Annotated in this window: 46 protein-coding genes; 26 read left to right on the plus strand and 20 right to left on the minus strand. The window is 42.4% G+C overall.

The features are described from left to right. Positions 1–211, minus strand: a 211-nt coding sequence (locus EI161_RS00005) for a transposase (protein WP_192528714.1), incomplete at its 3' end; no start/stop codon positions are given. Between the two features lie 111 nt (positions 212–322). Here EI161_RS00005 and EI161_RS00010 point away from each other — a divergent pair. From EI161_RS00010 to EI161_RS00020, 3 genes are all read left to right on the plus strand, one after another. After that, positions 323–940: a hypothetical protein gene (locus tag EI161_RS00010; protein ID WP_225735144.1), complete on the plus strand. Its 618-nt coding sequence runs from the start codon at positions 323–325 to the stop codon at positions 938–940. Positions 941–1224: 284 nt separating this feature from the next. Continuing rightward, positions 1225–2838: a Dyp-type peroxidase gene (locus EI161_RS00015; RefSeq protein ID WP_225735145.1), complete on the plus strand. Its 1614-nt coding sequence runs from the start codon at positions 1225–1227 to the stop codon at positions 2836–2838. A 53-nt stretch (positions 2839–2891) separates the two neighbouring features. Next, positions 2892–4040, plus strand: a complete 1149-nt coding sequence (locus tag EI161_RS00020) for a catalase family protein (protein ID WP_192522420.1) — start codon at positions 2892–2894, stop codon at positions 4038–4040. Between the two features lie 221 nt (positions 4041–4261). On the opposite strand, the gene EI161_RS00025 is transcribed toward EI161_RS00020, so the two are convergent. From EI161_RS00025 to pnuC, 3 genes are all read right to left on the minus strand, one after another. Beyond that, positions 4262–5161, minus strand: coding sequence for a DMT family transporter (locus tag EI161_RS00025; protein WP_192522421.1), 900 nt, complete (start codon positions 5159–5161; stop codon positions 4262–4264). 81 nt (positions 5162–5242) lie between these two features. Then, entirely contained in the window at positions 5243–5842 is a 600-nt protein-coding gene (locus tag EI161_RS00030) for an AAA family ATPase (RefSeq protein WP_192522422.1), read from the minus strand. After that, positions 5793–6545, minus strand: coding sequence for a nicotinamide riboside transporter PnuC (gene pnuC, locus EI161_RS00035; protein WP_192522423.1), 753 nt, complete (start codon positions 6543–6545; stop codon positions 5793–5795). Before pnuC ends, EI161_RS00030 begins: the two co-directional genes overlap by 50 nt. Before the next feature lie 353 nt (positions 6546–6898). Between pnuC and EI161_RS00040 the strand changes: the two genes are divergently transcribed. The 6 genes from EI161_RS00040 to EI161_RS00065 all read left to right on the plus strand — a co-directional run bounded on the left by EI161_RS00040 (position 6899) and on the right by EI161_RS00065 (position 15771). Continuing rightward, on the plus strand, positions 6899–8044 hold the full coding sequence (locus EI161_RS00040) for a beta-ketoacyl-ACP synthase III (RefSeq protein ID WP_192522424.1): 1146 nt from the start codon (positions 6899–6901) through the stop codon (positions 8042–8044). Between the two features lie 251 nt (positions 8045–8295). Beyond that, positions 8296–9387 carry a peptide chain release factor 1 gene (gene prfA / locus EI161_RS00045; protein WP_192522425.1) on the plus strand — a complete coding sequence of 364 codons (1092 nt, stop codon included), beginning with the start codon at positions 8296–8298 and terminating at the stop codon, positions 9385–9387. Positions 9388–9527: 140 nt separating this feature from the next. After that, the gene (gene lysS, locus EI161_RS00050; protein WP_192528715.1) at positions 9528–11066 is read left to right on the plus strand and encodes a lysine--tRNA ligase; all 1539 of its coding nucleotides are present in this window, start codon (positions 9528–9530) and stop codon (positions 11064–11066) included. A 125-nt stretch (positions 11067–11191) separates the two neighbouring features. Beyond that, positions 11192–12451, plus strand: a complete 1260-nt coding sequence (locus EI161_RS00055; protein WP_192522427.1) for a hypothetical protein — start codon at positions 11192–11194, stop codon at positions 12449–12451. A 173-nt stretch (positions 12452–12624) separates the two neighbouring features. After that, entirely contained in the window at positions 12625–14637 is a 2013-nt protein-coding gene (gene dnaX / locus EI161_RS00060) for a DNA polymerase III subunit gamma/tau (protein ID WP_192528716.1), read from the plus strand. Positions 14638–14871: 234 nt separating this feature from the next. Next, on the plus strand, positions 14872–15771 hold the full coding sequence (locus EI161_RS00065; RefSeq protein ID WP_192528717.1) for a LysR family transcriptional regulator: 900 nt from the start codon (positions 14872–14874) through the stop codon (positions 15769–15771). 102 nt (positions 15772–15873) lie between these two features. On the opposite strand, the gene EI161_RS00070 is transcribed toward EI161_RS00065, so the two are convergent. Together EI161_RS00070 and EI161_RS00075 are read right to left on the minus strand one after the other, a co-directional pair. Then, positions 15874–17055: an aspartate aminotransferase family protein gene (locus tag EI161_RS00070; protein ID WP_192522430.1), complete on the minus strand. Its 1182-nt coding sequence runs from the start codon at positions 17053–17055 to the stop codon at positions 15874–15876. 40 nt (positions 17056–17095) lie between these two features. Further along, positions 17096–17287 carry a DNA gyrase inhibitor YacG gene (locus tag EI161_RS00075; protein WP_192522431.1) on the minus strand — a complete coding sequence of 64 codons (192 nt, stop codon included), beginning with the start codon at positions 17285–17287 and terminating at the stop codon, positions 17096–17098. A 105-nt stretch (positions 17288–17392) separates the two neighbouring features. Between EI161_RS00075 and EI161_RS00080 the strand changes: the two genes are divergently transcribed. Beyond that, a complete protein-coding gene (locus tag EI161_RS00080) occupies positions 17393–18073 on the plus strand; it encodes a DUF938 domain-containing protein (protein WP_192522432.1) in 681 nt (226 codons plus the stop codon). A gap of 73 nt (positions 18074–18146) precedes the next feature. Here EI161_RS00080 and EI161_RS00085 read toward each other — a convergent pair whose 3' ends face one another. Both EI161_RS00085 and purD read right to left on the minus strand, forming a co-directional pair. Beyond that, on the minus strand, positions 18147–19541 hold the full coding sequence (locus tag EI161_RS00085) for an ABC1 kinase family protein (RefSeq protein ID WP_192522433.1): 1395 nt from the start codon (positions 19539–19541) through the stop codon (positions 18147–18149). A 449-nt stretch (positions 19542–19990) separates the two neighbouring features. Then, entirely contained in the window at positions 19991–21340 is a 1350-nt protein-coding gene (purD, locus tag EI161_RS00090) for a phosphoribosylamine--glycine ligase (RefSeq protein WP_192522455.1), read from the minus strand. Between the two features lie 289 nt (positions 21341–21629). Here purD and EI161_RS00095 point away from each other — a divergent pair, with 289 nt between their 5' ends. Beyond that, complete coding sequence (locus tag EI161_RS00095) at positions 21630–25028, plus strand: NAD-glutamate dehydrogenase (protein WP_225735146.1); 3399 nt, start codon at positions 21630–21632, stop codon at positions 25026–25028. 68 nt (positions 25029–25096) lie between these two features. Here the strand turns inward: EI161_RS00095 and EI161_RS00100 are convergent, their stop codons facing one another. The 3 genes from EI161_RS00100 to EI161_RS00110 form a co-directional block, all read right to left on the minus strand. Next, positions 25097–26197, minus strand: a complete 1101-nt coding sequence (locus EI161_RS00100; RefSeq protein WP_192528718.1) for a WG repeat-containing protein — start codon at positions 26195–26197, stop codon at positions 25097–25099. A 56-nt stretch (positions 26198–26253) separates the two neighbouring features. Further along, on the minus strand, positions 26254–30168 hold the full coding sequence (locus EI161_RS00105; protein ID WP_192522435.1) for an AAA family ATPase: 3915 nt from the start codon (positions 30166–30168) through the stop codon (positions 26254–26256). A gap of 88 nt (positions 30169–30256) precedes the next feature. Beyond that, entirely contained in the window at positions 30257–31774 is a 1518-nt protein-coding gene (locus tag EI161_RS00110; RefSeq protein WP_192522436.1) for an exonuclease SbcCD subunit D C-terminal domain-containing protein, read from the minus strand. 321 nt (positions 31775–32095) lie between these two features. Between EI161_RS00110 and EI161_RS00115 the strand changes: the two genes are divergently transcribed. Further along, a complete protein-coding gene (locus EI161_RS00115) occupies positions 32096–32761 on the plus strand; it encodes a DUF4377 domain-containing protein (RefSeq protein WP_192522437.1) in 666 nt (221 codons plus the stop codon). 68 nt (positions 32762–32829) lie between these two features. On the opposite strand, the gene cysG is transcribed toward EI161_RS00115, so the two are convergent. Together cysG and EI161_RS00125 are read right to left on the minus strand one after the other, a co-directional pair. Continuing rightward, positions 32830–34500 carry a siroheme synthase CysG gene (gene cysG, locus EI161_RS00120; protein WP_192522438.1) on the minus strand — a complete coding sequence of 557 codons (1671 nt, stop codon included), beginning with the start codon at positions 34498–34500 and terminating at the stop codon, positions 32830–32832. Positions 34501–34520: 20 nt separating this feature from the next. Then, positions 34521–34748, minus strand: coding sequence for a hypothetical protein (locus EI161_RS00125; RefSeq protein ID WP_192522439.1), 228 nt, complete (start codon positions 34746–34748; stop codon positions 34521–34523). A gap of 183 nt (positions 34749–34931) precedes the next feature. On the opposite strand from EI161_RS00125, the gene EI161_RS00130 reads away from it, so the two are divergent. Further along, positions 34932–35417 (plus strand): hypothetical protein, encoded by a 486-nt coding sequence (locus tag EI161_RS00130; RefSeq protein WP_192522440.1) that lies wholly within the window; start codon positions 34932–34934, stop codon positions 35415–35417. Between the two features lie 251 nt (positions 35418–35668). After that, the gene (locus EI161_RS00135; RefSeq protein ID WP_192528719.1) at positions 35669–36154 is read left to right on the plus strand and encodes a hypothetical protein; all 486 of its coding nucleotides are present in this window, start codon (positions 35669–35671) and stop codon (positions 36152–36154) included. Positions 36155–36182: 28 nt separating this feature from the next. Here the strand turns inward: EI161_RS00135 and EI161_RS00140 are convergent, their stop codons facing one another. The 4 genes from EI161_RS00140 to EI161_RS00155 all read right to left on the minus strand — a co-directional run bounded on the left by EI161_RS00140 (position 36183) and on the right by EI161_RS00155 (position 40483). Next, positions 36183–37133, minus strand: coding sequence for an acetyltransferase (locus EI161_RS00140; RefSeq protein WP_192522442.1), 951 nt, complete (start codon positions 37131–37133; stop codon positions 36183–36185). 325 nt (positions 37134–37458) lie between these two features. Then, positions 37459–38097 (minus strand): phosphoadenosine phosphosulfate reductase family protein, encoded by a 639-nt coding sequence (locus EI161_RS00145; protein ID WP_192522443.1) that lies wholly within the window; start codon positions 38095–38097, stop codon positions 37459–37461. Positions 38098–38208: 111 nt separating this feature from the next. Next, positions 38209–38805 carry a DUF934 domain-containing protein gene (locus EI161_RS00150; RefSeq protein WP_192522444.1) on the minus strand — a complete coding sequence of 199 codons (597 nt, stop codon included), beginning with the start codon at positions 38803–38805 and terminating at the stop codon, positions 38209–38211. After that, the gene (locus EI161_RS00155; RefSeq protein ID WP_192522445.1) at positions 38798–40483 is read right to left on the minus strand and encodes a nitrite/sulfite reductase; all 1686 of its coding nucleotides are present in this window, start codon (positions 40481–40483) and stop codon (positions 38798–38800) included. The genes EI161_RS00150 and EI161_RS00155 overlap by 8 nt, the downstream gene beginning before the upstream one ends. Positions 40484–40793: 310 nt before the next feature. Between EI161_RS00155 and sat the strand changes: the two genes are divergently transcribed. Next, complete coding sequence (gene sat / locus EI161_RS00160) at positions 40794–42047, plus strand: sulfate adenylyltransferase (protein WP_192522446.1); 1254 nt, start codon at positions 40794–40796, stop codon at positions 42045–42047. 106 nt (positions 42048–42153) lie between these two features. Here sat and EI161_RS00165 read toward each other — a convergent pair whose 3' ends face one another. After that, on the minus strand, positions 42154–42672 hold the full coding sequence (locus EI161_RS00165; protein ID WP_192524016.1) for a hypothetical protein: 519 nt from the start codon (positions 42670–42672) through the stop codon (positions 42154–42156). Between the two features lie 394 nt (positions 42673–43066). On the opposite strand from EI161_RS00165, the gene EI161_RS00170 reads away from it, so the two are divergent. The 5 genes from EI161_RS00170 (at position 43067) to EI161_RS00190 (ending at position 48588) form a co-directional block, all read left to right on the plus strand. Next, positions 43067–44224 carry a sulfate ABC transporter substrate-binding protein gene (locus tag EI161_RS00170; RefSeq protein ID WP_225735147.1) on the plus strand — a complete coding sequence of 386 codons (1158 nt, stop codon included), beginning with the start codon at positions 43067–43069 and terminating at the stop codon, positions 44222–44224. A gap of 355 nt (positions 44225–44579) precedes the next feature. Continuing rightward, entirely contained in the window at positions 44580–45680 is a 1101-nt protein-coding gene (locus EI161_RS00175) for a sulfate ABC transporter substrate-binding protein (RefSeq protein ID WP_192524015.1), read from the plus strand. Between the two features lie 236 nt (positions 45681–45916). Beyond that, complete coding sequence (gene cysT / locus EI161_RS00180; protein ID WP_192524014.1) at positions 45917–46801, plus strand: sulfate ABC transporter permease subunit CysT; 885 nt, start codon at positions 45917–45919, stop codon at positions 46799–46801. Between the two features lies 1 nt (position 46802). Beyond that, positions 46803–47783, plus strand: coding sequence for a sulfate ABC transporter permease subunit CysW (gene cysW, locus EI161_RS00185; RefSeq protein WP_192524013.1), 981 nt, complete (start codon positions 46803–46805; stop codon positions 47781–47783). A gap of 82 nt (positions 47784–47865) precedes the next feature. Then, positions 47866–48588 carry a sulfate/molybdate ABC transporter ATP-binding protein gene (locus EI161_RS00190; protein ID WP_192524012.1) on the plus strand — a complete coding sequence of 241 codons (723 nt, stop codon included), beginning with the start codon at positions 47866–47868 and terminating at the stop codon, positions 48586–48588. A gap of 124 nt (positions 48589–48712) precedes the next feature. Here EI161_RS00190 and EI161_RS00195 read toward each other — a convergent pair whose 3' ends face one another. Further along, on the minus strand, positions 48713–49042 hold the full coding sequence (locus EI161_RS00195) for an ArsR/SmtB family transcription factor (RefSeq protein WP_192524011.1): 330 nt from the start codon (positions 49040–49042) through the stop codon (positions 48713–48715). A gap of 380 nt (positions 49043–49422) precedes the next feature. Here EI161_RS00195 and EI161_RS00200 point away from each other — a divergent pair, with 380 nt between their 5' ends. The 3 genes from EI161_RS00200 (at position 49423) to bfr (EI161_RS00210) (ending at position 51066) form a co-directional block, all read left to right on the plus strand. Continuing rightward, positions 49423–49614, plus strand: a complete 192-nt coding sequence (locus EI161_RS00200; RefSeq protein ID WP_192524010.1) for a bacterioferritin-associated ferredoxin — start codon at positions 49423–49425, stop codon at positions 49612–49614. Between the two features lie 429 nt (positions 49615–50043). Beyond that, on the plus strand, positions 50044–50532 hold the full coding sequence (bfr, locus tag EI161_RS00205) for a bacterioferritin (RefSeq protein WP_192524009.1): 489 nt from the start codon (positions 50044–50046) through the stop codon (positions 50530–50532). Positions 50533–50583: 51 nt separating this feature from the next. Then, positions 50584–51066 (plus strand): bacterioferritin, encoded by a 483-nt coding sequence (bfr, locus tag EI161_RS00210; RefSeq protein ID WP_192524008.1) that lies wholly within the window; start codon positions 50584–50586, stop codon positions 51064–51066. Positions 51067–51245: 179 nt separating this feature from the next. Here bfr (EI161_RS00210) and EI161_RS00215 read toward each other — a convergent pair whose 3' ends face one another. Continuing rightward, positions 51246–52622 carry a DHA2 family efflux MFS transporter permease subunit gene (locus tag EI161_RS00215; protein ID WP_192524019.1) on the minus strand — a complete coding sequence of 459 codons (1377 nt, stop codon included), beginning with the start codon at positions 52620–52622 and terminating at the stop codon, positions 51246–51248. Between the two features lie 358 nt (positions 52623–52980). On the opposite strand from EI161_RS00215, the gene yghU reads away from it, so the two are divergent. The 3 genes from yghU (at position 52981) to EI161_RS00230 (ending at position 57467) form a co-directional block, all read left to right on the plus strand. Next, positions 52981–53838, plus strand: a complete 858-nt coding sequence (yghU, locus tag EI161_RS00220) for a glutathione-dependent disulfide-bond oxidoreductase (RefSeq protein ID WP_192524007.1) — start codon at positions 52981–52983, stop codon at positions 53836–53838. A gap of 236 nt (positions 53839–54074) precedes the next feature. Next, positions 54075–55346, plus strand: a complete 1272-nt coding sequence (locus tag EI161_RS00225) for a DUF1176 domain-containing protein (protein WP_225735149.1) — start codon at positions 54075–54077, stop codon at positions 55344–55346. 540 nt (positions 55347–55886) lie between these two features. Further along, positions 55887–57467, plus strand: a complete 1581-nt coding sequence (locus EI161_RS00230; RefSeq protein WP_192524006.1) for a DEAD/DEAH box helicase — start codon at positions 55887–55889, stop codon at positions 57465–57467. Positions 57468–57671: the final 204 nt, after the last annotated feature.

Genomic DNA, 57671 nt, shown 5'->3' on the forward strand with positions numbered 1-57671 from the left:
TATTACTGCGAGACCAGCGCTGGTAAGCTTTATAGATGGTATTGGGCTTGCCAAAGTACGCTGGTAAGTCACGCCAAGGGCAACCAACGCGCATCCGATACAACACACCTTCAACCGTATTTCTAAGATTTCCTTTGTCATAGATATTCAACTCTAGTAAGATAGGTCTTAGTCTTGTCCAGTGTTCATCTTTGAGCATTGTGCGAGGCATAGCGAACGATATCTTTTTTGTGTGAGAACTTAAAGATTAACCGTTCGCTATTTTTTTTGCCATCAATTTGTCGCCAATGTTCAACACGCCCTAACTATAAGGGCAGAAACTATGAGTAATAGTGCTAAAAATAAAAGAAAGCATATCATCGATAACTCTGAAGACCTAAAAGATAAAATTACTGAGTCTATTGATGATTTTAAGCTACGGGCTGAGCTGTTGGTCGCCAATTTAAAAGAAGGCGGCGATGATGGCTATGATCATTCGACAAGCACTGCCGGTGAAAAAGGGCTTAAATCGGGTAAAGTTTCAGAGCTGACGGTTATTGCACCTCTGAAAGAGGGCGGTGCTGAGCGTTTAAGAAAAGTTTTGGAAATCGCTGGTGGTAATTTAGAAGGGGCAACGCGAGTTGGTACGCTACACGACTTACGCTTTGTATTTTTAGATGATGACACTAGAGTGTTGTTTTGTACCGCTTATGATGGCGATTGGGACCCTTATATCGACGACTTTGCGACCAAAATTCCTGAGCTAATGGATATCTTGTTTGGTAGTGTCAAAGGCTGGCCTGGTATTAAAGACCCCAGTGTTAAGCAATTTATTTTAGACCATCAAATTACAGCAGCCGGTTGGTATGTCGGTGTACCACATCTAACCATTCAAGATATCCGCCGCCAAGATCGTATTGTCAAAGGTATCAATAAAGCCTTAGACGAAGCACAGTCTTAACGTCAGCTGTGAACCAGTATGCTGTTATTAATAAGCAGCTATAGATAAGCTGCTATCTATATCACCCTTTTAAAATGGGCTGGGTGAGATAGTTAGTTCAATATAAAAGAGATACAGCGGGGCTGGAATAAATTTTTTGTAGCCTCTGTCGGCGTAGGCACAGCAAGCAAGAAAAATTTGTACCAGTCACGCAGCATAGTATCGTGTATCTATTTTATTCAGTATCAGCTATATAGAGAATAAGGGCGGCATAAATCAATATAACTATAAAAATAGGTTGAATAATGAGTACAAATACTTCTAATAATGATAAGAAAAACGACAGCACTCAAAGCAATGACCACCAAAATAACCCTCAGCAAGAAAATAAATCTAACAATAGTTTGGGGGATAAACTGCATGACTTAAAAGATGAGTTTGGCAATCGTATCGAGGACAGTAAGTTTGAATCTTGGTTACAAGATATCAAAAAAGAAGTCGGTGATGGTATTGAAACATTGACTCATAAAGCGCGCGGGGTGTTCAATCCTAATTTAGTGAGCATGGAATTAGAAGACATCCAATCCATTATTTTACGAGATCGTCCGACGCCTTATTTTGGGACGGTCGTTGCGCTTAAAATTAATAATGCTAAAGTTGGGCGACAAATGCTCGCGCAAGTTTTGGCTGATGTCACTGGTAGTAAAGAATGGCATAAAGATATGGAAGCCACGCTATCTGTGGTCATGACTTATGCCGGTCTAGAGGCGTTGGATGTACCGCAATCCTCGTTAGATAGCTTTCCAGACTCTTTTAAAGCAGGTATGGCAGGACGGGCTGATAAACTGCGTGATAATGGCGTGAACGCACCACAAAATTGGGCAGCACCGTTTGGTGAACAAGGCGATGTTCATGTTTGCGCAGCCATCATCGCAGATAGCAAAGACAAATGGCAAGTAAAGCTTAGCGAGCTAAAAGACAATATTAAGTCACATATCAATAAAGACGATCCTGCCAGTGGTGACATTGAAATCCTAATGGAGCATGATTTTGGCTCTGATAATAATGTCAAAAATGTCTTTGGTTATCGTGATGGTATTAGTAATCCAGAAATCAAAGGCAGCGGTATTCAGACACCACCAAGCAACACGGATGACGCCATTGCAGCGGGCGAGTTTGTACTGGGCTATAAAGGTGAAGCGGGTACGATACCGCCTATGCCGCAGCCTGAAGTTTTGGGTAAAAACGGCTCGTTTATGGTATTAAGGGCTTATAACAGTCATGTTGCCGCTTTTAATAAATTTTTAAAAGACAACAGCGCAAGTGATGAAGCAGCTGAGTTACTGGGCGCGAAAATGTGGGGGCGTTGGCGTTCAGGTGCACCTTTAGTATTGTCGCCTGATTATGATGATGAGGCGCTGGGCGATGACCCAAACCGGAATAATGATTTTGGCTATAAAGACGACCCATATGGCAAAAAATGCCCGTTTGGTGCGCATACTAGACGTATGAACCCACGAGACAGCAAGGACTTTATTTTATCTGATGTGCGTATCCACCGAATTGTCAGACGTAGTGTGGGCTTCGGTGAGGTGTTACCAGCTGATGTCACCGAAGAGGATGGCAAAGAGCGTGGCTTGTTCTTTATTGGTATCAATGCCCATGCTATGGAAACGGTTGAATTTTTGCAATCTCAATGGATCAATGATGGTAACTTTATGAGTTTAGGCGAAGAAAAAGACCCTATGCTTGGCGTCCATCATGGCGATAAAGACGCGGCTGCCGATACTTTTACCGTTCCTGCCGAGCCAATTCGTCAGCGCTATCATGGTATCGAAACCTTTAATACCTTGTACGGTGGTGAATATTTATTTATCCCAAGTTTGTCGGCGTTGAAATGGATTAGTGAATTATCCTAAAAAAATAAATAATAAAAAATGCATATCTACTTATAAAAAAGGGCGAAAAAACCATGTTAAAGAAACTATTTAAACCTAAATATGTGCCATACGATAATAAGTATATTCAGTTATCAGAGCAGGATGAGCGTAATATTCGTACCATTACTGACGATATTAAAAACTATATTGCTAAAAGTGATGAAGCTAGTGGCATCGACTATCATACCCGCGATGCCCATGCCAAAGGTTATTGCGCACTGAAAGCGAAATTTGAGATTTTGGACAATATTCCTGCCGAGTATGCCCAAGGTTTTTATGCCACATCAGGTATTCATGATGCGGTTATTCGCTTCTCCAATGGCGCCTCTCGCGTGTCAGCCGATCGAGAACTTGGCTTAGCACAAGGTCTAGCCATTAAGGTGTTCGACGTACCCGGTGAGAAATTAGCGCCTGGTGAAGAGGATAGCCCTAATTTTGACTTTAACTTAATCAATCATCCGGTATTCTTTTGCAATAGAATCGAAGACTACGCTTATATCTCTAAGCTATTTTTAGAGATACCTAAATATGCTAAACAAGGCGCAGTCGGCAAAGCAAAATTAGCGTTTAACTGGTTGACCAACTATGGCTCAACTCTGCCAAGCAAAGAGTCATTAAAAACCTTTAAAGCATTGGGCGGGTTTACGACAATTGAGCCAAAAAATACTTTGCTTTATGATTTCCATTCGCAAGGCGTGGTACGTCATGGCGACTATATGGCTAAAATAAGAGTGACACCGACAACGGCATCGGCTAAAAAGATCACCCGTCGCGAAGTAGATATCGCTGCCAAAGAAGAAGCGATTGGTCCGCTGATTATCGATGAGATACGTGAGCACGATTATCAGTTTGAGGTGCAGATCCAGCTTTGTCGTAACCTTAAAAAGCAGCCGATTGAAGAGCTCACTACTGAATGGAAAGCGTCTGATACGCCTTTTGTGACAGTGGCAACGCTCACGATTCCTTGTCAAGATGTACCTGATGATGGCAATTTTGAGGTTATGGAAAACCTATCTTTTACGCCATTTCGTTGTTTAGAAGAAAACCGTCCGATTGGCAATCTACAGCAATCGCGATTAAAAGCTTATCAGATAGCCTCAGAGACACGCCATAAACTCAATGACGTCAAACGCCAAGAGCCTAAAAGTCTAAAAGAAACCTTTGATAAATCATTTTTTTAAATAGATGTTCAGGATTTTGTATTGACTAGGGTGTTTCAGTTCTACATATATAGTTAAAATACTTTAAAAACGCTACGATACTGCGGGTATAGTTTTTTTGCAGCCTCTGTCTGCGTAGGCACAGCAAGCAAGGAAAAACTATACCAGCAGTACGTGATGTATCGATTTTACTTTTCACTGACTATATATCAAACGCTGAAGTTTGATCAGCCGTATATTGTCTATGACGTTAAGGGTTTTGGCATTTCTTTATTTAAAATAAACACCAATACCGCCCCTAAAATCACCACGCTTGCGATAACGAACGGTAGTGTCAATGGCTCAGATAAAAACACCATACCTAAGACAGCCGCTAACACAGGTACGCATAGCTGGACGACTGCCGCTTGGGTGCTTTTTAATAAGGGTAGTGCCATATACCAAATACTGTAACCGAGTCCAGAAGTTAAGGCTCCTGAAGCGGAAGCTAGTAATAGCCCTTCAATCCTGATGCTGTTGAGCTCATTCATGCCTAATAATAACAGTATAGGGATAACGGTTAGGCTTTTTATAAAGTTAAAGCCTGTAGCTCGTAATGGCGATATGCACGCTTTACCACGGATGCTATAAACACCCCAAGCAGCACCGCTTATTGCCATCATTAACGCGCCAAATAAAGAGGGTGTGGTAGCTGATGGCAACATCAAGTAGATAAAACCTGCGAAAGCTATCAATAGAGCTGTCCATTGCAGAGTATTTAAATGCTCTTTATTATAAATCCCCCAGCCAATCATCGTCAGCTGCACCGCTGAAAATAAAATAAGTGCGCCAGTTCCAGTATCAAGCTCTAGGTAAGCCACTGAAAGACACAGCGCATAAATCACTAAGCTTATGCTACTAAGCCAACTGCCTTTATCGTTTAAAATAGTGTCAGCAATACTGCCGTTTTGTTTTAAAGCGGTCTTTTTTAAATAGTGCGCCTGCATCGCCATGATAAGTCCGAGGCATGCTGCACCACTTAATAATCGAATCGCTGTGAAGTTCCAAGCATCAATATAGCCTTCTGCTAATGCCATCCTACAAAGCAATGAGTTGGCGGCAAACGCTATTAAAGCTGTCGTCGTGTACAAGATGACTTTCAAAATAAATCCTACAATCATTCATAGAGTTTTTGTGCTTAATTATCAATAATAGCCTAAGTATGGTTATTTAATTAAAAACGTTTACTCCAAAGCTCTTAACTCTAGCCACTTTACTACCTGTCGAACTCGTTCATCTCTATCACCGGCAATATATCGAAAAGGCTTTTGGTGGGTGTGTAGCTGACTGGCAAAATAAGCACTTATCTCTTCACGCTGATGTGGGCTATCACGCAAATCATCAGCGACCCACGGGATATCCACCTCGGTCAATAGTATCAAATCATAATGGTGCGCCAATGCTGCTTTGGTAAGCGCTTCAGGACAATCGCCATAATACCAATTGGCATAAATCATCAGCTCAAACAGGCTGGTATCACAGAATAAATAGTGGGCGTTATCTGGTGTTTGGGCGGCTTGTTCGGCGAGCTTATTCTCTAACTCAATCTGACCTTGGGCGATAGGTAATAAATCATCCCAGGTACAAGTAAGTTGCTGTTTATCCCATTTCGCTTGCAAGTACGTACGCATATATTCTGGCACCCAAGGAGACCCAAAGTGCGCTGCTAAATCGCGGCACAAGGTGGTCTTACCCGTACTCTCTGCCCCCAGTATAGCGACGTTAATGACGGATTTAGGCGTATGCTGCTTTAGGTTGCATACGGTAGCGTCGTTGCCATTCATAATATGCCCAAATTGCGATGAGAGTGAAGACGACGTATTGTAGCGCGGTAAAGGTTAAACCTTTATAAAAGTATAGCGGTACGGAGATAGCATCGGCGATGATCCATAATAGCCAGTGTTCAATCTTGCGCCGCGCCATCAGCCACATTGCCATCAAAAACAGCGCTGTAGTCAGCATGTCGGTATAATCCACCCAGGTAAATAAATGCAGACCTAATACGGCACCATCAAAGCTAAAGTTATTATTAATCACCGGTCTAAAATAATAGATCAACGCCACAAAAGCCGCAGTTGTAGTGGCCAGTAATGCCAATATAGGCAGGTCTTTTTTGCTTAAATGTTCCACTTCAATGGTATTTTGAGTATTATTATTTTCTGAGCCGCTATCATGCTGCTGGCTGGTTGGGTTTATATGATCTTGATACTGTGTGCGCTCTTTATTCTGCGTCCAGTTGATCCAACCATAGATGCTCATGACCGTGTAATAAGCGTTGATGAACATATCACCAAACAGCTGCCACTTCCACAGCAAGTAGACAAATATAGCAGTACTTACCAGTCCGACAGGAAAGACCAAGATATTGGTTCTGCTGGCGAGCATGACACTAGTAACCCCAAATACAACCGCCATCAATTCAAGCACTATAAATAGTGTGGGGTAGTCGGCGTATTGTCCAAATAACCAATTAAGAAGTTCTACCATTAGCATTACCAAATATGAGCGTTTATTATGTTTCGTTGATTTTGAGATTTCTAATAGATCAGGGCAAGTATCGTTGATAGCAGGTTATTACAATCGTCTCACTTTTACTCTGAACCGACTATCGTTTAAATTGCGCTAATTATAGCGCAGCTGTCGTAAAATAAAGCCAATCTTTACCTATTCCTGATAAGAAGCTGATTATTTGTAACAAAGTATTAGAAAAATAATAATATTCAGGCATAATAAAGGCACTGATTTTAAGTTTACAGTTATTCACTGAAATCAAACAACTGTTGTTTTTCACCTTTATGCTTATCCCAAGCCTTATATTGTAGTAGACAAGGAAGCTTATCATGACGACTTGTATCACAGGCACCGGCCTGTATATTCCCCCTTATAGCATCAGTAATGAAGAGCTAGTAGAGTCATTTAACCAGTATGTTGATAATTATAATACCAAACATGCCGACGACATCGAAGCAGGAACGGTTACCGCGCTTGAGCCTTCATCAGCAGCGTTTATCGAAAAAGTATCTGGTATTAAATCACGTTATGTGATGGAAAAAGACGGTATTTTAGACCCTGAAATCATGGCACCCGTGATTGCTTATCGTAATTTGGGCGAAGAGCTGTCTATCATGGCTGAGATGGGTGCTGCCGCGCTTAAAGACGCACTGGCAGACGCTGGACTTGAGGCCAATGATTTGGATGGTATCATCCTTGCCTGCTCAAACTTTCAGCGTACTTACCCTGCGGTTTCGATCGAGATTCAAAATGAGATCGGTATGGTGGGCGGCTTTGCTTATGATATGAACGTCGCTTGTAGTGCCGCGACTTTCGGTTTATCGCAAGCGCATGGCTCTATCGTTTCTGGCCTTGCTAAGCGCGTCGCTGTGGTCAACGTTGAGATTACCTCAGCGCATCTAAACTGGCGTAACCGTGACAGCCACTTTATTTTTGGTGACGTCGCCACTGCTTCTATCGTCGAAGATTTAGATACGCCAAGAGGCTATGAGATTTTGAATTCGAAGCTGTTCACTCAGTTTTCGACCAACATCAAAAACGAATATGGCTTTATGGATCGCTCAGAGTTCCTAGCAGCACAGACAGAGATGTATCCAGACCTTAAAGAGCCTGTGACTGATAAGCTGTTTTTACAAAATGGCCGTAAAGTATTCCGTGAGGTTTGCCCGAAGGTTTCAGAGGTTATCTCTGAGCATTTGCAAGAAAACGACATAGCAACGTCTGATGTGAAAATGATGTGGCTACACCAAGCTAATGCCAACATGCTGGATCTAATTTTGCGTACGGTTATCGGTAAAGAAGCAGACAAATCGATTGTCCCAAGCGTCATTGCAGAGTTTGCCAATACTAGCTCAGCCAGTCCGATGATTGTATTCCATCGCTATAAAGATGAGCTTGCCTCCGGTGATTTGGGCGTGATTTGCTCATTTGGCGCCGGTTATTCAATTGGATCAGTATTGGTTCGTAAAGTTTAGTTTTTTAAACCTTACCCTAAAGCTGTCATTATTATCAAAATAGCCAAGAACACTCTTGGCTATTTTTTTGTTTTCAATTTTTAAGCAGAGTTTATTTTTCCACCCAAACTATAAGAAAAAAGCGCCAATATCATAGAAACAACAAAAATGTTTGTCCATATATTGGCAAGATTGCTGAGAGGTTTTAATTTCATAGTAAAAATTTGCTATAATCACGGTCTTATTTCAATTATTCAATTAAAAGTCCTTTTATGAAAGAATCCTTACGACTGCGTTTAGACCAGATGGTAGACCGTTATGAAGAGGTCACCGCCTTATTATCAGACCCGAGTGTCATCAGCGATAATAATAAATTTCGTGAACTGTCCGTTGAGCACAGCGATTTGATGGAAATCACTACTTTATGGCAAAACTATGTGCGCGCAGAGACGGATCAAGCGGATGCAGAAGCGATGCTAGCTGATGCGACAGATCCTGACATGAAAGAGATGATGCAGGATGAAATCGAGAGCGCACATGATACCATTGTCGAAATGGAAGAGGCACTCAACGTCATGATGCTGCCAAAAGATCCCAATGATAAAGTACCAGCATTCTTGGAGATTAGAGCGGGAACGGGCGGTGATGAGGCGGCGATTTTCTCGGGTGATCTGTTCCGTATGTATCAAAAGTATGCCCAAAACCAAGGCTGGACGGTAGATATCCTGTCAGCCAATGAAGGCGAGCATGGCGGCTATAAAGAAATTATTACTCGTGTATCTGGTAATAGTGTTTATGGTCGCTTAAAGTTTGAGTCTGGTGCTCACCGCGTACAGCGGGTCCCTGAAACCGAAAGCCAAGGCCGTGTCCATACCTCAGCTTGTACCGTTGCGGTCATGCCAGAGGTTGAGATTGATGATACGGTCGATATCAATCCTGCCGATATTAAAATGGATACCTTTCGCTCAAGTGGCGCCGGTGGTCAGCACGTTAACACCACCGACTCAGCTGTACGCTTAACACATATTCCAACGGGTACCGTGGTAGAGTGTCAACAAGAACGCAGCCAGCACAAAAACCGCGCCCATGCGATGAAAATGTTGGTCTCCAAAATTCAACAAGTCAAGGTACAAGCGCAGGTCGATGTAGCGGATTCAATACGTCGCGACTTGGTCGGCAGTGGCGATCGCTCAGAGCGTATTCGCACTTATAACTTCCCGCAAGGACGTATGACCGACCATCGTATTAACCTGACTTTATACAAGCTTGATTCTATTATGGAAGGTGACTTGGATGAAATCCTTGATGCGCTGTTACGTGAACATCAGGCAGACTTGATGGCCAGTATTGGCGGCGGTGATTGATATAAGTGTTGTTATTTTCTTCAGTATGAAAAATATAACAGAGTTGTTCAGCTTTATTTTAAATGCTTTATTTGAATTTTTTATTTTAAGTTTATAGTTTTCGTTAATTCCATTAATTACCTAATAAGTTTGAGAGTGTTATGTCAAAGCCCAATAATCAAAATCAGAACCAAGAGCAAGTTCCAGAAGACGCTAATGAGCTGATTGCACAATTACAAGCTAAGCTAGATGATATCACTGCTTCAGGTAAACAGCCTTATCCCAACACCTTTAAACGCACCGACTATGCCCAAGATTTGCAAACTGCTTTTGAGGGGATCTCAAAACAAGAAATCGCTGACAATGATGCTAAAGGCGAGAAAACACAGGTCAATGTCGCTGGTCGGGTGATGCTCAACCGTGGTGCATTTATTGTTATCCAAGATATGACAGGCCGTATCCAATTATATGTGGCACGTAAAGAGCTTGATGATGAGACGCGTGCGAGTATTAAGTCACTAGATTTAGGTGATATCGTTGGTGTGTCAGGCTATATCGGTCGCTCAGGAAAAGGCGATTTGTATGTGCATATTGAAGAGTTTCATCTACTAACTAAAGCGCTACGTCCAATGCCAAATAAGTTTCATGGCCTAGCCGACGTGGAAGCGCGCTATCGCAATCGTCATCTTGATTTGATGACCAATGAAACAACCCGCGATACGTTTATGATTCGCAGCCAAGTGGTCAGCGGTATTCGCAAGTTTATGTTGAACGAACGTTTCATGGAAGTTGAAACGCCAATGATGCATCCTATCCCAGGTGGTGCGGTGGCACGTCCATTTGTGACCCATCATAATGCGCTAGATATGCCGTTGTATCTGCGTATCGCCCCTGAGCTTTATCTCAAACGCTTAGTCGTTGGTGGTTTTGAAAAAGTATTTGAGATTAACCGTAGTTTCCGCAATGAAGGTGTGTCAACCCGTCACAACCCTGAGTTCACCATGATTGAGTTTTATCAAGCTTATGCTGATTATCATGATTTGATGAATTTGACTGAGCGTTTGTTTAATGAATTAGCGTTGGATATTTTGGGTACGACTGAGATTACTTATCAAGAAGAAGCTATCAGCTTAAAAGCACCATTTATACGCCTATCTATGTCTGATGCCATTGCAAAATATGCTGAAAACTTCGATATGGCACGTATCAATGACCGTGAATACCTAGCAGAGTATGCATCGACGACGCTTAAGCAACAAGTAAAAGACGTGTTTGGTGTGGGTAAATTGCAGACTATTATCTTTGAAGAAACCGCTGAGCATCAATTACGTCAGCCAACCTTTATTACTGAATATCCAGCTGAAACCTCACCACTCGCACGTCGTAGCGATGACAATCCTGAGATTACCGATCGTTTCGAGCTATTTATCGGTGGTCGTGAATTGGCCAATGGCTTTAGTGAGCTCAATGATCCAGCGGATCAGGCAGAACGCTTCCGTGGGCAAGTTGCTGAAAAAGATGCTGGTGATGATGAAGCCATGCATTTTGATGAAGAGTATATAGAAGCGTTATCTTACGGCTTGCCGCCGACAGCAGGAGAGGGTATTGGTATTGACCGTTTGGTTATGTTGTTTACCGACTCTGCCAGTATTCGTGATGTGATTTTATTTCCACACATGCGCCGTAAACTAGAGAGTTAAAGCGAGCTGCTTGCCATACATCCCTGCTGGCACTAAACTGAACATAAGAAGGCCATTTACACTTAACGGCTTAGACTCATGAGGTTTTATGGGTATTTAATAGATACTTAATGGATAGGGATACTATGGACACTCAGCAAGCATCACCCTCACTTTGGCAGCAGATGGTTCAGCAAAGTTTTTTGTCTTTGTATGAGTTACCAGAAGATAAGAGAAGTAACCCTGAGCATTTTCAGGGTTATGATTTTGTTTTTGAGTTTTCTAATGCCATTATTTATCTGATCGTCAATGATGTGGTGATGCAAGCGGATAAGGAAAAAATAGACAGTACTCAAATTCGTGAGTGGAGAAAAGAGACTGTCAACCAACTCATCAAGCATCATGCCCAGCTTTATCTAAAAAATGATAAATCGATGGCGGATAATAAAATCTCAACCGATAAAGAGGTATATTTTATCGGTTTGACGTCACTGTCTATCAAGCATCAAGGTGATGCTCCAGAAGTATTGCCTTATACGGTCGGTTATGAATATGGCAGTCAGTTTTTTGCCGAAGACTGTGTGCTAGATTTGGATGATGAGCAAAGTGTTTTACAAATATTTAGCCGTCAAAACTTTATTGAGATAATAGAACAGTTGGTGACGCCGAGTGATTTGACGGCATTTTTAGCGTTTCATCGCCGTCAATTGACAGGGTTTGAGACGTTCCAAGACGAGTCGACGTTGCTTATCCAGTTTTTACAGTCACCTGACTTTCATCAAAGAGCGATTAGGGTACAAGAGCAATTGATCGATAATGAGTTAATCGATCAGATTGAGCTACGCTTGCTCAAAGCGGCAGAGCCTGATCAGGCAGTACTTGCCAAAGCACTCATGGCTGAGATTCAAAAAAACACTCGGATGTGGTACAAGCTATTTAACAGTTTGATCAAAAGTTATTATGAAGCAGGTCAACCACTACCAAAAGTGCAGGTCGATATTTTGGTAGATGAGTCAATGTATACCTACGCTTGTTTGGTTGAAAAAATCCTAGCTTATAAAACCATGGACCAAGATTCTCGCTGGAATGGTTATGTTTGTCATGAGCATTCTTATAATGTGTTTGGACGCCACTATCTCATGGTGTTTTATGCGCAGGATGAAAATAGCCCACTTAGCACAGACAAGGTACGTGCTTCTCATCAAGATTTATTGTTAGAACTTAACGCCCAGATGCAGGATCCCGTAATGGATGACTTGTTTTTGATCGGTGTGGAGTTTAGACCTTGCGACGATAGCGTAAATACTGAGGTGCATCTGGATGCTTTTTATCAGAATGGCTCGCTTATAGATGTAAACACCCAGCGTTTATACGAACAGCTGGCGCAACTTAAAGCCCAGTTATAATCAACTCTATATAAAACGCATACGGTAAGGCTCGCTTAGTCTACTATTTGTAGGACGCTCACTCGCCTTTCTTATATTCAAACTATATTGAACCGGCTACATAATCCAAATCTAATATAGATCGCTGATCTGATGCTTTACCTATATTTGTATTTTTCATATTGGCATTTACTATGACGCAGCAATATCAAGTTTTAGCGCGCAAATACCGTCCCAGAAACTTTCACGAGTTGATTGGGCAAACGCACGTCTCACAGGCGTTGATTAATGCGATTGACTATAATCGTCTGCATCATGCTTATCTGTTTACGGGTACGCGCGGTGTGGGTAAGACCACGATTGCGCGTATTTTGTCCAAATGTTTGAACTGCGATACTGGAATAACCAGTACGCCTTGCGGTGTGTGTGATAACTGCGTGGCCATCGATCAAGGTCGTTTTATCGACTTGATTGAGATTGATGCAGCCTCTCGTACCAAGGTTGAAGACACACGCGAGCTACTAGATAACGTGCCTTACGCGCCAAGCCAAGGGCGTTATAAAGTCTACCTGATTGATGAAGTGCATATGCTATCAACGCACAGCTTTAATGCGCTACTCAAGACGCTAGAAGAGCCGCCTGAGCATGTTAAGTTTTTACTCGCTACTACTGATCCACAAAAACTGCCCATTACTATCATCTCGCGCTGTTTGCAGTTCGTGCTACGTCCGCTGCCGCAAACATTACTCAGCGAGCATTTGGCAAACATCCTTACCCAAGAGCAAGTAGATTATACGCAGCCTGCACTTTGGCAGTTGGCCAGTGCGGCAAAAGGCTCAGTACGCGATGCTTTATCATTGACCGATCAGGCTATCGCCTTTGGTCAAGGTGCGTTGGATGATGTTACTGTCAACGCTATGCTTGGTCTCATTGATGCTGCTGATTTGGTCAGTCTAATTACCGATATCTACAATCATGATAAATCTGCCGTCGCTGCTCATATTGAACAGATGCGCGCCCAAATGGTTGACGCGACCAGCATGTTTGATGGACTGGCTGAATTACTACACCAGTTAGCATTAACTCAGTTGCTACCTGAAGTCGCTCTTAATGTAAATGAGGCGCAGGCACAAGATATTAATACGCTTGCCCAGCATATTAGCCCCGATATATTGCAGCTCTACTATGAGATTGTGGTACAAGCGCGCGAAGGCGTTAAACTTGCTAGTACACCGATGCAAGCGCTAGAGATGTGTATTTTACGCTTATTAGCGTTCCGCCCATTGCCTGTCGATGAAGTGTTAAGTAGTCATTCTATTGGATCTGCATCAGCTTCAGAAACGCCTGTTATAGAAGGTGGTAGTGCTACCTCAGATAATGACAATGTTGATAATGATAGGGTTGATAATGATAGGGTTGATAATGATAGGGTTGATAATGATAGGGTTGAAAACATTACAAATGTTACATCGCTTTCGAATGCACATTTAGCTTCAGTGCCACCATTACAATCTTACGATGTTGATTATCAACAACAGGGTAATGATGAGCAGCTGGGCGTAAGTCAAGAATATGAGTCGGAGGTTTTAAGCAATAGCGTTACTCCTGAACCTGTTGTTGAGCCTGAACCTGTTGTTGAGCCTGAACCTGTTGTTGAGCCTGAACCTGTTGTTGAGCCTGAACCTGTTGTTGAGCCTGAACCTGTTGTTGAGCCTGAACCTGTTGTTGAGCCTGATGAAAATGATTCTCAGTTAATATCGCAGCCTGATGACCCACGTACTTTGCTACGCTGTGCACCGCAAGAATTGGTAGGTGAGTGGACACCAGAGAAATGGGATTATTGGTTACAAACGGCTCGTGAGGCGGGTAGTTTGGCTTCAGATGAATTGGCACTCGCACGGCAAGGTATGATGACAGGTAACTGTAATGGTCAAGCTATCTTTGTCACTGCTGTAGATAGCAAGCATTTGCAAGCAACTTTCGAACAGCTAGCTGCAACTTTGCAAGAACAATTCACGCAGGCTGATATTAGCTTACAAATCGATGGCAGCGTCATGCAAGCTGAAGATAAAACACCTGAACGCCGTCAAAAGAAACGACTGGAACAAGCCAAAACTATGGCAGAGTCAAAATTGCTCAATACACCCGTGATGCAGTATTTGACTGAACGCGGCGAAGGAAGAATGGGTAACGTTCAGTTATATTAAACAATCAAAAAAACCATTGTTAATATAACTTAAAAGTCTGTATAATTGTTAGCAACAATGTTCATATAAAATATCAAGGTGATGCTAGTCTATCGTCTTGATATTTTTGTTTTTATTGCTAATTAAAGTGATAGGCGCAGATGGAAGAGATGTTTTTATTAACTGTGAGAACGTCCAAAATTCGTTATAATGGTTAAGTTATATTAATAAATGAAACGCAGCTTAGGTGAAAGTATGTTGGATAATTTACGCGGTATGGCTGTGTTCGCCAGTGTGGTCGGACATGGTTCTTTTAGTGGTTCAGCTCGTGAGCTTGGTATTACCACCAGTGCAGTCAGTCAGCAAATTCGCTCTTTAGAAAACGAGCTGGGTGTGGTGTTATTGCATCGCTCAACTCGAAAGTTGAGCTTAACAGAAGCTGGTGAAAGTTTTTATGAAGCCGCAAAGGATGTGGTCAGCGCCGCTGAGCAAGGCCGAATCAAAGTCAATCAACTGCGTGATGAGCTGGCTGGTAGCTTACGGGTGGCGACAACACCTGAGCTTGGCGTGCACCATATTTTGCCCGCTTTATCGACTTGGATGTCAGCGCACGACGACCTAAGTATTACTTATTTCGCAGACAATAATTATATTGATATGATTGATGAGCGTATCGATATTGCGGTACGTATGAGTCCCAATATTAATGATTCAACGTTGAGTAATCATCCGTTATCGGATGTACGTCAAATGTTGGTCGCTTCACCACAATACTTGCGTCAGCATAAGAAAATTGAAACTCCCAAAGATTTGGCAGACCATCAACTGATTTGTATTGATATTATGAAGGATGCCAATCAAATTGAGCTTACTCAGACTGAGACGGGTAAAAAAACACGTATTAAAATGAACTCACGTATCCATACCAATAACGTCTTCATGGCAATGACTATCGCCAAAGAAGGTCACGGTATCCTTAGAATGATGGAAATGGATGTCAAAAAAGAATTGGAATCTGGCAATTTAGTAGAAGTCTTGACCGGCTACCAGATGCCAAGTTTCGTACTATATGCTGTCACCTTAAATCGTGAACAGCAGCCTGCGAAAATTACGCGCTGCTTAGAAGTATTAAAAAAATACTTTCATGCCAATTAAGTTTAGCTTTACCTAATCTTACTTTTAAGGTAGCAGAAAAAAAGCCTATAGATAATATGTCTATAGGCTTTTTTATTTTCAAGCTTGGATTGAATCAGCGGCTTAAAATGATGGTTTCAATAAGTCAACCAAACGTTCAACCACTTGTGCGCTTTCATCACGGCTCATATTGAGCGGCGGCAATAAACGAATGACGTGACCACCAGTGACGTTAATAATCAGTTTTTGCTCATCACGGGCGCGATCAACCAATTGGCTACAATCCAACTCTTTAGGCAAAGCAATCCCAATCATCATTCCAGCACCGCGGCTACTGACGCCATATTGTCCCAGCACATCGACCATGCTGTCGCGAATAAACTGTCCTTCAGTGACTGCATTATCCATCACATCGCTATTTGTGAGCACTTCATAGACGCTATGGACCACACGGCTGGCTAATGGCGTGCCACCATAAGTTGAGCCATGACTACCGGCACCGAACAAACCATTAGCGCGACCGCGCACCATGCAAGCACCTACTGGGAAACCATTACCTAAGCCTTTTGCGGTCGTCAATACATCAGGGCGAGCATTGCTATGTTGATAAGCGAAATACTTACCAGTACGGCCGTTGCCTGTCTGTACTTCATCAAGCATAAATAGCCAGTTATGGGCATCACACTCTGCTTGTAACTCTTCTAGATAAGTAAAACCATTAGCTGCTGTATTGAGACCGCCTTCACCTTGAATGGGCTCTACAAAAATGGCGCAAATCTCATCATGGTCTTGAGCTGCTTGCTTAATCGCGGCAATATCACCAAAGGGCACACGGATAAAGTCATCATCCAAGGTGTAAAAGCCTTCGCGCGCTTTAGGATTGGCAGTGGCAGATAGCGATAATAGCGTACGTCCGTGGAAAGATTGTTCCATCACGATGACTTTTGGGCGTTTAAACCCTTGCTGATTGGCATATAAGCGCGCCAATTTTAATGCCGCCTCGTTTGCTTCCGCGCCACTATTGGCAAAGAATACACTGTCCATTTGTGCTGCGTTACACAACGCTTCACCAGCGCGCTCTTGCCAGTCGATACCAAATAGATTGCTGGTATGCACCAAAGTAGCCGCCTGCTGTTGAATAGCGTCAGTGACTTGAGGGTGGCAATGACCTAGTCCGCATACGGCAATACCGGTCAGCGCATCTAAGTAAGGGGTATCATCTTGGGTATACAGCCAACTGCCTGAACCGCGTGTAAAGCTGATGGGTTGGCGGCTATAAGTGGGCATCAGGTAAGTAGCAGACATATAAAACATCCTTAAGATGATAAGTTAATAAAGAAAGAGGTTATAGTTCGTCAGAAAAAGGCGTGGTTTCTGCAGGTAAAGTGTAGTCTTCATTTGCCCACGCGCCTAAATCAATAAGTTTGCAATGATGACTACAAAATGGCTTATATTTATTGTCCTGCCATGCGGTCTGAGTACCGCAGCGTGGACAAGGATAAGTCTTAGGTGAAGTGTTCGGGGTAGATTCAGTCATAGTAAGGGGGGAAGCATCCTAATATCATTAACGAAAGCAGTAAATTGACTATATAATAGCATGTGGCCGAATAATGGCAAAAGACAAATACCTTAAGGATAGTAGATGACTGATAATATCGAGCTTACGCATCAGCAACAGCGTGCGTTTCAACCAGAGAAGCTTTCGGCACCGCGTGATTTTATTATGCCAAACATAATTAACAAGAATAAGAATAATAGTCCTTTGATATTAGAAATTGGTGCAGGGAAGGGTAAGCACGCGCTTAGTTTTGCCGCAAAAAATCCTGATAAGCATTTGATTGCAATTGAACGTACGCGCAATAAATTTGACGCTTTCGCCAAACTGGCGGTGTTACAAAATTTACCGAACCTAAATGCAATCCATGCTGATGCGATTGCATGGATTGTACATGCCATTGCACCCAACATCCTGGCTAAGTTATTTATTTTGTATCCTAATCCTGAGCAGCATAATCCCAATCAGCAGTGGTTAAATATGCCATTTTTTGAGTTTCTATTATCGCGCTTAAAAGTAGGCGGCGAGATAACCTTAGTAACCAATATCGAAGCCTATATGGACAATGCAGAGCATCAAGCCACCAAGCTATGGTGCTTACCAAATACTCGTGGTCAGGTGTCAACTGACAGTCAGCGTACGCACTTTGAAGTGAAGTATCTAGCAAGGGGAGAGATCTGCTGGGAGCTTAATATGCGTAAGCCAGAGGGTTATAAAACAAGGTTCGATAATTGGCAGATTAATATGACAGATGACCATAAGAAATAGCCTAAGCGAATAAAATCAAAATTAAAAAAACCGCCCCTAAAGGACGGTTCAAAAATTACACAACCTTTTAATACTATAAATAAAGTTTAACTAATTTATTAGAATCAGTATGCGTGTCAAGAACTGTTAAAAAAGTATATGCGCCGATAAACTTTCGACTAATAAACATAAATTCTTTTGGCGGAAGATTAAACTCAAAAGATTGCATAGCCTGTGTTGCCTCAGTTGAAAGGCGAGCATGCAATTTACTGTTTGCCCAAATATAACGATACTGCTCATCCAAACATTCAGCTGGGATATCGGGGTTTGTAGCTGGATCACTAAAAGGTTCAGTCGCTAATAAGAATAACGAAGCGATATCAGAACGTACTTTATCACTCATATCGTCAAAGAAGTCATAGCCAGTCATAGCTAATATCATCGCTTGGTGGTCATGATGGTAGCCAGCCTTTAATAATCCATGAGCAATGGTCAATAGGTTGTCGTCAAACTGACGGATAGCACCAAAATCAAGTAATACTAATTTATCCGTATTATCTTCGTTGTCACTAACACGAACCGAATAGTTGCCAAAATTGGGGTCCGTTTGCATTTCACCCCACACGAAAATTTCTTGCATCATGATTTCAATAGCCGCTTGGCCAATCGCATTACGGCGCTCGTGGGGCAATAATTGCAGTGCGTCAGAGACGATACTGATACCTGGCTCATAAGACATGCAGAGTAGGCGTTTTGTTGAATAAGTACGGTTGATTTTGGGCACCACATAACGTGGATCATTGCTTAAGCGCTCATAAAAACGTTCTGTAGTAGCGGCTTCTGCTTCGTAATCGACTTCATGATGGAGTAGGTCGCGTATTTCCTCAAACCAAGCGTCGAGCGCACGCGTCTGCGGGACAATATTGCTCACTCTCAATAATTGCTTAAATAACGCAAGGTCAGAGTTGATAGCATCAGCCACACCCGGATATTGAATTTTTAACACAACTTGCTCGCCAGTTGCAATTACTGTAGCGCGGTGAACTTGAGCAAGAGACGCTGTTCCGATAGGAATTGTATCAACGTCTAACTCTTTCAACTTTTCACCTAATAATTGGCGCAGGGTTTGTTCCATTGTTGGCCATGATAAGGTAGCCGTATCATCGTTCAGCGTTTGCAAAGCACGCGTGATTTCTGGTGGCAATATATGTTCGCCATAAATCGCTAACATTTGACCAATTTTGACAACCGAACCTTTTAGCTTACCTAGCTCTTCTGCGAGATAATTTGCTTGTGCTTCCATAAACGCTTGGTTACGTGCTGTGCGTGCTTCTTTATTTAAGAACATGCCTGACACGCTATTACCAGCCCAACGGCGACCAATATTTAAAGACGTTTTGGCAATCGACATTCGACGCTCAAACCCTGAGGTTTTTAAGTTGTCGATTGATTGCTTATTATTAGAAGGTTTAGACGTATCATTTGCCATAAATATAATCATTCATCCGGTTGGTATTGATTTGTGGGTTCGAAACCTACAATACAAGAGAGATGTGATGCACGGGTACAAAATTGTATCATATAAAGTGCATTTGGTTGATGAGCCTAAGCATACTGACCACAGTTAGTTTGTAAGCTAACTTATGATCGTGACTATTGTAGTCTTTTAGATTCTAAAACGGTGGTGTTCAATCTCATTAACTACTTTTATGCTCATTCTAACATTAAGCAACTGACTATAGATTTATATACGCTGGTTTGAACAGAGCTAACAATCTAAAATAAGTTTGCTGTAATTCAGCTATATTAAAAATAGACATCAAAAGTGATAGCAAAAATAAGACCTAGCATTATGCTAGGTCAAATAATAAGAATTCAGTATAACTTAACCAATCAGTAAGATTGAGCGACTACTTATTTTAGTTAATTTCTAATGATTTATGATGCGTCTTCACGGGTAATAGCGTGATGCCCAATATCGCGGCGGTAGTGCGCGCCATCAAAACTAATCGCACCGGTAACTGCTAATGCTGCTTGCTGTGCATCTGAAATATTATCTGCTAAGGCTGTCACGCATAATACACGTCCACCATTGGTTACCACTTCCTTCTCATTGCTTAATGCTTCGTTAGAAAGCGCATGGTCATTAGAGAACGCCGTGCCAGCATGGAAAACCTTTACGGTTTCTTGATTATCAGCATCTAGTTCTGGCAAGCCTGAAATAACATCACCTTTTGACGAGGTTTCAGGATAGCCTTTTGAAGCAACGACAATACCAAGAGCAGGGCGCTCATCCCAGTTGGCTTTGGCAGGTAATCGCCCTTCTAACCCTTGCGTGACCAAATCAACCATCGACGACTGCAGACGCATTAAAATAGGCTGGGTTTCTGGATCACCAAAACGGCAGTTAAACTCAATCACATAAGGGTCGCCTGCATCATCAATCATGAGGCCAGCGTATAAAAACCCAGTGTAAGGGTGACCAGCAGCGTTCATCGCATCAACCACGGGCTGAATCACTTGCGCCATGACTTTTTCATGCACTTCTTGAGTAACGACTGGTGCAGGAGAATACGCACCCATACCGCCAGTATTTGGTCCAGTATCGCCTTCAAACGCACGTTTATGATCTTGGCTGGTTGCCATTGGTAAGATGTTTTCGCCATCTATCATACAGATAAAGCTGGCTTCTTCACCTTGTAAGAACTGCTCGATAACCACACGGCTACCAGCATCGCCAAATTTATTGTCGGCAAGCATATCATCGATTGCTTCATGCGCTTGCTCAATCGTTTCTGCAACGATAACGCCTTTACCTGCTGCAAGGCCATCCGCTTTAATAACAATAGGTGCGCCTTGCTCATCAATATAAGCCTTTGCTGCGGCTGCATCGGTAAAACCCTGATAAGCGGCCGTTGGAATATTGTTGCTTTCCATAAACTCTTTGGCAAAAGTTTTTGAGCCTTCTAACTGTGCACAATAAGCAGTTGGCCCCCACGCTTTAATACCAGCATCACGGCAAGCATCAACAATACCAGTAACTAAGGGCGCTTCTGGCCCAACGATGACCATATCAATGGCGTTGTTCTTACAAAAATCGATGACCGCACTGTGTTCATCAGTACTGCTACTGCCTGAGCTCTCTAAAGTGACGTTTTGGCATTTAGGTTCAAGGGCAGTACCCGCATTACCAGGCGCAACATAGATATTTTGTACGTTATCGTCTTTCGCACACTGCCATGCTAGTGCGTGTTCGCGACCACCTGAGCCAATCACCAAAATATTCATCATACGTCTTGCCCTTAGCATTAAAGTTTATAATGAGTGAGTCACACACTCTTAAATATACTGGCATATTCTAACAAAAAACTCGTAGCGATTGCCATGAGTATCCACCTGCCAGCAAGTATTAGACTACATTAGAGGCTTATTATCTCATTATTAAAGGTTATCGACATATTGCTAATCTATGAAATGATTTTGTAAGCTTTAGCTATGGCAATAGGTGCGTTACACTCTTAACAGGGAAGTGATGAAATAAGATTCATGACCCTTCATAACCAAAAGGATTGGTGTTATGTCAAACACTTCGCATACGGACCAAAAATGTGCTAATACAAATAATCTGAAAAATAAAATGGATACAGAACCAATGAACACAGAATCATTGCTGCGCGAACGTTTCTTAGAGTATATCCCCGCTGCGCATCAGGCGCATTTTGATGAAAAAGTTGCCCATGAAGACATTGAGCGACTGATGAGTCTAACCGACACAAAAACGATGATCTGGCATTTATACCAGTCAGAGTCAGATAACCAAAACCAGCTACATTTAAAGCTATACGGGAGTCAGCAGCCAACCACGTTGTCCGATATATTGCCAGTCCTTGAAAACTTTGGTGTATCAGTCATAACCTCAAAAAATTATATCTTTGATGTAGCAGAGCAACCAGTTTGGATGCAAGAGTATGAGCTTATCTTAGCTCATGTAGATACTGTTGATATGCAGGTAGTACGCAGTCAATTCGAAGACAGCTTGCAGGAAATATGGGCCGGGCGCGTTGATAATGACAGCTTTAACGAGTTGGTACTGACGACTAAGCTCGATACTTACGAGGTAGTCGTACTACGTGCTCTGTCGCGCTATATGCACCAAGCGCGCGTAGGATTTTCCATTCGTTATATTAAACAAACAATGATTAAAAATAGTGCGATAAGTGTACTATTGGCTGAATTGTTTGATGCAAAAATGAATCCTGAGTACGGTGCTGCAAGCGACGAGACTCGTACTAAAAAGATAGCACAGATTCAAGAACAAATTACGACTGTATTAACCGCCATTGATAGCCTAGATGAAGATCGTATCTTGCGTTGGTATCTAGACTTGATTAATGCGATGGTACGAACGAACTTCTATCAGGTAGACAATGAGGGTCAACGTAAAGACCGGCTGTCCTTTAAGTTCTTGGCAGCAGAGATTCCTAACTTACCAAAACCCAAGCTGATGTTTGAGATATTTGTTTATTCACCGCGTGTTGAAGCGGTACACATGCGTGGCGGTAAGGTCGCTCGTGGTGGCTTGCGTTGGTCCGATCGTATTGAAGATTTCCGTACAGAAGTCCTTGGTCTTGTTAAAGCACAAATGGTCAAAAATGCGGTGATTGTACCGGTTGGCTCAAAAGGCAGTTTTATCGTTAAAACAAAAACGATGGCCGATGGTCGTGAAGCCTTCCAAGCGGAAGGCGTTGCTTGTTATCAGGCGTTCCTACGCGGCATGCTGGATGTAACAGACAATATCATTGATGGAAAAATTGTCCCGCCAGCTAATACCGTGCGTCATGATGAAGATGATCCGTACCTAGTTGTCGCGGCGGATAAAGGCACAGCAACCTTCTCTGATATCGCCAATGCGTTATCAAGCGAGTATAACTTCTGGCTTGATGACGCCTTTGCTTCTGGTGGCTCGGTCGGTTATGACCATAAAGCGATGGGTATCACAGCACGCGGTGGTTGGGAGTCGGTCAAACGTCACTTCCGTATGCGCGGTATGGACATTCAAAATCGTGATGATTTCACCGTCGTTGGTATCGGCGACATGAGTGGTGACGTATTTGGTAACGGTATGCTCAGATCTACGCATACCAAATTGGTCGCCGCCTTTAACCATTTACATATTTTTATTGATCCAAACCCAGATACTGTAGTATCTTTCGCAGAACGCGAGCGTTTATTTAAACTGCCGCGCTCAACGTGGGAAGATTATGAACAAGCACTGATCAGCCAAGGTGGCGGCGTGTTCTCGCGCCAGGACAAAGTAATCACTATTAGCCCTGAGATGAAAGCAATTTTTGATATTGCTGATGACAGCTTAGCACCTAATGAGCTGATTAGTGCATTATTGAAATCACCAGTTGACCTCGTTTGGAATGGTGGTATTGGTACTTACGTGAAAAGTGCTAATGAGACCCATGCAGATGTTGGAGATCGTGCCAACGATGCGGTACGTGTCAATGGCGGCGAGCTACGTACCGCGATCGTCGGCGAAGGTGGTAATTTGGGCTTTACTCAGCAAGGTCGTATCGAATACGCACAAACAGGTGGGCGCATTTATACCGATGCTATCGATAACTCAGGTGGCGTTAACTGCTCAGACCATGAAGTGAATATCAAGATATTACTGGGTAAAGTGGTCGAACAAGGCGATATGACTTTAGAGCAACGTAATGAATTGCTTGAGAGCATGACGGATACGATAGCAGAATTGGTACTACGCCAAAACTATCTACAGCCTCAAGCCATTGAGCTTAGCCATATTCGCGCTGCAGCAAACCTGAGCGATCATCAACGTATTATTCAAATGTTAGAGAATGAAGGGCGTCTTGACCGTGCAATTGAGTATCTACCATCGGATGAGGAGATTGCCAAACGTCAAAAAGCCGGAACAGGCTTAACCAATCCTGAGCTGGCCATCGTCATGGCCTATGGCAAAATGTGGGTTTATGACCATTTATTATCATCAGACTTACCCGATGCGCCGTACTTCATCAATGAGTTACGCCAATATTTCCCTGATGAGCTTGCCGCGCGATTCTTTGATGAGATGACTGAGCACCGCTTACATCGTGAAATTATCAGTACCTATTTGACCAATAATCTGGTCAACCGCTTAGGTATCGAAATCATCTTCCGCTTATTTGAGGAAACCGGACAAACACTTGCCACTATTGCTCGTAGTTATGCGATTGCCCGCGATGTGTTCCACGTCTCAAAAGCTTGGGAGCTTTTAGAGTCTCTTGATAACCAAGTAGATGCGACGTTATTGCTGGAGCTTGAGCTCAATCTGCGTGATGCCCTCGAAAACGGGGTGATTTGGTTTATCAATACCTTTGGTCAAGATCTACAAGTGGCCGATATGATTAACCGCTTTGAAGACAGTGTCGAAAATCTGACTAAATCAGGTGGCTTTATTGAGCAACAATTCTCAGAATATTTGCAAAAAGACACCACCAGTCTGATGGAAGAAGACGGCCTTTCTGCTACTGATGCTGCCATGTTTGCGATGTTGCCATACCATGTTGATGCACTCGATGCCGCATTATTGGCAGAGCAGTACGAGCGGCCAGTTGATGAGATTGCAACCTTATATTTTGAGGCCTATCATGTTTTACAACTCGATTGGATGATGAATAATACTGCCAACTTACCGCAGCAAGATTACTGGGATCGCCGTGCCCGCCGTGCACTGGTCAAAGAAGTGTCTCGCAGTTTAGGTATGCTGATGGATAATTTATTAGGTCAACCTAATGCCAAACAGGCCTTTGATGATTGGAAGTCACGGCATGCCAGCCAGCTTGAAGCTATCGGCGCCGAGATGGGGAAACTCAATGGTCTTTATAATAGCAGTGATGACAATCAAGTCGGCTTATCAACATTATCCGTTATGATGAGTGAGCTCAGTAGTTTAATCACTAAATAAGAGTCACTAAATAGAAATAGAAAAAGCCATCTTCATATATGAAGATGGCTTTTTATTTTGTTATGCTACTAATCTAACTTTATTAAGGACTTTAAACGCAGCATTTTGCCGTCTTTTTCTACCCAAACCTTATCTGCATCGTCGCGATAGCTATCAAATTGAGGTTTTAGTATCACATCGCCGTTATCATCAACAATCCCAAACTTGCCAGCTTGTTTATAAGTATAAAACTGATGGTATAGCAGCTTTCTAATCGGTGCATCCGATGAGAGGATTAACTTGCCACCCGCATCGATAATCTGGGCGCTAATAATATCTTCTTGGATATCTTCACTCATGCCAGTCGCTGTGCTGCCAGCCATTAAAGTGCTGCGTAAAAAAAGTGGGGGACTGATATTGTTATTAAAAGTTTCAATATGTTGATTGGCGGCAAAAGGAATGATGACTTCACTGTTTTGATTAATAAGCGCCGTTTTATCTTTTAAGTCTACCTGTAAGTATAAAGGCTCGCCAGTGCAGGCATTTAACGGCTGGATTACCTTGTATTGCGGCATCACAGTCCAATAACCTCGATCATCAAGCAGTCCAGTAAGCTGTTTCTCATTAGTAATAATAAAATAATCTTGGTCGTAATCAGAGTCATAATGTGCGTGCTGGATACGAGCGTCCGTCAGTTTATAAATCCAGTCGCCATGACGATTAATAATACCCTGTTTGGTTTTGCCGCTTGATGATTCGGCGCTGACAATAAAGCTGGTTGCTATATCAGGTTCAGTTTGAATAGCATTATATTCAAAAGGTACGATAATCTTGCCAGCCGCATTGATAACACCATATTTACCGTCTTGCTTAGCGATGACGTATTTATCCATCACTATATAAGCATCAGACAAATTATCCATGACGATATTACCGCTTAGGTCTTGCAGCTGCGACGACCCATCGTCTTGTTCGATTAGCTTGCCAGCAAAAGGCTTATTGTTTTCGATACGCTCAAAATAACTACTCGGTAAATAACCGGCACAATTAATCGTTGCATAAGCTGGGCTGATAGCACTGATAGATATTGCGACAACAGATAAAACCGTTAACAATGCTAAGCTAGTAGGGTTTATAGCTATTTTCCCAAAGCCTCGTTTAATATTAAAACGATTGGTATCAATACCCATAGCAATATCCTTTTATCTCAATTTTAATCAGCTGCTTTATTCAATATTACGCCAAATCACGACGCCTTTTCATGAGTGACTCGGCGACAGCCTTGACCGCTAATTTGGCTAAAACCACCAGAGAGTTTTTCAACTTTAATCTGGGTCAAAATACGATCCTTTAATGCTTGAACGTGAGAGATAATTCCAATCAATTTACCTTCTTGCTGCAAGCTGGTTAATGTATCAAGGGCAATATCTAGTGACTCTTCATCAAGCGTACCAAAGCCTTCATCCAAAAATAATGAATCGACGCGAATATTATGACTGGCCATCTGCGATAAACCGAGTGCTAAAGCAAGACTGATAATAAAGCCTTCACCACCGGATAAGTTTTTGGTACTGCGAATATCGCCGCCTTGGTAGTTATCAATGACATTAAGCTCAAGCGGATTGCTGTCATCATGAATAAGTAAATAGCGGTCACTCATCTTTTGTAATTGACTATTGGCATGATTGATCATCACCTGAAAGGTTAAACCTTGCGCGAAGGTACGGTACTTTTTACCATCAGCTGAGCCAATCAATGTATGCAGTTGCTGCCAGACTTGCAGCTTTTGTTTTTGCTCGTCGATGGCGCTGATCTGTGCCGCTTGCTCACCTTTTTGGCTGGTATTGTCCTTGAGCTTTTGGTCAATCGCGCCGATTTGCTGATTTAGCTGATCAATATCGCTTTGGGTCTGATGGTGCTGTACCGTAATCTCTTTTTGGCTTTGATCCGTCAAAGGTGTCGCCAGTTTTTTGTCTAGCGCGTGCTGGGTGCTATCTAGTTGTGACTTGGTATGTTGCACAGCACTCTCAATAGACTGTTTACGTTGACTTAAATCGTCACGTTGCTCTTTTGCTAGGCGTGCATTGATAAACTCTGCTTCATCTACGAACTGTGACTCTGAGAGTAGGTCAGTAAAGGTGCTTTGCTGAGCATTCATTGTAGTAGCCGCAGACTGTAACTCTGTGTCCAGCTGTTGTTTTCTAAGCTTTAATTGCTCTAATACCTGCTGCACAGTATCCAGCTGTCTTTGTGCTACTACTTGCTTGGCTTTAGCGTCATCAACAGCACTACGTAACTGGTCTTCTTCATTTTTTGGATCTTTATCTGCAAAAATCTCTTTTCTATCTCTAATGGATTGTTCGATAGCATTTGTTTTATGAGCGATGAGGTTCTCTAGTTCATTGAGCGCTGTTTCATCATTGGTAAGCTGCGATTGTTTGCTCTCAATGTGTGCAACCAAGCTACTAAGGGTATTGGTCAGTTGTTGTTGGCTGCTACTTTGCTCATTGTAATATTGTTTTAACTGCTTCAAAGCATTACGTTGTGCACGCAATTTGTCAAGATGGCGGTCATAATCGACTTTATCTAGTACTTCTTGCGCATTGATACTATTACCCAGTTGCTCAAGTGCGGATTGAACGTCTGTTACTGTCAGCTCCGTCATTAAATAGCTTTGGTGTTTATCCGCAGGATACTTATCCACCAAAGATGAAATAGTGGTCATCATGGGTGTTAGTTCAGAAAAATTAACAGCTTTCTCATATTCGATGCTCTCAACTTTTTGAGCATTAAGCTTGATATCAGTTGTCAGGCTACTTATGTCGCTAATAAGCGCTTGTTGTTGTTTTTCATCGGCCTCGATAGCAGTGCTGAGCGTTGAAGCACTTTCAGTTAGGTTTTCATATTTGACCACTATCGTTTTAAGAGACTGTCTATGCTCAGCTAAGTTGTTTTTAGTGTCATCCAATAAGGTTAAGGAGTGGGCTATATTAGTGATAGTTGCCTTGATGTCATCTTTCATCTGATTAAGAGGATTGATAATCGCCACAGTCGATTCAGAATAATGGTTTTCAACGTCAAACAGTGAGGATATACAATCTCGAATATCGCTGTATAACGTCTTAGATTGCTGCTGTAAGGGTGCTAACTGCTGCTGTTGATTATTGATGGCTTCTTTTTTGGTGGCATGGTCGATATGATGTTTGGATAAACCTTGCTCGATATTTTCAATGAGCGTCTTTAGTTCCGTTATTTTCTGCTGGGTCTGTTGTGTTTGTGACAGCTCTTTTCTATTATCGATACAATTGTCCAATAACGGATGGTTTTTACCATAAGGGTGTTCGTTTGCGCCACAAAGCGGGCAGGGCACACCATCCTCTAACTCTATTATATAATCTTCAAGCTTAGCGACCTTTTGTAGTAGATGTAGATACTCTTGCTTATCTTGTTTTTTGAGCTTGGCTTCTTGAATATCACTCTTGTGACTGGCAATCAAACCTTCTAATGTTATTACTTCCTGATTCAGTGTTGGTAATGTTAGGTTAATGTGTTTAATTTGGCTAGCAATCTCAGATAGCTGTCGCAGCTTAAAACTGGCTTGTTCAATCTGAGTGCTGATTTGATCGACTTGCTCTTGCTCGCTGCGCATATTAGCAATGGGCTGATTTTTAATAAGTGTGGCTTGCTGCTGTTGTAGGCTAGTAAGCTGTTCACGTTGCTGTTGAATTCGTGATTGATCTAGGTTTTGCTGTGCAATTAACTTATCAGAATCAGTTTGCAGCTGTTTGGCTCGATTATCGTGAGTCAGCTTATCAACGCTTAAGCTGACATTATCTTCTAGGAGTGCTCTTAAGCGTTTACAGCTATTGTCAAAGGTAGCCATATCCGTATCAAGGTCCACCAGCTCTTTATAATCATTAAAATACTTTTCCATGCTGCTAAGCTGAGTTCTGGTTTGGTATTCCGTTTGTTTGTGACTAGTTATTTCTTGACATAGTTTTTGGACATTAGCGGCTAGTATTTTTTTGCGTTGATTGTCGTCCACTAAAGACTGTGACTGCTGCTTTATATTACTATCCAACTCGCGCGTTTTTGCAATGATGGGTAAAGCAGTTTGTAAGTTGTTTGTGGCTTGATTTTCAAGCTCTGTGACAGTTTTTAACTGACTAGACGCTTGCTCAAGTGTTTGTTGCTGTGTCGGAATTTTATCAAGCAAATGTTGTTGTTCAGCATCCATTTTTTTTACCGTGTCACGGCTATAGCTAAGCTCACGAAATTGGCTGTCAATCTCTAACGCTTTATTGGCCAATGCTAAGCGCTGTGCTTCTGGGATGAATACTTGCTGTGCTTGCTGTGCTGTTGAAAAATCAGTTTTATAAGTAGACAGGTTTTGCCGCAACTCTTGCACACTATCTAGCCACTGCAGCTGCTCGCCCAGTGTTTTAAAGGTTTGGCGTTGCTTATCCTGCTGTTCATTAAGGTCTTTTAGCTCAGCTACAAGCAGATTTTCGTCTTCAGCACTTAATAACGATAATCCATCCACGCCTGCCTGCAACTTACCGAGCACCTCGTCCTCAAAGCGTTTCTTTTCATGGACATTGAGCGAGATTTTGGCATAAATAGCCGTACCGGTTATCTTCTCTAAAATGGCTGCTCTATCGCCAATATCTGACTTTAAAAACGCGGCAAAACTGCCTTGTGCCAACATAATAGAGCGCGTGAATTGGTTAAAATCCATACCAATTAAGTTTTGGATGTAAGCTGAGGTCTTAGACTTTTTTTCTTCTAAAATCTTGCCAGATTCGACTTCGCTGATCTCATGCTTGATTGGTAATAAATTGCCCTTGGCTTTTTTGTGGGCACGATGTTGGTACCATGAACACTGATAGCGTTTGGAATCAATCTCGATAATGACTTCTGCTGAGCATTCGCCCGTACCTTGGGTCATCATCTCATTTGCCGAACCTGTAATATCGCCTAATCTCGGTGTTTGGCTGTATAATGCTAAGCAAATCGCATCTAAAATGGTAGTCTTGCCAGCGCCCGTTTGCCCAGTGATGGCAAAGATACCTTCGTTAAGAAAGGCAGGGTCACTAAAATTAATGTGCCATTCGCCTTTTAAGGAGTTGAGGTTTTTGAGTCGAAGTTCAATTAAGCGCATGGCGGGGTCTTATTTTTATCAGTCATAGTAATAACGAAAATCGTGATGGAATCATGAAGTAGTTAAAAATTATTAAGCTGTTTTTATATTATTCTGCCTGAGTGTCTTCATGATGCAGGTTATAAACGATTTGTTCATAAGCATCACGTAAGGTTGTTTTTTGTTCATCAGGGACGTTATGAGCGGTCAAACAGCGCTCAAACACTTCTTGCTCATTTAAGTCTTGTAGCGTCTCAGAGGCTTGATGTTGATTGAGGACTTTATTATAAGTTTGCGTATTTTTTATTTTTAACACCTCACACGGTAAGCCCTCTACCATCGCTTGGATATGCTCACGTAAGTCACTAACCACTTCATCACCGTCATAAACAACTTCTAACCATACTGACTCAGTCAAGGCATCTATCGTCCTATCAATCATTTGTTTAATGGTTGCTAAATCGCCTGAAACTTGCGCCAATTTTTGGAATTTTGGAATAGGTAGGGAGACAATTTGCATCTGACGTGATTTATCGTGATGCAATAGATTAGAGGTTTCAGTATTTAGTATAAACTCTGCTCGATTGGAAACTTCTTCATCAATCAACTTTTTGTCACTTTCACTATTTTCTACTAACTCTTCAAAACTAAATAAATCATCCATAAATTCAGATGTTTGAGCTGCTATCTTTTTAGTGGTTTCTTTGATTGGTGCTAAAGAATGCTCAATGGCAACTTCTGACGCTAAGACTTCATCTTCAACATCATTTTCTGCTACACCAAATTGTACTAACAAAACTTGTTTCTGCTGTTTTGCTTCACCAAAACCCATAGCAATAGGTGATCCTGAATAGCGGATACTCTCACGACCACCGACACGCTGCGGTACATGCAAATGTCCAAGCGCCACATAGTCAAACCCATCATCGAACATATCGGCAGAAACCTTGCCAAGTGAGCCCACATACAAATCGCGCACGCCATCATCATCGGTCGTGGTGCCACCCGCCGCGAACAGGTGCCCTGTGGCGATAATAGGAATGTGCCGCTTGTGCGCCTTAGCTAGTTCAGCTTGCTTGGTTTTGGCAATGCTCGCCACTTCATCATAATGCGTGCAGATACCAGCGATGACATTGGCATCTTTGCTATCTACTGACTCGCCAGCATGACTATTTCGAACGTCGCGATCACGCAGATAGGGGACAGCGGCAATAATGCAATGCGCTGTACCGTCGGCATCGTCTAAAACCAACACTTCATCATTTAAGTCTTCACAAGCGGTACCGATAACATGAACATTGAGAAACTTTAAGACATTGCTTGGCGCATCTAAAAAAGTAGGGGAGTCGTGGTTGCCTGCGACGATGACGATATGCTGACAGCAGGATTTTGACACCTTGCCTAAAAACTCATAATAAAGCGCTTGGGCTCTATTACTAGGAGTCATGGTGTCAAATATATCACCTGCGACTATAAGTACATCCACTTTTTGCGTGCTAATAGTCTCTTGCAACCAGCTTAAAAATGCTTCAAATTCTTCATAACGCATGCGCCCATATAACCTGCGCCCTAAATGCCAGTCAGAGGTGTGGAGAATAGTAAGCGGTTTAATAGCAGATGCAGGCATAATTAGACTTAATGATGGATAAAAGACAGCGATTATTCTAGCAAGAATTGCTGCGGTTTGCTGTGGTTATGAACTTATAGTAAATTCACTTTAAAACGGTATCGCTTTCATATAGTACTAGGGTGTGTCCTCAATCTAAACGATCATACCTAAATGGGCTAAAAATGGCTAAATTTTGCCAAACATCGTCAAATAGTTGGCTAATATCCCGATATTATCTGCACTATTTTAAAATGAGGACACGCCCTAAATAACAAATGAGTCATACCGAAAAATCTTAATCGTTAGTAATATCTAAATTATCATTAATAAGGATATCCTATGTCGTTTATCAGATTATGCACATTGGCTTTGCTAGCCAGCTCATCTCTGGCTGCTTGCAGTAGTCATGAGCAGACCAATATGGATAATAAAACCAGTGTGAGTCAAGTCAAAGACAGCAACTCGTTTATCCATTCGATTAAGCCGAGTCGTTCCGAAGCAATCATTGGCCAAGTGACTGGTGTTATTTCGCAAGATAGAGCGCAGCAAAAAGTGATTCTTATGACTAAGAATGGACAACCTTATACAGCGTCCATTAGCAGGTCTAATTTCGGTCAGCAGAATGCTTATCAAATGCAAGAATTGGCTGTCGGTGATTACATCGAAGTGATGGGAGAGCAATCGACATCACAATCAGATAATAAGCGCCAAATTATTGTCCGTGCTATGCCTTATGTTTTACGTAAAATCATGGTCGCTGACCATCAGGTAGACTGTGTCGGTGTTGCGCCACAACTATGCTTACTGATTAAGCCTGCTAAACAAGCTAATAGTCAGTCGGACTGGGAGTATAGATATAGTGCTATAGAAGGTTTTGATTATGAGCCTGATTACGAATACACATTGCTTATCAAAAATACGCCTATTAGCAATCCGCCTGCAGATGCATCGTCAATTCATAGCAAGCTTATAAAGGTACTTGAGAAAAAAAGGACTAAAAACTAAGAGCTAAAAAAGCCCCAGCAGTAGATTGCTAGGGCTTTTTAATACTGTTTGGAAGTTTAAAAATAGATTTAACCAATCACCAACTGCTCTAAGCTTTCACTGTCTTGTTGCTCAGCAAGACTTGCCACCATTGATAATGCATGGGCTTGCTGGCTAGTATTATCTATGTTTGGTGTAGCCGCTGTACCGCCGCGTAACCAGTTACTATTCGTATCGCTAGTACTTTGACTGTGCTGCTGATTTTGTAAATTATACCAAGCCAAATCATCATGTAGCGCTACCACGTCCCCCATAATGAGCAAAGCTGGCGTGGGGAGCTGGTTTTGTTCTTGCAACTCAACGATATCGGCAAGCGTGCCGGTTAATACTTGCTGATTGGGCATACTGGCATTAGAGACGATAGCAATTGGGGTATCGCTACTGCGTCCTGCGTCAATCAAACCTTCAGTTAAACGAGGCAGTGAATGCAAACCCATATAGAAGACTACGGTCTCATCGGTATCCAAGAAGTTTTTAAAGTTATTATTAGGTGCACCAGCTTTTAAAAATCCAGTGACAAAGCGTACCGACTGCGAATGGTCGCGATGGGTCAGCGGAATACCGGCATAGCTGGCAGCGGCGTTGGCTGCGGTAATGCCGGGTACGACTTGGTAAGGTACGCCGTGCGCGCGCAGGCTTTCTATTTCTTCACCGCCACGCCCAAAGATAAAGGGGTCGCCGCCTTTTAGACGTACCACACGCCGTCCTTCTTTAGCGCTATTGACTAGTAGCTCATTGATGCCCAATTGCGCCACGGCGTGGTTGCTGCGTTTTTTACCAACGAATACTTTATCAGCATCGCGGCGGCATAAATCCAATACTTGTGGCGACACCAATGCATCATAATAGACGATATCGGCTTGTTGCATCAGACGTAGCGCTTTAAAGGTTAATAATTCTGGGTCACCAGGACCGGCACCGACGATATAGACTTCACCTATCGTACTTGGTGTTTCTGTTAGCTCATCGGCTATCACTGGCGCAGATGTTGAAGCAGACTTTGAAACAGTGCTCAGTACATTATCATCTGCGGTGTTTTTTGCAGTGATTGCAGCAGCAGTACTGTCTAAATCAGCTCGCAATTGCGCGGCAGCTTCCTTTTCGTTACCTGCAAACATCAGCTGACTGACTGAACCTTCAAAGGCACGCTCCCAAAACTGTCGACGTCCAGTCAATGTTGGTATTTTGGCTTTTACTTCGCCACGAAATTCACCAGCCAGCTTCGCCAATTTGCCATAGCCTTGCGGAATCAAGGTCTCGAGACGCGCACGCAGTAGACGTGCCAACACTGGTGCTTTACCATTCGATGAGATACCAATCACAATCGGATTACGATCAATGATAGCGGGGAAAATAAAGTCACACAAGTACGGTGTATCGACGACGTTTACGGGGATATTTAACTCGGTAGCATCGGCGTGAATTTGATGATTGAGTGCTTCATCATCGGTGCCAGCGATGATGACGCGTGCGCCTGTCATATAAGTTTTATTATAATTCTCATAAATCAATTGGTGCTTAGCATCTGTTTTATTATTTGTGAGTAGTGCCTGTAGCTCAGCGCAGATATCAGGGGCAAGGATTGTGATGCACGCGCCAGCACGGCTGAGCAAGTCAGCTTTACGTAGCGCCACATCGCCGCCGCCGACAATAAGTACTTTGCGGCCTTCTAATTTAAAAAACAATGGAAAAGTGTTCATAGCATCACCAGTTATTCAATTTAGTGTATGCCACTATTATGGTTTATTAGGTACGGCAGCTCACGTAAAGAATTGGCATTAGCATATTCGTTTTTGACATGATGACGATGGTTTTTGGTGAGATGTGGAATAGGTGTTTTAAAAGTAGATAATTGTTTTTTTAATGTGATAGTTCTTATTACGATAGCAAGGGTAAATGGAATGATGGCAGTCACGTAGGATTTTGCTGTAAAAGATAGCTGACGCATAAAATATCAACCTCCGATAGAGGTGTTTTAAAAGTTATAGATAAAAAGACTTATAAACCAACTCCTGGTGAAGGACTGATTTATGTTTAAAGAAGAAGTGAGCTTTTCTATCGTTCTAATATCAACTGGTTCAATAATTAATAAAAATAACTGTAAAGTAGAAATAAATCGGGCTAATTGTATATGAATAACGTTTTAAAAGACTATGCTAACCTGTTATGTTTATATTGGTCAGCAGTTAAAAAATTAGAGAGTTCAGGTAATGCTGAATTCTTTAAAGATGACTGGCTACAAGCCAACTGGGAATTGATTGTTGAAAGGCAGTTAGGAGGCTTCGATTTATACTTAGAAGTATATGGAGCTGGTGCAGATTGTAATGGCGAAAGCTCTAGGGTTTTATTTCCTAACAAACAAGCCACCCATAACATAATCCTAAGCCCTAAAAACGAAGATAAAATCTATGATTTTTTAGGAGAAGGTGATATAGACAATACTTTTGGGGAAGTTATTTTTCAAAGGTTTGTCACTATAAAAGAAGACGGTTGGTACTATGAAGAACCTCCTTTCGATATGATAGAAGCTTTATATAGAAATGAGATAATCATAGCAGAGTTTGATGCTATAAATATAGAATTAGGTATTATCTCTTCGGAAGACAATAGTAAATGACATACCTGAATACTGTTTTTCTGCCTAGCTGTTGTTTGTATAGTCGATACACTTCAAAAGTGTTATAGCGCTACTGGGATGCTTGTTTTTTAAAATATAGGTTGCGCAGCCTCTGTCGGCGTAGGCACAGCACGCAAGTAAAATTCATCCCAGTAGCGCATTTGAGCTTATATAACATTTTTATTTTCAGCTGACTATATATGGGCCGATTAAATCTTTTACCGATATCATCAAAAGGATTCTAAATGTTTATGAGTAATCTGTCGAAGCGATTTGTATCTTGTCTTGCATTACCGATCTGTTCGTTGCTGATAGTAGGTATTTCTGGCTGTTTTAAAAAGCCCCATCCTTCTTCTATAATAGAAGGTGATATTGAAATATCAACCAACAGTGATGGTGATTTGTGTTTTGAACCCTTATTTGCAACAACAGTATTACATGATCAGCCTATACAAATAAAATATATAAGAATGAGCGACTTAGAGATATATAATTACGATATTCCTGACGATCAAAGTCGCACAATGCTAACTATAGCTCCTATAGATGAAAAGTATTATATTATAGAAAAAGAAGAGAAGATCTGTTTGGACACCGATAATCCAAACTTAATACAGAGAACTTTTAGACCTTTTAAAACACAATCTGTAATAGTTGGAATTGGAGGGATAGACGATAAAGAAGAAGAAAATGTATATTTTCATCGTGAGTTTGACTATCCTTATGTTGCTGAATAATCAAACATCTTCAACCGCATGCCAAAACCTACTCAAACTCACTCAGCATTTTAGTAATGCGGGCATCTTTTTGTTGCCAGATATCTTCTAACCACTCAAACATCATCGCTTTGGTAGCTTCATCACGATCATAGCCGCCATCCATAATCGCCGCAAATAACTTATCCGGTATTTTTAAGCGCGTGACATCAACGCCCAAACGGCGAATATTACCTTTCCATAAATCATCGTAGTCAGGAGTGCCGTCAGGATAGACGATAGTAATATCCAAAATGGAGTCCATCTGATCGCCTAAGGCATTAATCGCTAATGATAAACCACCCGCCCGCGGCTTTAATAAGTGCTGATAAGGTGAGCCTTGCTTATCGTGTTTCTCTACCGTAAAGCGCGTGCCTTCTAAGTAATTAAGCAGGGCAAAAGGTTTGTTTTTTAATTGACGACAGGCACGTTTGGCTTCGATTAAATTTTGCTTTTTAAGTTCTGGATTCTTGGCCATCGCTTTAGGAGAAAATCGCTTAATCATCGGAAAGTCTAAGAAGTAAAAAGCTTGACCGATAACTGGGATATAAATCAAATTAAACTTAGTAAAAAATCGCGTTAAAGGCAGCGTATCTTGACTGATGTATTGCACGATACTGGTATCGACCCACGATTGATGGTTGCTGACCAGCAGATACTGCTTGTCTTCACTCAGATCGTCAGGCAGATTAATCCGCCAGTCTTTATGCGGTAGCGCATGGTCAATGACGGCGTTATTACTATTGATCCAGTATTTGGTAATCGCAATCAGCGCATCGTCTGTGACTTTTGCTCCGGTCAACACTTTTGCCGCCCCCAAAGTCCAGATGGGCAGGCCCACCATCGCACTATTGGCCGTGAGAACACTCGTACCGGTTAAAAAAGAGGCGGCTTTACCTACAGCTGGCAGCTTATCGTGAAGCTTCTCGTACAGTGAATCGATTTTTTTTATAAAGGGCATAACAAATATCCATATTAATGAGCGCGAGTGCCGGTAAGGAAAATAGGAGCAGCCTCATCCATGATGTGGCTTGAAAGCGTTGGTTTAATACCGCGCAACTACTAAGGCAAGCCATAGAATACCGCAAAGCTTGACAATAAAACGTTAAAGAAACGTTATTTATTTAACTCAAGCGATTGTAGAGCTCTGCATTTATATAAAACCTCATGGCAAATATCATTCTAAACACAAAAAGAAGCGATGATTTAGCATCATCGCTTCTTTTTTTTCTTAACATCTCTAGGGCGTGTCCTAATCATTTAGTCTTTTATTGCTAGCTAGTTACTTACAACTGCGTATGCAAACCACACTCGCGGTGCTCTTCTACCTTAGTCGGATCAAAATAGTCAAACTCATTGGGTAGGCTGTTTTCTTCAAGATAAACATCTAGATCAGCATCAGTTTTTTCAAATAACGGTGCTACTTTTAATACGCCATCTTTTGATAGGCTAAGTACATCAAGACCTTGGCGAAATTCGGTTTGATCTTTACGAATGGCGTTAAACCAAACGTCTGGTTTTAGCTCATCCAACGCACGACGGAATGGCTCAAGCTTCACTTGATCAGTAAATTCGTCATGTTGTGCATCATCAACACCAGGGATACCTTCCATCGTTACGTCACGATGGGCAGCGGTTTGCTTAGGGATATAGGTGATCACATTTAAGTTCAAATCGCGGATAACTTTATTGGCAAATTGATACGTGGCATCAGTGTTATAGCCAGAATCCACCCACAAGACGGTGATATCAGGGCGTTGTTTCGCAACTAAGTGCAAAATGGCAGATTCGTAAGGGCGGAAGTTGGTGGTAATGATGGGGTTTTTAGCTTGGCTAAGCGCCCATTCTACAATCTGCTCAGGTGACTTACCTTGCAAGTCTTGGTTGGCTTGGTCGATATCTAGATTTGGGTGTAATTGGCTCATAATATATTCCTTGGTTATAATTGATAATAGTGATAATTAATAATTGCGTAACTAAATTAAAAACAGCTGAATTAAAAAATGGTTAATAAGAATTGCTATGGCGGCAGCGTATTAAGCACCTGCAAACATCGGTAAGGCGCTAGCGTCGCGACCGTCGTAGCTGCTGGCAAGGGCATTAAATGCTTGACTGATATTAGAGATAGACTGCAGATCATGCTCACTTATCACAAAACTATCAGCGCCTGCACGTAACAGATAGGCGATTTGATCACGTCCAAACTCGCCAGCCATACGAATCTCACCTTGGTAGCCAATTTGACGTAGGGTTTGGGCAAAGCTAAAGCCGCGACCATCAGTGAAAGCGGGTACATGAATGACAATCAGGTCTTGCTGTAATAAAAACTCTGGTATACGCGTCAGTACTTCTGTATCGCTATCTGATGTCACCCAAACCCCAAAACGGCTGGTATGTTGGGCTAATAATTCACGTACTTGTTGTAATAACCCGCCGGCGATGTTGCCTTTAGCATCTAATAAATCGCTAAGTGGCAAAAGCACATCGAGCTTCTCTTGTTTTTGCAATAACTCAAGCAGTGATATGTGAGTTAATGCAATGCCGTCTGGTAGCTCATTGGTACTAAGTGCCAACCAAGTATCATTTTGGCCAATATCAGCGCCTTGCTCGTTTAACACATGATGATTAGCCATAGACCTTCTCCTTAAAGGGTGCGATGCCGACACGATTGATCAACTCACCAAAGCCTTCTACCTCATGCTCATTGCTGACGCGTTGCTCCAGATAGACGTCGATTATCTTTTGTATCGTCGTTGCCACATCATCAGAAGGTACGGCTCTACCGAGTATCTTACCGAGCTTGGCGTTATTACTAGAATTACCGCCAAGGCTGATTTGGTACCAGTATTCGCCTTTTTTATCGACACCAAGGATACCAATATCACCAGTATGATGATGCGCACAGGCATTCATGCAGCCTGACATATTGAGACGAATGTCACCCAAGTCATAAAGGTAATCGAGGTCATCAAACTGTTTTTCGATTTGTTCAGCGATATTATGGGTAGTGGCGTTGGCCAGTGAGCAAAAGTCCCAGCCCGGGCAGACGATCATATCGGTTAGGGTATTGATATTTGGACGAGCTAAATGCAGCTTAGCCAACTGTTGCCATAGCTCATACAACTGATTGGTTTGCACATCAGCGAAAACCAAATTTTGCTGATAAGTACCGCGAAGCTCGCCAAAGCTATATTTATCAGCAAGGTCGGCGAGGGCATCCATTTGCGACTCGCTAATATCACCTGATGGCACATAGCTGCCGTTAACTAAGCCCGCCTTTAAAGAAATCACTATCGCCCGATAACCTGCGATTTTGTGGGCGACGGTGTTTTGTTGATACCAATCAGCAAAGTTTTTATCGCTATCAAGCGTTTGTTGTAGCTCAGACTGTGCTTGTAGCGCGTCAAAGCTAAGGTAATCGGGTTCAGTGAAAAAGCTACTGGCTTTGTCAAAGTTGGCATCGGTCAGTGTTAGTGCCCCATCTTTGGTATGTGCTTCCCATTCAGCATCGACCAATTTAGCAAAAGCAGGACCACCCATGCTCTCGACCAATATTTTGATACGAGCTTTGAATTTATTATCACGGCGACCATGGAGGTTATAGACGCGCAAAATAGCGTCCAAATAGCTAAGTAGATGCTGGCGCGGTAAAAACTTATTAATAGTTTTGCCGATCACAGGCGTACGTCCAAGACCGCCACCAACGATGACTTCAAAACCTAATTCGCCCTCGTCATTTTGCTTAATATGCAAACCAATATCATGAACTTGCGTCGCTGCCCGATCATTGGCCGTGCCAATGACGGCAATCTTAAATTTACGCGGCAAAAAAGCAAACTCAGGATGAAAGGTTGACCACTGGCGAATAATCTCGCAGTAAGGGCGCGGATCGGCAATCTCTTCTTTATGAATACCAGCATAAGGGTCGGTGGTGGTATTACGAATACAGTTACCCGAAGTTTGGATGGAGTGCATCTGTACCGACGCCAGCTCTGCCAATATATCTGGCACTTCTTCGAGTTTTGGCCAGTTCAGCTGCATATTGGTACGAGTGGTAAAGTGTCCGTAACCCTTATCGTATTTACGGGTAATCTCAGCCAGCTTACGCAATTGATAGGTTGCTAGCAGTCCATATGGCACCGCAATACGCAGCATCGGTGCATAACGCTGGATATAAAGCCCATTTTGCAAACGCAGCGGCAAAAATTGCTCTTCTGGCAGCTCGCCCGCCAAAAACCGTTCGGTTTGGTCACGAAATTGTGCAACACGTTCCTCTACTAAGGTTTGGTCAGCGTAATTATATTGATACATGACGTAATCTCAATGTTATTTTTAAACGTAAAAGCAGCGACTAATCAGTTTTATTGCCAATCGCAAGGTAAACAATTCAGCTTTACATCATATAAGTTTGATTCCTTAAACATAAATTCCTTTAAGACATATCCATATCCAAACACAGCATAAATTTTCATAACCAAAGTTAGGTAGCCTATGTTTATCAAATTCAACTTCCAATTTTCATGGGTCGCCCATAATTTGTTATTCATTAGCAACTAACCGTTTAACTTTAAATTATCGCTTATTTATTTTCTTGACCATTCCTTGAGGTTTTAAAAACACTATGACATCTATAACCGCTAATCAAAAACCATCAAAGCTCGTTCCGCCACATGGTAGCAGCGAGCTTAAGCCGCTTTTATTAAATGATAGTGCGCGCAACCAAGCATTAAAGCTTGCCAGCACCTTGCCAACCATCACCTTAAGCTCACGTGAACGCGGTGATTTGATTATGTTTGGTATTGGCGGATTTACGCCATTGAAAGGCTTTATGAATCAAGCAGATTGGCAAGGTGTGGTTGATAACATGCGTTTGCAAAGTGGTGACAATGCTGGCTTGTTTTGGCCGATTCCCATTACTTTATCAGCGCCTAAAGTGACTGCCGACAGCTTAAGTCAAGGTGATAAAGTGGCGTTGGTGGCGCAAGATGGCGAGATCATGGGTATTTTAACGGTAGAAGAAACGTACGCCATTGATAAAGCTTATGAATGCCAAAAAGTCTTCACTACCACAGACCAAGAGCATCCAGGGGTGCAGCAAGTTTTAGAGCAAGGCGAGGTCAATATCGCTGGCAGTGTCGAAGTGTTAAGCGAAGGCGAGTTCCCAACCTTGTATCCTGAAATCTATAAAACGCCTGCGGAGACCCGTGAGATCTTGGATAATAAAGGCTGGAAAACGGTTGCCGCCTTCCAAACCCGTAACCCAATGCACCGCTCGCATGAGTACCTTGCCAAGATTGCTATCGAGATTTGTGACGGCGTATTGATTCATTCATTGCTAGGCGCATTAAAGCCGGGCGACATTCCAGCGGAAGTCCGCCAAGAAGCCATTAAAACCTTAATTGATAATTATTTTAGAGCTGACACCGTTATTCAAGCGGGTTATCCGCTCGATATGCGTTATGCCGGTCCACGTGAAGCATTACTGCATGCCGTGTTCCGTCAAAACTATGGCTGTAGTCATCTGATTGTCGGTCGCGATCATGCGGGTGTCGGTGATTATTATGGTGCCTTTGATGCGCAGGCTATTTTTGATTATGTCGGCAAAGACGACTTGATTACTCAACCGTTAAAAATTGGCTGGACGTTTTGGTGTAATGCTTGTAATGCGATGGCCTCTGATAAAACCTGCCCGCATGAAGCTTCTGAGCATGTCAAAGTGTCAGGAACCAAATTGCGTAAGGCACTATCAGAAGATGAAGAGGTGCCAGATAACTTTAGTCGTCCAGAAGTATTGAAAATTTTGCGCAATTACTATGCCGGTATCGCTCGTGAGGAACGTGCTGAGGTAAAATTGACCGGTGCTTCTGCGGTATAAGTATTAAGTATTAATTAGTAAAAGATTGAACAATAAAAAAGGGTCGGATTTATCATCTGACCCTTTTTTACGTGTTTTTCTCACTATTTTCTTGATACTAGAGCTTTTAGTTTAGCTCTAGCTTACCTGACAGCTTTTTGTAGTCTCCAACGATAGTGCCACCACCTGAGCAAAAGTAATTCAATGCATATTGATCTTGGCTATCTATCGTCAGCTTATCGCCTTTAAATTGCAGAAAGACTTTGCTGTCGTTAGCTATTGTCTCAAAAATAATCCCATGCGCGTCATCTTGACCCATCAAGGTAGCCTTACCGTCAAAATGGCAGGTTGGTTTTTTTACATCACTGCGCGCCCGCACCTTAATATCAATCTGCTCATTCCCTTCTGCTCTTATCACCACACCCACCCAATCATAGCCTTGCGCGCGCTTAGCATAACCTTCATCAGCATAATCGCCAACGACCGCTTGCACTGCTGACGAGCGCATCGTGATAGGTGGTGTGACGCTGTGGTTGTCCACATTGGCTTTGGTGGCGTTATTACAACCACTCAACGCCAATAAAGCAGTCGCTGTTATTGAAAGAGCGGCAAAAAAATGTGTATAGCGAGGTAGGGGAGTAATCATTTAAGTACCTTTTATAAGGGATGAATAAAGGATGGGTATAAGTTAGTAAAAATATGAATAATAAAACGACGTTGCTGGCAAGATAGTAGCGATTTAGAGTTATAAGGCTCACTTATCTCAGCGCGCTGCTCAAAGTTCAAGAAAGAATACCGTGTACCTAAAGCGTCGTCTACATAGTAAGCAATACCGTATCTTGCGCAAAAGTTACTACTTATAACACGATCGCCAAAACACTCATTAAAAAATAGTCTGTTTAGACTGACTAACAAAATTACTTATGCCAAGTTAATCACACGATAAGCGAATTCGTCACTAAGCGTTTGCCAAACAAGCTGCTAGCATATCTTTCCAGCATTGGATAGAACCAAAATCATAGTAGCTATTGAGAGCATATATGCAACCAAGCATTCAAAAAACATCTAACACGCTCAACTTTTCAAATATCGCATCACCTATTGAGACTATTGAAAGTCAAAACACCCCAGCACAGGTAACCAATGGCAGTGTTAAAGCCGGTAGCGTACTGGCGTTTGCGATGCTAATAACGGGCTGTAATCCTACCGAAGCCAATCAAAGTAAGGCGGCAAAAGCGGGTGATGTTAAAGACATTGACTTATTGAATGTGTCTTACGATGTATCACGCGACTTTTATAAAGACTACAACGCTTTATTCAGTGCGGATTATCAGCAACAACATCCGAACAGTAAGGTTAATATCAATCAATCACACGGTGGCTCAAGTAAACAAGCGCTGACGATTGCTAATGGGTTGCAAGCGGACGTGGCGACTTTAAACCAAGAAAGTGACATGAATTTGCTGGTTGAAAAGGGCTTGGTTGCCGCGGACTGGCAGCAAGCATTACCAAATAATGCCGTGCCTTATACCAGCACTATGGTGCTGTTAGTACGTGATGGCAATCCTAAAAACATCAAAGACTGGCAAGATTTGGCACGTCACGATATTAATGTAGTAATGCCAAATCCAAAAACTAGTGGTACGGCGCGTTATGCCTTTTTGGGTGCTTATGGTTATGGGTTGCATCACTTTAAAGAAGACAGTAACCAAAGCCCCATCCAAACCAATGATTTTATTCAAAAACTATTGGCAAATGTGGTTACTTATGACAATGGCGCGCGTGCAGCGACGACCAGCTTTACCCAACGCGGGCTCGGCGATGTTTTAATCACCACTGAAAACGAGGCGCATTTGGCCGCAAAGCAGTTTGCCAAAGGACAAGTCGATATTATCTATCCAAGCTATTCCATCGAGATTGCAAACCCAGTGGCGGTAGTGAGTGCAGTGACTGATAAAAGCGGTAAAACGGCAGCAGCAAATACTTATTTAACTGGCTTATGGGACGCGCCAGCACAGGAGCTGATGGCTAAGATGTATCTGCGCCCTAATAACGCAAAGATCCTTGCGGCTCATAAAGAGGATTTGCCTGAGATTGAAACCTTTGAGCCGGTGGCAGTATTTGGTTCATGGGAGCGGATTATGCAGACATTCTTTGTTGATGGTGGGCGTTTTGATCAGCTGGCACGAGCGAAGTAGATAGCAACTTATATAATCAGTTCGAAATAAAACCGATACAACTGTCATAAAGTAAATAGTAATGTGCTGTGGCTATAATTTTTTTTGCTTGCTATTCACAGGCGTGACAGAGGCTACAAAAAATTTATAGCCAATAACACTGTATCGTTTTTAAAGTGAATCCACTATATCCGAGCTATTATTTATCAAAATATTAAGATTATTGATTACTGGTAATGTTTAAGTGTTTGATAAGCTTGTACTTCCAAATCCTTTATTCCATTTTGGCAATAACATACGCATATTCATCATTAAACACAATAAGATGGCGCTGTTAGCATACTTACATTACCTAACAGACACCTTTGAGGGATTTATGAAAGACGTAGCAGGCTATCAACAAAAAAGTAAAACACTTAACGTCTTGAGCATTGCAGGCGTTGCATTGACCTTGGGTCTTGTAGGCTGTAGCAATAGCGAAAAGACAGAAACGACTGCTAATGCTGATGGCACACCAGCAACCACAGATGGTCAAAATATTGAATTGCTAAACGTTTCTTATGACGTGGCACGCGATTTTTATAAAGACTACAACCCTTTATTTATTGACCACTATAAAGCTGAAAACCCAAACAGTGAAATCCTAATCAAACAGTCGCATGGCGGCTCGAGTAAGCAAGCGTTGTCGGTTGCCAATGGTTTACAAGCAGATGTGGCGACCATGAACCAGGGATCAGATATTGAACTGCTTGAGAAAAAAGGCTTGGTCGAGTCAGATTGGGAAAGCAAGTTCCCTGATAATGCCGTACCTTTTACCAGCACTATCGTATTCTTGGTGCGTAAGGACAACCCAAAAGGCATTAGTGATTGGGAAGATTTGACCGAAGAAGGTGTTGAGATTGTGATGGCCAACCCAAAAGTCACGGGTAATGGTCGCTATGCATTCTTAGGGGCTTATGGCTATGGTTTACATGCGTTTGATAAAGATGAAACCCAAGCCAAAAGCTACGTTAAAGACATGCTCAAAAACGTCAAAGTCTATGAAAATGGCGGACGTGCCGCGACGACCACATTCGTTCAGCGTGGTATCGGTGATGTCTTAGTGACGTTTGAAAACGAAGCCAACTTGGCAGCGACTGATTTTGGGGTGGGTGAAGTGGATATCGTTTATCCAAAATACTCTATCAAGTCAGAAAGCCCAGTAGCGGTAGTGAAAACGGTAACCGATAAAAAAGGCACCACAGACGCGGCAAAAGCTTATCTTGATTATTTATGGAGCGAGCCTGCCCAGCAATTGGCGGCCAACCTTTACTTGCGCCCAAGTGTGAAAAGCGTCCTCGATAAAAACGGTGACAAATTACCACCAATCGAGACCTTCCGTCCAAATGATGCTTTTGGCACATGGGATGAGATCATGGGTACTTACTTTAGCGATGGTGGCGTGTTCGATCAGTTAGCCATCAACGCCCCAAAGTAACGATTTTATAACAGCCGTACCTGTCTAAGAATACTTTTTAAGAGCGCTTCCTAAGAGTCACTTCTTTAAAAACGGCGACTGCGCTACCTACCAAGGAATGCAGTAAGTCATGGAAAACTTCATAAAGGACATGGCCGCACACGCTATGTCCTTTATACCGTAAGCATATCTATAATACATTTGATACAACCGAGTGCTTGCGATAAGTACCATCAGCTAGGCAATAGGACACCACTATGAGTGCAACAACATCTTCTGCCAACAAACCTAATCACAAGAAAGGCTGGCTGACACGCTTACGTCAGCGCAATGTGCTACCAGGGTTTGGTCTGAGCATGGGCATCACTGTCTTTAGCTTATCGCTGTTGGTCGTACTACCGTTTGCCATGATGGCTTATACCACGACGCAAATGGGCTGGACAGGTTTTTGGCAAACGATTACCCAGCCGCAGGTCACTGCTGCTATTAAACTGAGCTTATGGATGTCATTTTTGGCGATGCTCACCAATATGGTGTTTGGCACACTGGTTGCTTGGGTGCTGGTTCGTTATGAGTTTTGGGGTAAGTCGTTGATTAATGCCTTGGTTGATTTACCGTTTGCGCTACCGACAGCGGTCACTGGTATTTCTCTTGCCACCCTTTATGCACCCAATGGTTTGATTGGACAGTGGTTCGCCAAGTTTGATATTCAGGTGGCGTTTACGCCATTAGGTATTTGGCTGGCATTAGTGGTAGTGAGTTTTCCCTTTATTGTCCGTGCCGTGCAGCCCGTGCTCGCCGAGCTATCGGTTGAGTTTGAAGAAGCAGCCGCAGTATTGGGCGCCAATCGTTTCACAACGTTTCGTAAGGTGATTTTGCCAGAGCTATTACCAGCATTATTAATGGGCGCTGGCATGATGTTTGCCCGTGCTACTGGTGAGTATGGCTCGGTAATTTTTATCGCTGGTAATATTCCGATGCAGTCTGAGATTTTACCACTAATTATTATCGGTAAATTAGAGCAGTTTGATATTCAAGGTGCTTCTGCAGTTGCGTTATTTATGCTGCTCATCTCATTTGTGATTTTGCTGACCATTAACATCGTACAGTGGAAGCTGTCGCGCCGTGTAGGAGCTCGCTAACATGCAAATATCTAATAGTTACGACTACCAAAGCAACGCAGCAACCAGAGATACGCCGTGGATACGCCGCACCTTTATCACCATCGCTGTTTTATTCATGGTTACCATGTTAGTCGTGCCATTACTGGCCGTATTTTATGAAGCCTTTAAAAATGGTTGGCAGCTGTATATTGCCTCATTGGTTGACCCTGAAGCTTTACAAGCCATCAAGCTCACGTTAATTACCGCTGGTATTGTATTGCCGATTAACATGGTGATGGGCATTGCGATTGCTTGGTTAGTGACGCGTTATCAGTTTAAGGGTAAGCAGCTGGTGACGACGTTACTTGATTTGCCATTTTCGGTCTCGCCAGTTGTGGCAGGTTTGATGTTTGTACTGCTATTTGGCTTGAACTCCACCGTGGGTGGCTGGCTTGAAAGTATGGGTTTTCAGGTCATTTATGCCGTACCAGGCATTGTACTAGCGACGTTGTTTGTGACCTTTCCCTTTGTAGCACGGGAACTGATACCGCTGATGCAAACCCAAGGCGATTCTGAGGAGCAAGCAGCATTGACCTTGGGTGCTAGTGGTTGGCAGACGTTTTGGCATGTGACGTTGCCAAACATCAAATGGGCGCTACTTTATGGTTTGATTTTGACCAATGCGCGGGCAATGGGTGAGTTTGGTGCGGTGAGCGTGGTCTCAGGTCATATTCGCGGTGAGACCAATACCATGCCACTGCTGGTCGAAATTGCCTATAACGATTATAACTTTACCGCCGCTTTTGCCTTATCAAGCTTACTTGCCGCCTTAGCGTTAGTGACGCTGCTGATACAACAAGTGATGACCAAGTTACAAGATCGTAAGTTTGCTAAATCTGAGCGCTTAATCAGTGCGCCTGAGCTACCGGTTAGCGCCAATGCCACAACTACTACGAACGCTGAAGATGTCAAAAATACGGATAAGGATAAAACCTTAGCAAAAAGTACCGGTCGTCTATAAGTGATACATTCATAAAGTAAATATCATAAAACCATCCGCCATATTAAGACGTTAAGCCAAAGATATAACAAGAGAACCCATTATGAGCATCGAGATTCGTAACGTTAATAAAAAATTCGGTAACTTTACTGCCTTAGACAACATTAATATAACCGTACCTACTGGCAAGTTGACCACATTACTGGGGCCGTCGGGTTGTGGTAAAACCACCTTATTGCGTATCATCGCCGGCTTAGAATATGCTGACTCTGGGCAGATATTGTTTGATGAGTTGGATGTGACCGATACGCCAGTACAAAAGCGCCATATCGGCTTTATGTTTCAACACTATGCCTTATTTCGCCATAAAAACATCGCTGATAATATCGGTTTTGGACTGACGTTACTGCCAAAGAATGAGCGGCCAAGCAAGGCTGATATCAATAAGCGCGTCGCAGAGCTACTCGAGTTAGTCCAATTGCCTCAAGTTGCCAATGCTTACCCGCACCAGTTATCAGGTGGTCAGCGTCAGCGTATTGCGCTGGCACGAGCGCTTGCCGTTAAACCAAAATTACTGTTACTCGATGAGCCATTTGGCGCGTTGGATGCCAAGGTGCGTAAAGAGCTACGTACTTGGCTAAAAAATATTCACCATGAGCTAGGTATCACCAGTATCATGGTGACCCATGATCAAGAAGAAGCACGCGCCGTGTCTGATGAGATTGTAGTAATGAACCAAGGGCGAGTAGAGCAGGTGGGAACGTCAGAAGAGCTGATACACCAGCCAGCCAACGCTTTTATTAGTGATTTTTTAGACTTGGTATAAAAATAGATACAGTTGACTCACGCTTAAAGGCATACAGCACTGCAATATTTTGGCTTTAACCTCATAAGCCTCTACTTTAGAACCAAAAAAAACACCTATATATGGGTGTTTTTTATTTTGTATTTTAAGCAAGTTTTGATAGCTGTTTATCCGTGCCTTTGGGCGATATCTGCTCATAGGTAATGTCCAAGATATCTTGACACCATTCTGGCAGATCATCAGCCACTTCGTACCACATCCAAGTGCCATCACGCACGCAGCTCAAAATTCCCAGTTTTTTTAAGTGATTCAGATGACGTGAGATGGTCGGCTGTGGTTGATCAAGTATTTCTACTAGCTCACCCACACAGCGTGACTGTTTATTGAACAGAATTTGAAAAATCTTTAGGCGTGTTGGATCAGACAGCACTTTAAATAACTCAAGTGGTTGGATTGTAGAATTATTATTAGACATAGAAAAATTCCAACTATAAATATTGGTTGATATGGGGATGGTCTTGGTTAAGATGGGGACAATATAACAGCAGTTATATAGAAAATCGATTAAAAAATGAGCTAAATTACAGTTCGTCGCTAATTTGCCACCTTTGATGATGTTCAGTTACATGTATACCTATATCCGCTGACATAAATTAAGTACGTGCAATATAAAAATACTTTGATGACCATATAATGTATCAAATGCTATTGCAAATGATAATAGTTATCGTTATTATATAACAAGCATTATAAATAATTTTGAATAATTTTGAATAAGCTTTGATAGAAACAAGGTTTTATAGACAAGCTTTTATAAAGTAGTCATCGAATAGCCGCATCCAGAGGAGCCAGCCCATGTACGTATGTATCTGCAACGACGTAAAAGAAAAGCAAATCCAAGCAGCCATTGCTTCAGGTATCGACACCCTTGATGGTCTAAAAGATACCCTTGATGTTGCGACATGCTGTGGATGCTGCGAGCCTATGGTCAATGACTATCTAGATGAACACCACGCCAGACTTGATGTTTTAGCTTATGCCGTCTAATAGATTGTTTTAAGTGCTTTTCTAGCCTAATGACTTGACTGCTATCTTTAGATAGCAGTTTTTTTATAAAATAAATACATTCAATATTCCGCACTTATCCTTAGCTTATTATACATAAAGGGTCAGTTGCGAGCGTCCACATAACCTTACTGAAACACTCACTTTAATCGCATCAATCCATATTGCTAGGCGTTGGGTTTGCCGTTACTACTGACAACGCTAGCTAATTATGATTCTCAACTAGCATCTTATTCTTAGTTCATAACATTACAAGCCGTATAACCACTATATGCTACTATATCTAGCTAACGTTGTAAGAGGTTTTATTGCCTTTGATCCTTACCGATCAGTTTACCAATAAAGCTATCTTTATATGCGTAATTATGAATGGATGGTCATCTGTAAAATATAAATAGGGGAGTATAGGTTATGATAGGTAGCCAAAAAGTCATTGATTATTTGAATTTTTTGTTGGGTGGTGAGCTTGCTGCTCGAGATCAATATTTCATTCATTCAGAGATGTATGCTGAGTGGCATTATGGAAAACTATATGATCGCATCAACCACGAAATGGAAGATGAAACCATGCATGCTCAGGCGATTATCCGTCGTATCCTGATGCTGAGCGGTACACCAAAAATGAGCGTCGATGAAATAAAAGTCGGCTCTACTGTTCCTGAAATGCTGCAACTTGACCTTGATCTAGAATATCAAGTACAGCAACATTTAAAGGACGGCATCGCGATTTGTGAAGAAGAGCACGATTACGTCACGCGTGAGATGCTGGTTGAACAGCTAAAAGATACTGAAGAAGATCATGCGCATTGGCTTGAGCAGCAGCTGCGTCTGATTGACATGATTGGTCTACCCAATTATCTACAAAGCCAAATGGCCGAAGTCAGCCCAAATCTTATTTAATATGACAAAACTATGTGGCTTATTACATTATAATAGATAAGGAGAGACATCATGAAAGGGGATAAAGAAGTCATTCGCAGCTTAAACAAAGTGCTTGGACAGTCGCTAATTGCGATTAATCAGTATTTTTTGCATGCGCGCATTGCACGTCATTGGGGATTAGAAGCCCTTAACGAAAGTTTCTATAAACAGTCTATCGCTGAGATGAAATGGTCAGATGATTTGATCGCACGAATCTTGTTACTAGGTGGTTTACCGAATTTACAAGATTATGGCAAGATGTTCATCGCAGAAGACGTGCCTGAGATGATTGACTGTAATCTGCGTTTAGAGAAGCAAAAGTTTGCCATCATTACCGATGCCGTCACGCTATGTGAGACACAGTCCGACTACGTTTCTCGTCAGCTATTGGTCACTTTAAAAGATGGTAATGAAGAGTATGAAGACTGGCTCGAGACGCAAGAAGACTTGATTGAAAGCATTGGCGTAGAGCGCTATATTCAATCGCAAATGAATGATGATGACACGCCTTAATTTTTAATTAATGCAGTGCTCATACTGATTTTATGGGCATTTATATCATCTAAAATGAGTCTTAAAACTTGCCAGCGTGTGATAGGTTTATACCCATTCACCCGCTGGTTTTTTTGTGTTTAAACCCTTTGTTTAAAATTGCATTTACACTTATATTGATACTTACATTTATATAAGCATCAATATAAGCCGCGACCGTCTTCGGGCTTTAATCGCAAAAAATACAATCCTGAAAGTATCGTCAAAATACCCATTATCCAGTACGTGGTCTGAAACGCAGTCAATGTATCCATCTGCAATCGCTCACGTAAGATATTCAGTACTGCGGCGCCAAAAGCAATACCAAAGCTGATGGCAAGCTGTTGATTGACCGCCATCAAGCTATTACCACTACTGGTCTGTGTACCTTCTAAATCGCCAATAGTAATGGTATTCATCGCACTGAACTGCATAGAGTTACAAGCGCCCATGATGGTCAATATTGGAATAAACCACAGCCACTGGGATGCGTCCGTAAACTGCGCCAAGACAATAATGAGTATGCCTATTAAACCGGTATTGATCACCAATACTTTACGGTAGCTAAAACGCTGAATGATTTTGCTGACCCAAGGCTTGATACCTATCGCACCAACCGCAATAGGAGCAAGCAGCCAACCTGCCTGTGACGGAGAGTACTCAAACACCACTTGTAATAATAATGGCAATAAAAATGGCACCGCGCTGATGCCAAGGCGGGTAAATAAGTTGCCTGTAATGCCAATACGAAAGGTGCGGATATCAAATAAGCTGAGTGGAAATAGCGGGGTTGAACGGCGTTTGGCATGCCAGACATAAGCACCTATCAAAAGGCTCGCGCCTAAACCAAGCATTAACCCATAAAGCCCGCGACCTGTCTGTGAACCAAACTCTACTGCAAGGGTAAAACCGCAAGCGGCAGCCGCAAACAATAAAAAACCCATCCAATCCAGCCGTTTGGTATCCTCAAATAATGCGGGCACCAGTTTTTTACCCATAAAGAACCCTACAATACCCATAGGGATATTAATCAAAAATATCCAATGCCAACTGGTATATTGTACGATATAACCACCCAGTACTGGCCCCACCAAAGGCGCAATCAAGGCAGGTATTACCGCAAAATTCATCACTGTTAAGAGCTTGTTACGTGGATAGGACTTAACCAATATCAAACGCGCCACAGGCGTCATCATCGCCCCACCAATGCCTTGTATCACCCGTGAGCCAATCAAAAAGTCTAGCGTTGGTGATGCAGCACACAATAGCGAGCCAATACAAAAGATGATAATCGCTACTAAGAATACGCGGCGTGTGCCGTATTTATCCGCCAAAAAACCGCTGATGGGAATAAATATCGCTAAGGTTAAGGCATAGCTAATAACTGCCCATTGCATTTTTAGTGGTGATTCACCCAGCGCTTGTGCCATTTGCGGCAATGAGGTATTTAAAATAGTGGCGTCTAAGATTTGCATAAATAGTGCTACCGCGAGTACATAAGGTAGGTATTTATCTTGTGTCGGGGTTAGGGTTACCATATTGACGTCACCATATTTAAGACTGTTATTATTTAAAAGTTGCATCAGGCACTCACAGCCACAGCGCCTCTTAACACTTGGTTAAAAAACCATCTCTAAAAAACATTAATTGTGCGTAGTATAAAAACAACTGCTCAGTAGTTAAAGAGCGGCAAAGTAACGGTATACGCCTAACACTCAAGGTAGCGATTTTAAAACCTCATAGGCTACTTATAAGATAGGTTACAAGACAGGACTTTAATACAGTGGGTAATCCTCGTTATAGTAGGACGGTCATGCTGAGAACCACTGTATTGATTTCAATCACATGTATTTAAATTCTCTTTAATAAAAAAACAAAAGAAGAATAGGTAATATTATGAGTAATGATAATAGTCCATCTAATAACAATTCATCTAATAAAAGCACAAGCGGCTACACACCACCCAAAGTCTGGACACAAGACAAAGAAAACGGTGGTAAATTCGCCAGTATCAATCGTCCTACAGCTGGCGCGCGCCATAACAAAGAGCTACCAGTAGGTGACGCACCGTTACAGCTGTACTCACTGAATACCCCAAACGGGGTAAAGGTAAACATGCTACTAGAAGAGCTGGCTGAGCTGGGTGTCAAAGGTGCAGAGTACGATGCGTATCAAATCGACATCTCCAAAGGAGATCAGTTTGGCTCAGGCTTTGTGGCCATCAACCCCAATTCAAAAATACCAGCCTTGGTCGATCACTCTAGTAGTGATACCGGTGAGCCTATTGCACTCTTTGAGTCTGGTGCTATCTTAATCTATTTAGCAGAAAAATTTGGTAAGTTTATACCTATGACGCAAGGTAAAGCACGGGCAGATTGTCTGTCTTGGGTTATGTGGCAGGTAGGCAGTGCGCCTTTTTTAGGCGGGGGTTTTGGACATTTCTATGCCTATGCCCCAGAACCATTAGAGTACCCAATCAACCGTTATACGATGGAAGCCAAACGTCAGCTCGATGTGCTTGATAACCATCTAAAAGACAATAAATATATGTGTGGCAATGCGTCCGAAGATTATAATATTGCTGATATGATTGTCTGGGCATGGTATGGGCAATTGGTGCTTGGCAAGCTTTATGATGCAGCAGAGTTCTTACAAGTTGATGACTATAAAAACGTGCAGCGTTGGGCGAAGACAATTGCTGAACGCCCAGCCATCAAACGTGCAATGGATCTTACTCTAAAACCAATTGATTGATAGGGTTAGATTATATTCAGGATGGTATGTATAAGACTGCTAGGCGACTTGCTTATCAGTCTTATTTTTTCAACTATCATTCTTTATTTCTATATGGTTATACTAAAATAGCGGTATATTTTTATGATTACATAATGATACATTGTTATAATAGTTAGAAACATTAATACGTTAACATAGCAGATACTACTGTTATGAACAGGTATTCATACTACTCTTATTGATAGGGGATGATTATGAAGGATGGCAACCATAAGCTCATAAATCTGTCACAGAGAGCAGGCAATGGCGACCTGTATTTTGCGAGTGCCAAAACCACAGCCATTCAATACCATCAATATATGGACGTCAAAAAACACTCAACATTGTATGAGATGATTCACTTAAAAAATAATGCTAAAAAAATAAAAAAGACACCTTTAATAATGATAAAAAACAAACTGTTATATCCTATATTTGCCATCGTAAGCACGGCTTTATTTAGTACAGCGAGCATGGCAAATGCCAGTATTGAGCTTACCAGCCATGATTGGCAAGTCGCCTGTGACAATACTGGCACTTGCCGGCTGGCAGGTTATCAAGCAGAAAACAATAGTGAGTTCCCCATATCGGTATTGCTGGTACGCCGTGCAGGGGCAAATGCTGGCGTGGATGGTAAGGTAAAGCTTGGCGGGGCAAAAGAAAGCTCTTCTAAAGCTTTAATGCAGCTGGGTAATCGACATCGTATATCATTGTTTATCAACGATAAAAATTATGGTGAAACCAAACCTTTCTCAGCAACAGCGGGCAACGCTGAACTAACTTCAACACAGGTAACAGCACTGTTGGACGCGCTAACTAAATCGAGTAAGATTGAGCTGGTATTGCGTAATTCACGCTGGCAGCTTTCTGATAAGGGTGCCAATGCTGTCATGCTGAAAGCAGATGAGTTTCAAAAACGAGTGGGGACCACCAGTGCTTTAATCAATGCTGACAGCTCCGTTAAATCTAGTAATGGGGTGCTGTTACCTAAGGCTGCGCCGTCTTTAAGATTTGTCGCACCCGACCCTCAAGCCCCCTCTAAGAATAAGAAGAAATTTGCCATGAAATCGTCGCAACTGGCGGCCTTGATGAAGGGCACTATGAAGGATGCGAGTAGTGCATGCCCAAGCCTGTCAGATAAGTCACCATGGCGTGTCAGTCGTCTAAATAGCTCACAGCTGTTGGCACAGCATGACTGCTGGACAGGCTCTTATAACACAGGGACGGGCGTTTGGGTCATTAACGACAGCAAGCCTTACAACCCCACACTGGTGACTACTGATGCCACAGATTATGATGATGGCTATCTAACTTCTGTACAAAAAGGTCGCGGTATTGGTGACTGTTTAGCCAAGGTTAATTGGGTATGGACAGGGAAAGCGTTTGAAAAGAGCCATGAAAGCACCACTGGACTGTGCCGTATGGTCGAAGCAGGCGGCGCATGGCAGCTACCAACCTATGTTACAGAAGTTAAAACGACACGTTGATTTTTAATATAACCGTCAAAATGATGCCTATTTACACAATAACTAGAAAAATAGTTATAGATAGTTATTTTACTGTGCTATACTGCGTCGCCACGTTAGCATAGACTTTCGTGAATTATGAGATTGATAACATCGCCTGCGATTTTGGGTCTAGGATGACCATAAGTAATTGTTGCCGATGATTTTGTGTACTTAAATAACGTTTTATAAAATATCAGTTATTTTTGACTCATATCTTATCTACTAAATCATAAGTATGGTTTAGATTGGTTGTTATTTGACTTTATCTGCTTTGGACAAAGCATCGATAACGCGCTTATATCAAGCAAGGATAAGACACTCGGCACTACCACCAAAATACGTCAGACAGCACAAACGCATTTATTGTAGAGGCTCTAAGCTTTAATGGCTTGGCTTCTGATTATCGACACTTTTATGTGGTCCGGTAATTCTTTAATAAAGGCAGCGTGGTGAACGGTTATCAGTGGTATGCATCAAGCTTGCTGAATTTACAGCAACTTATACTTACCAAGGATCCTCATGACCGATATCTTATCTAGCATCGCCGCTGAAAACGGCATTATCGAAAGCAACGATACTCCAAATACTGATTCTAGCAATCAAGCGGCTACTACTGACGCTACCGAAGAAAACAAAATCACTTTTGCTGAACTAAACATTGCCAAGCCAATTCTTAGCGCGCTTGATCGCAGTGGCTATACCAATCCAACCCCTATTCAAGAACAAGCCATTCCTTTTGCTTTAGCCGGTCGCGACTTATTATTGTCAGCGCAAACGGGTAGTGGTAAAACAGCAGCATTCGTTATCCCTGTACTTGATCGTTTAAGCCGTGCAACCAGCTTCGACAAACTAACCAAAGCCCTTATCCTAACGCCAACGCGCGAACTTGCTCAGCAAGTACATGACAGTGTGCGTACTTACTCTAAAGATATGCGCGGTATCTTCTGTGTGCCATTAGTCGGCGGCGCACCATATAATGGTCAGATTACTGCGTTGAAAAAAGGCGTTCAAGTCATCGTTGCAACCCCAGGTCGTTTACTTGACCATATCAATGCAGGCCGCGTTGACTTATCAAACCTAGAAGTATTGGTACTTGACGAAGCTGACCGTATGCTTGACATGGGTTTTGCTGATGACATCAGCGATATTCTTCGTGCCGCACCGACTGATCGTCAGACCATTATGTGTTCAGCAACTTGGGACGGTCCTGTTGGAAAAATCGCTGCCAGCTTTACAAAGAATCCTGAGCGCGTTTCAATCAAAGTTGAATCAGCACACATCGAAGAAAAAGTATATTACTGTGATGATTTTGAGCACAAAAACAGATTGCTTGATAAAATCGTTTGCCAGCCTGAGATGGAACAAATCATTATCTTTGCTGCCACCAAACGTAGCACTGAAAAGTTAGCGAAATCTTTACAAGAACAAGGCCATAAAGCCAGCTTCTTACATGGTGATTTACCACAAAGTAAGCGTAACCGTATCGTACAAGACTTGCGTAATGGCAAGTGCAAAATCCTAGTTGCGACTGACGTTGCTGCTCGTGGTCTAGACGTGCCAGCACTATCACACGTGATTAACTATGACTTACCACGTCAGACAGAAGATTACGTCCATCGTATCGGTCGCTGTGGTCGTGCCGGTCGTACTGGTGTTGCTATCAGCTTATGTAGCATGGATGATCGCCCTCAGCTAAATGCTATCAACCGCTATTTAGATCGTAAAATGGAAGTATCAGTCATCGAAGGCATGGAGCCTAAGAAAACATACGTTCCTAGCGATAATAAAGGTAAAGGCCGTGGCCGTGGTCGCGGACGTTCTAATGGCGGCGGTGGTCAAGGTCGTGGTCGTTCAGGCGGTGGTTATCAAGGTAAGCCACGCGATTCATCTGGCAAACCAAATGAGCGTTCAGGTGGCAAGCCGTATCAAGGCAAACGCACTGGTGCTCCTAGCCGTGGTGATGGCACAGGCGTTCCACGTGGTGAGCGTGCAGCAAGCGGTCGCGGTCGTCCAAGTGGCAGCCAAGGTCGCCCAGCAGGTCGTTCTGACAGCCGTGGCCAAGGCCGCTCAAACGGCGGCAACCGTGGTAACAACTCGTAATAACGCTATCGTTAACGATTAATAAAGGTTTTAATAAAAACCATTAATCTAAAATCTAATCGTATAACTTAGCATTAAAAAGCCAGATACTCGTTATCTGGCTTTTTTGTGTGTAATGGTTCTGTGTTTATTCAAGCAGTACTGGATAGGCTGGTTGCGCTCATTAAACTTAACTCTGCACTTAATAGTGACTTGCGCGTCTTT

The organism is Psychrobacter sp. FME5 (genome assembly GCF_014861375.1).
GTDB lineage: Bacteria > Pseudomonadota > Gammaproteobacteria > Pseudomonadales > Moraxellaceae > Psychrobacter.

Excerpts from the sequence above, each read along its gene's own strand:
- EI161_RS00010 (WP_225735144.1), top strand. The coding sequence starts at position 323 with ATGAGTAATAGTGCTAAAAATAAAAGAAAGCATATCATCGATAACTCT.
- EI161_RS00015 (WP_225735145.1), top strand. The coding sequence starts at position 1,225 with ATGAGTACAAATACTTCTAATAATGATAAGAAAAACGACAGCACTCAA.
- EI161_RS00020 (WP_192522420.1), top strand. The coding sequence starts at position 2,892 with ATGTTAAAGAAACTATTTAAACCTAAATATGTGCCATACGATAATAAG.
- EI161_RS00030 (WP_192522422.1), bottom strand. The coding sequence starts at position 5,842 with ATGAATGGCAACGACGCTACCGTATGCAACCTAAAGCAGCATACGCCT.
- pnuC (WP_192522423.1), bottom strand. The coding sequence starts at position 6,545 with ATGGTAGAACTTCTTAATTGGTTATTTGGACAATACGCCGACTACCCC.
- EI161_RS00040 (WP_192522424.1), top strand. The coding sequence starts at position 6,899 with ATGACGACTTGTATCACAGGCACCGGCCTGTATATTCCCCCTTATAGC.
- prfA (WP_192522425.1), top strand. The coding sequence starts at position 8,296 with ATGAAAGAATCCTTACGACTGCGTTTAGACCAGATGGTAGACCGTTAT.
- lysS (WP_192528715.1), top strand. The coding sequence starts at position 9,528 with ATGTCAAAGCCCAATAATCAAAATCAGAACCAAGAGCAAGTTCCAGAA.
- EI161_RS00055 (WP_192522427.1), top strand. The coding sequence starts at position 11,192 with ATGGACACTCAGCAAGCATCACCCTCACTTTGGCAGCAGATGGTTCAG.
- dnaX (WP_192528716.1), top strand. The coding sequence starts at position 12,625 with ATGACGCAGCAATATCAAGTTTTAGCGCGCAAATACCGTCCCAGAAAC.
- EI161_RS00065 (WP_192528717.1), top strand. The coding sequence starts at position 14,872 with ATGTTGGATAATTTACGCGGTATGGCTGTGTTCGCCAGTGTGGTCGGA.
- EI161_RS00070 (WP_192522430.1), bottom strand. The coding sequence starts at position 17,055 with ATGTCTGCTACTTACCTGATGCCCACTTATAGCCGCCAACCCATCAGC.
- EI161_RS00075 (WP_192522431.1), bottom strand. The coding sequence starts at position 17,287 with ATGACTGAATCTACCCCGAACACTTCACCTAAGACTTATCCTTGTCCA.
- EI161_RS00080 (WP_192522432.1), top strand. The coding sequence starts at position 17,393 with ATGACTGATAATATCGAGCTTACGCATCAGCAACAGCGTGCGTTTCAA.
- EI161_RS00085 (WP_192522433.1), bottom strand. The coding sequence starts at position 19,541 with ATGGCAAATGATACGTCTAAACCTTCTAATAATAAGCAATCAATCGAC.
- purD (WP_192522455.1), bottom strand. The coding sequence starts at position 21,340 with ATGAATATTTTGGTGATTGGCTCAGGTGGTCGCGAACACGCACTAGCA.
- EI161_RS00095 (WP_225735146.1), top strand. The coding sequence starts at position 21,630 with ATGTCAAACACTTCGCATACGGACCAAAAATGTGCTAATACAAATAAT.
- EI161_RS00100 (WP_192528718.1), bottom strand. The coding sequence starts at position 26,197 with ATGGGTATTGATACCAATCGTTTTAATATTAAACGAGGCTTTGGGAAA.
- EI161_RS00105 (WP_192522435.1), bottom strand. The coding sequence starts at position 30,168 with ATGCGCTTAATTGAACTTCGACTCAAAAACCTCAACTCCTTAAAAGGC.
- EI161_RS00110 (WP_192522436.1), bottom strand. The coding sequence starts at position 31,774 with ATGCCTGCATCTGCTATTAAACCGCTTACTATTCTCCACACCTCTGAC.
- EI161_RS00115 (WP_192522437.1), top strand. The coding sequence starts at position 32,096 with ATGTCGTTTATCAGATTATGCACATTGGCTTTGCTAGCCAGCTCATCT.
- cysG (WP_192522438.1), bottom strand. The coding sequence starts at position 34,500 with ATGAACACTTTTCCATTGTTTTTTAAATTAGAAGGCCGCAAAGTACTT.
- EI161_RS00125 (WP_192522439.1), bottom strand. The coding sequence starts at position 34,748 with ATGCGTCAGCTATCTTTTACAGCAAAATCCTACGTGACTGCCATCATT.
- EI161_RS00130 (WP_192522440.1), top strand. The coding sequence starts at position 34,932 with ATGAATAACGTTTTAAAAGACTATGCTAACCTGTTATGTTTATATTGG.
- EI161_RS00135 (WP_192528719.1), top strand. The coding sequence starts at position 35,669 with ATGAGTAATCTGTCGAAGCGATTTGTATCTTGTCTTGCATTACCGATC.
- EI161_RS00140 (WP_192522442.1), bottom strand. The coding sequence starts at position 37,133 with ATGCCCTTTATAAAAAAAATCGATTCACTGTACGAGAAGCTTCACGAT.
- EI161_RS00145 (WP_192522443.1), bottom strand. The coding sequence starts at position 38,097 with ATGAGCCAATTACACCCAAATCTAGATATCGACCAAGCCAACCAAGAC.
- EI161_RS00150 (WP_192522444.1), bottom strand. The coding sequence starts at position 38,805 with ATGGCTAATCATCATGTGTTAAACGAGCAAGGCGCTGATATTGGCCAA.
- EI161_RS00155 (WP_192522445.1), bottom strand. The coding sequence starts at position 40,483 with ATGTATCAATATAATTACGCTGACCAAACCTTAGTAGAGGAACGTGTT.
- sat (WP_192522446.1), top strand. The coding sequence starts at position 40,794 with ATGACATCTATAACCGCTAATCAAAAACCATCAAAGCTCGTTCCGCCA.
- EI161_RS00165 (WP_192524016.1), bottom strand. The coding sequence starts at position 42,672 with ATGATTACTCCCCTACCTCGCTATACACATTTTTTTGCCGCTCTTTCA.
- EI161_RS00170 (WP_225735147.1), top strand. The coding sequence starts at position 43,067 with ATGCAACCAAGCATTCAAAAAACATCTAACACGCTCAACTTTTCAAAT.
- EI161_RS00175 (WP_192524015.1), top strand. The coding sequence starts at position 44,580 with ATGAAAGACGTAGCAGGCTATCAACAAAAAAGTAAAACACTTAACGTC.
- cysT (WP_192524014.1), top strand. The coding sequence starts at position 45,917 with ATGAGTGCAACAACATCTTCTGCCAACAAACCTAATCACAAGAAAGGC.
- cysW (WP_192524013.1), top strand. The coding sequence starts at position 46,803 with ATGCAAATATCTAATAGTTACGACTACCAAAGCAACGCAGCAACCAGA.
- EI161_RS00190 (WP_192524012.1), top strand. The coding sequence starts at position 47,866 with ATGAGCATCGAGATTCGTAACGTTAATAAAAAATTCGGTAACTTTACT.
- EI161_RS00195 (WP_192524011.1), bottom strand. The coding sequence starts at position 49,042 with ATGTCTAATAATAATTCTACAATCCAACCACTTGAGTTATTTAAAGTG.
- EI161_RS00200 (WP_192524010.1), top strand. The coding sequence starts at position 49,423 with ATGTACGTATGTATCTGCAACGACGTAAAAGAAAAGCAAATCCAAGCA.
- bfr (WP_192524009.1), top strand. The coding sequence starts at position 50,044 with ATGATAGGTAGCCAAAAAGTCATTGATTATTTGAATTTTTTGTTGGGT.
- bfr (WP_192524008.1), top strand. The coding sequence starts at position 50,584 with ATGAAAGGGGATAAAGAAGTCATTCGCAGCTTAAACAAAGTGCTTGGA.
- EI161_RS00215 (WP_192524019.1), bottom strand. The coding sequence starts at position 52,622 with ATGGTAACCCTAACCCCGACACAAGATAAATACCTACCTTATGTACTC.
- yghU (WP_192524007.1), top strand. The coding sequence starts at position 52,981 with ATGAGTAATGATAATAGTCCATCTAATAACAATTCATCTAATAAAAGC.
- EI161_RS00225 (WP_225735149.1), top strand. The coding sequence starts at position 54,075 with ATGAAGGATGGCAACCATAAGCTCATAAATCTGTCACAGAGAGCAGGC.
- EI161_RS00230 (WP_192524006.1), top strand. The coding sequence starts at position 55,887 with ATGACCGATATCTTATCTAGCATCGCCGCTGAAAACGGCATTATCGAA.